Raw genomic sequence first — 57671 nt, forward strand, 5'->3', positions numbered from 1 at the left:
CCGGCATCGATATCGGGCTTGCGCGCGGCCAGCGCCTGGAAGACCCGGGCCAGCGCGTACATGCCGGTGCCGGCGATGAGCCAGGCGATGATCGCCCCGAACGGCCCCGTCGCCGACCCGAACCGCGCCGGAAGATTGAAGATCCCCGCCCCGATCATCGAACCCACCACCATCGAGGTGAGCGAAAACAGCGAGATCTTGTTATCCTGGCTCGGCATCTACGTCTCCCAAGAGTGGAATTTCGATGGGTCGCGGTTCATTCTTGAGTAACTTACGGAATAACTGTCACAAATCTGCGCGCAGCGTGATGGCGGGCAGGACTTTGAAAGCGGAGCGGTCCGCGCTGTCCAGATTGGAATCGACTTCCAGCCAGAGCACGCCGACACCCAGCGCGTGAAGCGGGTTGAAGCGGCCCGGCGGCGGGGCAAGCAGGTTCGCGATATCGATCCCGGCAAAGCCCTCGAACCGCCAGTCGCGCCGCTTGCCCGGCGCGGCGGAGCCGTTGTTCAGGTACCAGCGGCGATCGATGGACACTTCGCCGATCAGGCCGATGCCGTCGTTCATGACCGGATAGAACGCGTCGATGAATAGCTCGGCGGCGAGGTAATCGTCGGTATTGTGGTTGGAATTCACCCAGCGCGGGGCCAGTTCCACCCCGATGGACCCGGCGCCGACGTTCGCGCCATAGCGCAACCCGCCCGTGAGGGTCTGGTCGGTGGCGAGGCTGCTGCCGAAGAAACTGTCCATGTCGTGCGCGAGTTCGTAACGCGCGAAACCGGCGAAACCGGAGGAGCTTTGGTGCGTGCGCAGTTCGAGCGAGGCGGCGAGGGAGGATTCCGCGATGTCGCCATGTTCCAGAAGCATCGATGGCCCGGCGTCGAATTCGACTTCCAGCCGGTCCGACAGGGGCTGGGTGGTGATGAAGGTCAGCGATGTGCTGGTGGACGTGCTTGTGCGGGAGTTCGAACCGAGCGGATTGTGGGAGGCGATCTCGGGCGCGAATTCGAACTCGATTGCCGATGCGCCCACGCGCGTTCCGTCGTAGCCGGGGATGTGGAGCTGATCGACTTCCTGATCCGATCCGGATGCATCGGATTTGAGCGTTTCCGCCTCGCCATTCGGGGTGGCTGCTGGTTCTGCGTGGGCCGAAAGCGGTGCGATGGCCAGGAGGTAGCCGAGGAGACGGACCGAGGCAGATTTCACTTTGCCCTCCCGCGCGGTGTTCCCGCGTTCAAAAGTGATCTGAGGCCAGCATATCTTCAAAGCGAATAAGTGTGCAAAGACAAATTTTTAAATGGAGCGACGATTTCTGCTCGCCATACCCGTATTGTTGCAGTGCAACGCAAATGTGATCGCGCTCTTTCATAGAAGGCGGCTGTTGATTTCATGCGGAAAATTGAATTGGATCAGCGTTAATCCATTGTTTAGCAACGGGATCGACGTGCCAGAAAGAAGCACGAAAGCTGCAGTGCAGGCGGGCGGGTTCCCCCCCAACAGCATCAATTCGCGCTCTCGTCTGCCGTTTCGCAGGCTCACGGCAATAGGGTGTCGCTTCTAATGCGTTGCCGCGAGTGTTCTCGAAATGGACTCTAAATGAGTGGCGCTTCGCGAATTTTTGAATTTTGAGCGTGATAATTTTTTCTTTGTGCGCCAATATCGGTTCATCACCTAGCCGACTCGGCAAGTGCTTTTACTGCGGAACTTTTCGAAAGATGGACCGCATGCCCGAAACGGATCCTGAACCCACCCCAAGACAACCCCGCGAACCCTCTTATGTGGACGCGCTGTTACCGCTGGTGATCCTGGCAGTACTTGTCAGTAGTGCGGTCGTGTTGTTCGGCGTGGATGCGATGGCCGGGCCATTGCAGGTCGCGATGATGCTGGCCGGCATGGTGGCATCCCTGATTATCCTGAAGAATGGCCATCCTTGGGAAAGTGTTGCCGAAGCGGGGCGTCGCGGCGTTTCTTCGGTGGTCAGTGCGATTTTCATCCTGCTTACGGTGGGTGCGCTGATCGGTACATGGAACATGGCCGGTACCATTCCCACGCTGGTATACTACGGTCTTGGGATTATAAATCCCAATTGGTTCTATGTTACGGCGCTGATAGTCTGCGCAGTCACGTCGCTATGCATCGGCAGTTCTTGGACGACAGCGGGAACTATCGGAGTTGGATTGATCGGGTTAGCCACTCTGGCTGATCTATCCCCCTTCATTACTGCCGGTGCGGTCGTTTCCGGGGCCTATACCGGAGATAAACTGTCTCCCTTGTCCGAAACGACGATCCTGGCCGCCCAATTGACCGGCAACGATATTTACGAGCATCTTCGCCATCAGGCGTGGGTCAGCGGACCGGCCTTCGTCATCGCGGCGATCGGATTGATCTCGCTGGGATTTATCGGCCATCCGGCACTGGCCGGTTCGGAGGTCATACATTCCGAACTGATGGCGCTGGATCAGATCTTCAATATCTCGGCCATCAATCTGCTTCCGCTTCTGCTGCTGGTCGTCCTGTCGTTCCGCAAGGCTCCGGCGTCGCTGGCGATCATGACTTCGGCGCTGTTCGCGGGGGTGCTCGCCTGCTTCACCCAACCCCATGCGGTGCTTGCGATCATTCCCGACGGCGGGACCGGGCTGGAGGCCTATATCAAGGCGGTCTGGCATGTCATCGCCAGCGGCTATCACACCGATACCGGCATAGAGGCGGTGGACAGCCTGCTTTCGCGCGGCGGCATGGCGAGCATGTTGTTGACCGTCTGGCTTATCATCGTGGCGCTGGCTTTCGGATCGCTGCTCGATGAGTTCGGTCTGTTGTCCAAGCTGGTGACGCCGGTGCTCACGCGGGCGAAGCACACCGGCAGCCTGATCGCGACGTCGATCTGCACGGCGATCGGCCTGAACATCGTGACCGCTGATCAATACGTTGCGGTCGTGCTGCCGATCCGCCTGTTTCGGGTGGAATTCGAAAAGCGCAATCTGGCGAGCAAGAACCTCTCACGCGTGGTTTCGGACGGGGGCATCGTCACGGCGCCACTGGTCCCGTGGAATTCCTGCGGCGCCTATATGGCGGCGGTGCTGGGCGTGCCCACGCTGGCCTATGCGCCCTTCGCGATCTTCAACTATGCGAGCCCTCTGCTCGATATTCTCTACGGCGGGCTGGACATCAAGATAGCCCGTATCCGCGAGAACTGATCTCCCGCGCCGACGCGCCGGAGTTTCGCGCTGCGGCTTCGACTCTTCCTGTAATCGAGTCCGGCCGGCACGTTGGCGGGCGAGCTATCCTATAATGGCAAAGTCTATCAGTGTCCCGCAAAGAGGACTTACATGCGTTTTGCCATTCCTTCAGGGGTCGCCCTGATTGCAGTTCTGATTTCCCCCGCCGTCCATGCCCAGGAAGAAACCCCCGCCATCACCGTCTCGGGCGGCGTAACCCTCATCAGCGACTACCGGTTTCGCGGCATTTCGCTGACCGGCAAGGACCCTGCGATTCAGGGCACGATCAACCTTGCCCACAAGAGCGGTGTCTATGTCGGCACCTGGGGCTCTTCGCTCGGCTTGGGGGACCGTTATGGCCCCACCGAGGTCGATCTCTACGGCGGCTGGGCGGGTAACGTAGCCAAGCGCACCAGCCTTGACGTTGCCGTCGCCTATTACAGCTATCCCGGCGGCAAGGGCACGGGCAAGATCGAGTACTTCGAGACCACGGCCAAGCTGACCCACGATTTCGGCCCGCTGCGCGGAACGCTGGGCAGCGGCTATAGCTGGGATCAAGCCGCGCTCGGCGGCGATCATCTCTACCTCTTTGGGGAGGCTGCCGCGCCTATTCCCGGAACCCCGGTGACGCTTCGCGCGCACGGCGGCCGCAGCAAGGGCGCGCTCAGCCCGAAGCCGGGTGGCTATTACGACTGGTCGCTGGGCGCCGACGTCGCGGTGAGCAAGCTGACCTTCAACCTTTCCTACATCGATACCGACCTCAGCCACGGCCATCAGGCCGATGGCGCCGCGCTGTTTTCCGTCAGCGCCGGCTTCTGATCCTCCCGCTGGAGCGAGATAATGAAAGACCTGTTCAGTCGCATGCACATAGCGGGCAAGCTGATGACGGTCGCCGGCCTGGCGATCGCGCTGCTGCTCCTGCTCGGATTCTCGGGCGTCGTTTTTGAGACCGGCACGGCCGTGGCCAACCTGTCCGACGATGCCGCCGTCGCCCAGGCCAATGCCGAGGGCAATCAGGTGAAGGCCGATATCGCCACGTTCGAGGCGACCGCACGGGCCCTGGCCTCGTCGCTGGGCAAGATGCACGCGACCGGTGCGCGCGATCGCGGCACGGCGTTGACGGTGCTGAAGACCGATCTGCTCGAATCCAAGGCGGCGCTGGGCAGCTGGGTGATGATCAAGCCCAACCAGTGGGACGGCACCGATGCGGGCAAGGGCAATCAGCCGGGCTCCGCACCCAACGGCAATTTCACGCCATACTGGGTGAAGAGCAACGGCGTCCTGACGCAGCAGCCGAACAATGAGGCGGGTGCTTACGACAAGCCTTACTTCCGTCAGGCATTCGACAGCGGCAAGGGCGCGCTTGTCGATCCCTATGCCTACGATCTTGACGGCAAGCAGGTCCTGATGACCTCGATCACGCACCCCGTCCGTTCGGGCGACAAGGTGATCGGCGTGGTCGGCGTGGACATGGAACTGGGTACGATTTCCCAGCGTCTCGGCACGCTCAAGCCGTTCGGTGACGGCCGCGTGATGCTGCTGTCCTCCTCGGCGACATGGGTGGCCAATCCGGACGCCTCGGTGCTCGGCAAGACCTATGCCGACCCCGGTCTCGACGACGTGAAGGCCGCGCTGGCCAGCGGCGAGACCAAGGTGCTGCCGGGCCTCGACATCGGCGGCGTGCCCACCCGCCGCGTGATCCGTCCGATCGCGCTCGACAATCTCAATGCCACCTGGGCGCTTGTGCTCGACGTTCCCGAGGCGACCGTTTCGGCGCCGGCGCGTTCGATCGGCTGGCAGCTCGTGCTGGGCGGCCTGATCATTGTCGGCGCGGTGCTGGCGAGCCTGTTCTTCGCCGCGCGCGGCATCATCGGCCGCCCCATGGCGGCGCTGAGCGATGCGGTCGACCGCCTTGCCAAGGGTGAGGATTGCACGATCCCCGAAACCGAGCGTGAGGACGAGATCGGCACGATGGCCCGTGCGGCGGACGTGTTCCGTCAGGCGGCTGCCGACCGTGCCGAGGCCGACCAGCGCGCCGCCGAGGAACAGCGCGTGGTGACGAGCGCCGTGGGCGAGGGGCTAGACGCCCTGACGAGCGGCGATCTCACGGCCGAGATCGCAGTGCCGTTCCCGGCGGGCTATGCCGCGCTGAAGGACAACTTCAACGCAGCTCTGGGCGAACTGCGCCGCATGATCGGTGCGGTCGCGCTCAGCGCCGGGGGTATCCGTTCGGGCTCCATGGAAATCGCGCAGGCATCGGAAGACCTTGCCCGTCGCACCGAAGCCAATGCCGCCAGCCTGGAAGAGACGTCGGCCGCGCTGGTGCAGATCGACCAGCGGCTCAAGGCTTCGGCCACCGCCGCATCGCAGACGGTCCGCCGTGCCGACGAGGCGCTCACCACTGTCTCCAGCGGCCGCGCGGTTGCCGGTGAGGCCGTCGCGGCGATGGACCGCGTGAGCGACAGCGCCAAGGGCATCGACCAGGTGATTGAAGGCGTCGACAAGATCGCCTTCCAGACCCGCGTGCTTGCGATGAACGCGGCGGTCGAGGCAGGCCGTGCGGGTGATGCCGGTCGCGGGTTCGCGGTGGTGGCCGATCTCGTTTCGGCGCTTGCGATGCGGGCCGAGGAAGAGGCCAAGCGCGCGCGTGACCAGCTTACGGTGACGCAGACCGATATCGTCACCGCCGTGAACGCGGTGCAGCGCGTGGACGGTGCGTTCGAGAACATCTCGGGCGGCGTCGGCGAAGTGCACAAGCTGCTTGGCCAGATGGCGGAGGACAATCAGGCCCAGTCCACCGCGATCAGCCAGATCAGCGTGGCGGTTTCGACCATGGACCATTCGACCCAGCAGAACGCGGCCATGGTGGAGGAAACCTCCGCCGCCGCACGCAATCTGACGACAGAGGCGGTTTCGCTCAACGATCAGGCGGCGCGTTTCGATACCGGCGAGATGCGCGGTTCGGCGCGACTGGCTTCGGTGGCCTGACGGCTGCCGGTCTAGCCTTCGGGTAAAGCAAAGGCCCGCGGATCACGCCGATCCGCGGGCCTTTTCGAATAAGCCTCGCGGCGTTCCGCCTCTTTTCCTCAATCAATCTTCGTCGCCCCCGCGAAGGCGGGGGCCCCGCTTTTCTTTTTAAGCACGCGGAGACGCGGAGACGCAGAGGGGCGATTGCTGCACGGTCTCTCTGCGTCTCCACGTCTCCGCGTGAACTCAAGAAAAAGCGGGGCCCCCGCATTCGCGAGGGCGACGGAGTGTCTGGGTGTGAGGGGAGTGGACGGAACGGCCCTAACGGGTTGATTGGGCAGCGTGGGCCGAGCGGCGGAGCGGGCTTACTCTCCCGGTCGGTACGTACGGGTTATGTGCCCGGCCAGATCCTCGGGATAGAAATAGATCGGTCGTAGTGCACCATCGGCATAGCGCTGCGCCTGATCCTTGAAGTGGGCAGAGGCCGGATCGCCGCTCTGGCCGCCTGCGCTCACGGCCCAGGCCCGCACTTTCGGTCCGAACTCGACAACGGCGACGAAGCTGTTGCCGCTGGTGCCGTAATACTTCTTCGTGTTCGGATAAGGCTTCGCGCCGAACGAGGCGAGCGAGCCCCAGAGCGCCGAGGTGAAAGGCACCGGAATGCTGCCCTTGGCATCGTCGAAGTGCGGCGCGATCGCACCGTCCAGCCGCTGGAAGCGATTGACCTCGCCCCACGGCACCTGCCAGCCGCCGAAGTCGCGCGTCAGCCGGTCCGTAGCCTGCGAAAGCGCGGCCAGTCGCTGTGCAGGCGTGGTACGCTTGGCGATGAAGTCCGGCAGGTTCAGCCGCGCTTTCTTGGCATCGGCACCGAACTTGCCGCCCAGCGTATCGCCCCAGAACACCGCCAGCGTGGTCTCCTTCGAGCCGTAGCCCCAACGGCAATCCCAGCCCCTCAGCAGCGCCATCGGCGCGGCGAGCTTGGCTTTCAGCGGATCGGCGGCGGGCAGGGCGTCGTAGTCTGCGGCAAGCTGCGGCAGCAGCACCGCGAAAGCGGGCAGGTGGCTGTCGTAAGCCGCCGCGATCAAGCGTTCAGGCGTGAAGTCGTGCTTGCCGGTGAGCACTTCGTCGGCATGGACGCCGCGATAGTTGCCGCCCACCTGATCCATGTAGCGCGGGAAATCGGCGGCCTTGGGGCTGTCCGGCCCGGCGGCGTCCCACGGCCAGTCATTGGTGTTGTGGACCCAGCCGACTTTGGGATTGAGCACGTTGGGCAGCGTGTCGATCGCGTGCAGGCCCTTCCAGTCGGTGGCCGGATCGGCGCCGTCTACGGGATCGCGGTAATCGAAGCGATCGTCACGCACCGGCACGAATTGCGGGTGGAGATAGGCGATCTCACCCCGGGCATCGGCCAGGATCGTGTCGTTCGAGGAATTGGCCCGCGCGCCCGCGACCGTGATGAAGGAGGCAAGGTCGCTCGTCTTGGTGCGCAGCCAGCTCTGTTGGAGCGCGGGGATCGGCTTCCACATCAGCGCCTCGGCAATCCATTTGCCGCCGTCCTCGGCCACGATGGGGCCGTGGTGCGTGCGGTAGGTGGTGAACTGGCGCTCGCCCAAGGTGCCGTCGGGGCGGCGGAACGAGACGGTCACCTCGCGCGTCGTCAGCGGGCGCAGTCCGCTGCCGTAGTGATAGACGGGCTTGCCGCCGCGCGTGTCCACCGTCTCTGCGAACTGGTCGATATTGTCGACGGTGGAGGACGTGTGCATCCAGCCGATCTTCGGGTTGAAGCCCTGATAGATGAAGAACTGGCCCCAGGTCGATGCGCCATACGTGTTGAGCCCGGCGTCGCTGGTCATCTGCAATTCGGCGCGGAAGTAGAAGCTGGTGTGCGGGTTGATCAGCAGCAGGGCATGGCCGTTCGCGGTGTTGACGGGCGCGATGGCGATGCCGTTCGATCCGCTCGGTTCCTTCACCAGCGCGCCGGTTTCCAGCGCGGTGGGTGGGATGCGGCGGTGTTCGTAAAAGCTCTGGAGCCTGGTCAGCGAGATCTGCTCGATGTCGCCGCCGATCGAGCCTTCGGTGAAGGAGAGGGCCATCCACGGCTCGAACCGGGTGAGCACCTTGGGCTTCACGGCGGGATGCGTGGCGAGGTAGAAATTGAGCCCGTCCGCCCAGCTGTTCATCAGCGTGCGCAGCCATGGCGGGCTCTCGCGGTATTGCGCCTTCAGCTCCTCGGGATCGACGAAGAGGCGCTGGCGCAAGTCCTGCCAGATCGCGCTTTCGCCATCGGCCTCCGCCGTGCGGCCGAGCGCGGTGAGGTAATTGGCCTCTACCCTCGGGAAATCGTCTTCGGCCTGCGTATAGATCGCGCCGAACACGGCATCGGCATCGCTGCGGCCGTGGACGTGGGCAATGCCCCAGTCGTCGCGGGTGATCGTGACGCGGGCCGCCTCTGCCTTCCAGCGGGCCAGTTCGGCCGGCGTTGCCGCATGGGCGGCCGGCGGAGCGGCAAGCGCGGTAAGGAAAGTGCCGACGGCGAGAGCCTTGCGAACAGGAGATAAATTGCGCTGCATCGCCCTCAGCTATCGCCCGAGGGGCCGCCGGGCAAGGTCCATCGGACCGGCCCGGCGGTGCAAGGCAATCGGCCTATTCGGCGGCTTCGACTTCGCGGTCCCAGTCGTGCTGGACGGGGTAGGTGGAAATGCGCTCGTCGGGCAATTCGGGGCTGCGAATGCTGCCGAGGAAGCGTTCGACCTGGCTCTTGAGGATCGCCGCCTGAAGCTGAAGCTCGGTCGAGGACGAGAGTACTTGCGAGGCGGCGGCACCCGTCGCCAGCGAGGTTTCACGCACATCCTCCACGCGCCCGGTAACATCGTCGGTGCTGCGCGCGGCAAGGTCGATGCTGCGGGCAAGATCCTGCCCGGCGACCGACTGCTGGTCGACCGCAGCGGCAATCGATACCGAGGTGGCCTCAAGCTGGGCAACGTCCTCGGCAATGGCGCGCAGGGCTTCGACGCTGCCGGTGGTGGAGGCCTGGATCTCGCCGATCTGGGCGGCCACTTCGTCGGTAGCCTTGCTGGTCTGCGCGGCCAGTTCCTTGACCTCTGCGGCGACGACCGCGAAGCCGCGACCGGCCTCACCTCCGCGCGCCGCCTCGATCGAGGCATTGAGCGCCAGCAGGTTGGTGCGCTGGGCGATGGAGTGGATTAGCTTGACGATCTGGCCCACCTGTTCGGCCGAAACCGCCAGCTTGGCGATCGTGGCATCGGCATTGGCGGTGGTCTCGCTGGCCTGACGGGCCAGCTCTGCCGAAGTCGCGGCCTGACGGCTGATTTCGTGGATCGACATGGCGAATTCGTCGCTGGCAGCAGCGGCGGCAGTCACACCGGCAGACGCTTCGCCCATCGCGGTTGAGACTTCGCTGGTGCGGGTGGCGGCATGTTCGGCGGACTTGGCCATCGAGGTCGCGGTCGATTGAAGCTGGCTGGAGGCCGAGGCGACGCCGCTGACGATCTCGCCCACGCTCTGTTCGAACTTCTCGGCAAGATCGAGGACGATCTTCTTGCGCTGGTCCCGCATGGCGTCGCGGCCACGGCGGAGTTCTTCCTGACGCTCGATCTCGGCCTCGGCAGCGGCGGCGGCTTCCTGCCGCAGCTTGTCGAGCCGCAGATACCCGCGCCGGAAGGTTTCGAGCGAGCGGGCCATGTCGCCGATCTCGTTGACCTGATCGGTGCCGGGCACGACGATATCGCGGTCGCCCTCGGCCAGCTTGACCATGGCGTCGGCCATGTCGGCGAGCGGGCCGGTGATGCCGCGCCGAGTGACCAGAAGCGCGAAGATGCCATTGAGCGCGGCCAACAAGGCGAAGACCAGCATGGTGACTTCGGTCCAGCCGATGAAGCTGTCACGGCTCTGCTCGATGGATTCGGTGCGCTGGGTCAGCACGTCCTTGATCTGCGCGACTTGTCCCGAGATCTGAGTCATCGCCACGGAGGGATCGGTGCCGGTTGGGCCGGAGGAAAGCTGCGCGTCGAAGGCAGTGAGCGTCGGGGTCAGGCGTTCGAACAGCAGGTCCACGCCGGGATCGACATTGCCGAGCGCCACGCGCGCCTTGCCGAGCTTGTCGGTGGCCGAGGCGACGAGTGCCCGGGTGGCGTTGGCATGGGCGGCACCGAGGCCGTGCCCGCTCCCTGCGTCGCCTTCCGCGCGCGCCGCATCGAGCTGCTGCATGGCCTGCGCGATGTCGCTCCAGGCATCGGCGGCACCGAGCGCGGAGCTGTGGAGCTTGGCGGTCAGCGTGGCGTCGCCCTGAACCTTGCTCAGCGCGACGCAGGCAACGCCCGCGATCGTCACCGACATGACCAGGAAAATGCAGATGATAATGCGGATCTTGGTGACGATGGACCGGCGCCAGAACCAGTCGCGCTTCGATGCGGAAGCCATGTCGGTCATTGCACTCTTCCCCCCTGCAAACCTTGGCTGAACAACCTTGGCGAGCGATGATGCAGAGGCCTACGAAATTACGCTTAAATAAGGCTTAAACGGAGTAGCGGCGCTTCAGGCGATAGCGGCTGGCGCGACGGCGGCGCGGCGCGGTTTTGCGGGCTTTGCATGGCGGAAGAATCCGGGGGCGCCGCGTTCGGGGGAGAGCCGGTCGGTCAGGCCCAGAGTCGTCTCTCCGGCGCCGAGCATCAGCCAGCCGTCGGGCGCCAGTGCGGAGGCGACACGGGCAAAGGCGCGTTCCCGCGTGGCGGCATCGAAGTAGAGCAGGACATTACGGCACAGCACGATGTCGAACGTGGGCATCTGGCCGCCGGGCAGGGCGGGCAGCGGATCGAGCAGGTTGTGTTCCTCGAAGCGAATCATTCGGCGCAGGCGTTCGCGCACACGCCAGCCTTGCGGCGTCTCCTCGAACCAACGCATCATCTCGCCCATGGCGAGCCCGCGCTGGATCTGGAACGGCGTGTAGCAGCCCTTGCGCGCGATCTCGATGACCGAGCCCGAGACGTCGGTGCCGAGGATCGAGATGGTCCAGCCCGCCCAGCGCGCTTCCTGAGAGGCGAAGAGCATCGCCAAAGTCAGCGCCTCCTGCCCGGTCGAGCAGCCGACCGACCAGATCGTCAGAGTGCGGCTCTCCGCCCGCGTTTCGGCCAAAGTGGGCAGGACATGCCCGACGAGATGGTCGAACAGCGCGCGGTCGCGGAAGAAATAGGTTTCGTTGTTGAGCAGCGCCTCGACCATCTGGCGCGCTAGCACCGACTGCCGCGTGGGCGAAAACATGGCGACAAGCTGGTCGATGCTGTCGATGCCATATTCGCGGCAGAGGCCGGAAAGCGCCGTGCCGATCCGCCAGCGGCGATTGTCGGGCAGCTCCTGCCCGGTGCGTGCCCGCAGAAGTTCGGCCAGCAGGCGTTCGGAGGCGAGGCTCACTTGCACGGCGTGCCTCCAATTCCGGCGATCACGCGCTGGGCAAGTTGTTCGGGCGGCAGGACGGCGCTGGCAAGCCCGGCTTCGGCCACCGCGCGCGGCATGCCCCAGACGGCCGAGCTGGCCTCGTCCTGCGCAAGAATTGTGCCTCCGGCCGCGACGATGCGGGCTGCGCCAAGGGCTCCGTCGCGGCCCATGCCCGAGAGCACGACGCCCAGCGTGCGGTCGCCCATTTCCTCGGCGAGCGAGGCGAACATGGTGTCCAGCGAAGGCAGGCAGCCGCTGGGGGCAGGCGCGTGGTCGAGCCGGACGGTGAGCGTGTCGCCCCGGCGGCGGAAGGCCATGTGGGCATCGCCGGGCGCGATCAGCACGCGGTCGGGCAGGACCGGCATGTCCTCTTCGGCCAGCAGCGTCTCGCAGCCCGAGGCGGAGCGGATCTGGCGCGCGAAATAGGGAATGATCGCGGGCGGCAAGTGCTGGGTGATCACGACCGGCACGCCAAGCTGCCGGGGCAGGGCCGCAAACAGGCTGGCCAGCGCGTGAACGCCGCCGGTGGAGGCGCCGATGGCAAGGATTTCGGCGGGTTGCCGCGCGGGATTGCCCGTTGGCGGACGCAGGCGCGGGGACGGCGCGGGCTCCCGGCCGACCGCTTCGCGCGTGGGGACGGCAGCAAGCCCGAGTTCGCGGATCTTGCCGAGCAGGAGGTCGCGGTAGTCTCCGTGGAATCCGCGTGCGACGGGCTTGGGCAGGGTATCGGCAGCGCCCAGCGCCAGCGCCGCCAGTGTATGCTCGGCGCCGTCGATGGTGAGCGAGGAGACCACCAGAATACGCGCGCCGCGTGCCCGCTCGATGATGCGGGGTAGCGCTTCCAGTCCGCCCATGCCGGGCATGTCGAGATCGAGCAGGACCACGTCGACCCGACTGGTGCGCAAGGTTTCCAGTGCGGCTTCGGCATTGCTGGCAATACCGACGACCTCAAGCCCCTCGGCGCCTTCGACCATGCGCTTGAGCGCGGTGCGGGCCACCAGCGAATCGTCGATTATCATCAGCCGAACAGGCGGCAGCAGCGCCGCGCGGGCCCGATCGGAGCGCATGCCGCGTCGGCGCAGCGGGGATAGGGCCATCGAGGCAGCCTCGATGCGGCTCAGGCCACGCCGACGAGCTGAAGTTTCATGTGCAGGGTATCGTGGTCGAACGGCTTCATCACATATTCGTCGGCGCCCGCCTCGATGGCCGCCTGAATATGCGCGGCATCGCTTTCGGTGGTGCAGAACACCACCTTGGGCTGGTTGGCATGGCCGGTCTGGCGCAGCACGCGCAGGAATTCGATGCCGCTCATCACCGGCATGTTCCAGTCGAGCAGGATCACGTCGGGCATCGCGGCTTCGCAGCTCTGGATGGCTTGCTGCCCGTCGCAGGCCTCACTGACCATGAAGCCGAGGGCCTCCATCGACTGACGCGAGAACTTCCGGATCAACCGCGAGTCATCGACGATCAGGCAGGTTTTCATACGGTAGTTTCCTTATCCCAGAGCCCAACCCTAGTCGTTTTGCGTAACCATTTGCTTAAGCGGCCTCGACGGAGGGCGGCAAAGTGGCCTGCGGGCCTGCGATGAGGGCCCCGACATCGGCCACCAGCAGCGGCCCGAGCGCGGTTTCGACCAGCCCGTGCGACATCGCCGCCCAGTTGCCTTCCATCTGCGCGTTGATCGGTTGCGGCTCGTTCCACGCCTCCGTCACGTCCTCTATCTCGTCGAGCAGCAGGGCGTAGGCATGGCCTTCGTGCATGACCACGGCGGCGGGCGATCCGGCGCCGCCCGGCGCGCCGCGCGAACACTCGCCGAGATCGAGCGCGCGGCAGCCGTCGATGACGGTCAGCACGCGGCTGCGCAGGCCCGAGAGCCCGGCGACGTGGGGCGGAGCGCAAGGCACCGGCGTCATGACCTCAAGCGAGATGACCGACTGCACATCGCGCGAGCGCAGCGCGATCCGGCGACCGGCCAGCGTGACGACGACGAGCAGTTCTCGATTGGACAGTTCCGACATGGTCAGGCCCTCCCGGCGTGGCGGCGCAAGGCGCCCATCAGCGCGGCCTGATCGTAGCGATAGATGCTGGAATCGCCCGGCTCCGGGCTTCCCGGTTCGGTGCGCAGGCGGATCACCTCGCGCGCCGGGCCATGGGGCGGGGCAGCGGGCGCGCCGCCGCCGTCGTGTGGGAGGATAGCAAGATCGGCCTCGTCCGGGGTGTCGGTCTCGACCACGCGGTAGCCTGCCGCCTCGACCATCGGGCGCACGAAGTTCTGGATCCACGCATCGTCGGCGGGAAGGCGGCAGACCGGCCGGACGATGCGCGACGGTGTGCGCGAATGGCGCGCGAACAGGCGGTAGGGCGCGACCACTTGCGTGGCCAGACCGTCGACCAGGACCACCGCGTCCTCGTGCTCGGCGCCGCCTGCGGCAATGGCATCCGCATCGATCTCGCGGATTTCCAGCGCCTCGCGCACGGCATAGGCGATCTCGTTCTGCCCGTCGGCAAGGCGCAGCAGGCGCAGGACGCCATTGCCGTCCAGCGCCGCTTCGAGCGGCATGTCCTCAATCCCGGCGAGCGGCAGGATGCAATCGCGTATGACCACGAGGCGGCGGTCGCCCTCCATCGCGATCGCCTCGGGGCCGACTTCCTCCAGCCGGTCGAGCACGCCCATCGGCATGGCGCGGCGAATGCCGTCGAGCCCGGTGAAGAGCAGCACGCTGGTCGTGCGGCGTGGCTGGGCAGGGGCCTCTTCCAAGCGGTCGCGGCGTTCCAGCGCGTCGGTGCGCAGGCCCCCGGCACGCGCGATGCCGCTCACTTCCAGCAGCAGGATCGGATGGCCGTCGTCGGTCAGCGTGGTACCGGCATAGAGGCCGGTGGCGATGATCGCGGGGGCTGCGGGCTTGATGACGAGTTCCTCGTGCCCGAAAACCTGATCGACGATCAGCGCGAAATGGCCACCGCCCGCGTGCCGCAGCACGATCACCGGCCGCGCCGCATCGTCGGAGAGGGGCTCGTCAGCCGCAACATGCAGCACTTGCGCGGCCATGAGGCAGGGCACGCGGTGCTCGCGGATGCGGGCGAGCATGGCGCCGCCCACTTCGTCGATTTCCAGCGTGCCGTCGGCAAGGTGGATGATTTCCTCCACCGAACTGCGCGGGATCGCGAAGCGCTGGTTGCCGATGCCCACCGTCACCGCCGGAATGATGGTGAGCGTGAGTGGGACGCGCAGGGTCATGCGGGTGCCGAGGCCGGGCGTCGAATCGATCTCGATGGCGCCGCCGATCCGCTCGATATTGGCGCGCACCACGTCCATGCCGACGCCGCGTCCGGAAATCGCGGTGACCGTTTCGGCGGTGGACAGCCCCGGTTCGAAGATCAGCTCGAAGGCTTCGTTGCGGGACATGCGGGCGGCCTGCGCCTCGTCCACCAGGCCCGCAATCACGGCCTTTTCGAGCAGGCGCGTCTCGTCGATCCCGCGCCCGTCGTCGACGATGTCGATCAGGATCTTGTTGCCCGACTGGCGCGCCGAGACGGAGAGTCGCCCGATCTCTGCCTTGCCGGCGAGGCGCCGCAGCGGCGCGTGCTCGATGCCGTGGTCGATGGCGTTGCGGACGATGTGGGTGAGGGGATCGCGGATGATCTCGACCATCTCGCGGTCAAGCTCCACCTCGTTGCCGGCGATGTCCACATGGGCCTGCTTGCCGAGTTCGGCGGCAAGGTCGCGCACCATGCGGGGCAGGCCGGAAAACAGGCTTTCGATCCGCTGCATGCGGGTGCGGGTCATCGCCTCGCGCACTTCGGCGATAATCGCGGAAAGGCGCTCGAACGGTTCGTGGACTTGCGGTTCCACCGCGCCTTCGCGCAGGCGGCGGGCCAGTTCGTTGCGCGCCAGCACCATGTCGGAAACGCCGCTCATCACTTTGTCGAGCAGTTCGACCGGGATGCGGATCGATCGCTGCGGCTGGGCAGTACGGGGGCCTGATATTGGCGGAGGGGTAGCCGGAACCAGTGTGACGACCGGCGCGGCCGCCGGTTCGAGCGCGGCCTTCAGCGCCTCGTCGCCGCCTTCGGGGAAAGTCTCGCCCGCCTCGATGGCGTCGACCATGTCGCCGATCCGGTCCACCACCGCCAGCACCGCGCTGACCAGAGCGGCATCGGCGCTGCGGCGACCCGCGCGGACATCGGCCAGCGCATCCTCGGCGGCGTGGCTGAGCGCTTCGAGGCGCGGCAGGTCGACGAAGCCGCAATTGCCCTTCACGGTGTGGACGAAACGGAAAATCGAATCGAGCCGCGCGCGGTCGCCCGGATTTTCCTCCCAGGAAATCAGTTCGCCGCCCAGCGCCTCCAGCATTTCGCGGGTTTCGACGACGAAGTCTTCGAGCAGTTCGTCCATAAGGGCCCCCAATTCCCGGGGCTTATGCGGCCGAATAAATTAACCAAGAGTATAGGCCCGTCGATCTCGTGCCCCGCGGAAACCGGGATCGGCACCCTCACGCGGCCGGTCGTGCGCGGAAGATTGGTAAAATTTCCTTTTCAGCAAGGATTTCCCCCTAGCCTGTCGGCCAAGCGAGGGAGACCGTGCTTTGATCGAGATCGAAGTCCAGAACGAGACACGTCAGACGCAGGAGACCGTCCGGTTTGCCGCCGTGCCCCGCATCGGCGAGGGCGTGCGGCTTCAGGATCCCGACGGATTCTGGGTGTCCTACGACGTTGTCGACCTGTGGTACCAGAAGGCCGAATTCGGCGAGATCTGGATGCCCTATATCCATGTGCGGATGACGCCTTCGGAGATTTCCGCCGAATCGCTGCCCCGGCCTCAGCCGGTGGCGGAGGACAAGGAGGAAGTCATCGAGACCGCCAAGAAGGTCGCCCGGATCCTCCAGGCCAACGAGAACGCGTGAGCAAGGGAGTAAGTGTCATTCTTGAGGGTCTGATCAAGCGCACCCCGGCGCCCGCCCGCCGCGAGGACGAAACACCTGCCCCGCAGGCCGCCGCCGCTGCTGTGCCCGAGGCGCCGAGTGGTCGTCGCGGCCTGATCGTCGACGATTCGCGGGTGATCCGCAAGGTTTCGCGCCGAATCCTTGAGGCACTCGGCTACACCGTCACCGAGGCCGAGAACGGCGAGGAAGCGCTGAGCAAGTGCATGGCGGCGATGCCGGACCTGATCCTGCTCGACTGGAACATGCCGCTGATGGGCGGGCTGGAATTCGTCACCGCGCTGCGCGGCATGCAGGGCGCCCACCGGCCGAAGGTGGTGTTCTGCACCACGAACTCGGAAAACGGCGATATCCGCAAGGGGATCGAGGCGGGTGCCGACGAATACGTCATCAAGCCGTTCGATCACCATACGCTGCACATGAAGCTGCAAGGCATCGGCGCGGCCTGAAGATTTGGGTCTTGGCTGCCCGTCGACTGGGCAGCGCGCACGGCAGGCTTAACGGCAGACTTGTCGCCGAACTAACTGAGACCGCCACCCCAAATCCGTCACCGCGAAGGCGGGGATCCCGCTTGTTCTTTTTTCAGCACGCAGAGAACTCAAGAAAAGCGGGGCCCCCGCCTTCGCGGGGGCGACGAGGTGTTGTGGTGGACTCGTGGGGTTCAGTCAGCGTCCGCAGGTTAGCCCGTCGCTTGCAAGGCCGTGCCGGTTCGCACCGTCACCTCGTTGCCGTTCGGTGCGGTCGTCCTCGGCTGAGGCGCCGATGACGGAACCGACAAGCGATAGCCGTAACGCGAAAGATCATGCGCGGTCATGCGCTGAAGCTGGAGGTTGCTCTCCGCATAGCGGTCGCCGGTGACATCCTCGATCTGGCGCTTGAGGCGACGACGCAGGGGAGCATCGATCAGCCGCGTGGGCTCGAACAGCGGGCGCATCCGGCGATACCAGCGGTCGAACGGATTGAATGCGATCGGCGCATGCGGGGAGAGCTGGTTGCGGTAGATCAGCCCGTTGAGATGGCGCCGCAGCAGCTGCATCATCAGCGGCATGCTGGCATTGGCCATGTCGCCGAAGATGTCAGCCTCGATCCGGGCGGTCGACTGGCCGCAGAAGCGCGCGATCTCCACCGCGATGCGCCAGGATTCGCCGCGCAGCGCCTCGTAAGGGATGACGAGCACGTTCTCCGAACCGAACAGCGTCCGGTAATATTCGATCAGCGGGACATAAGCGAAGCTGCGCAAGTCGAATTCCGGCTTGCGGAACAGCTTGGGCTGGATCGGCCGCGTCAGCCGCCGGAACGACAGCGATCCGCCGTCGGTAATGTACTGAAGATAGTAGGAATAGAGCATCGAACGCTGTTCACGCACGAAGACCAGGATGCGGGCATCGGGCAGGCAGGTCTTGACGCGGTCCGCGATCATCCGCGCGTCGAACCCGCCCGATCCGGGATAGCCCGAAAGCCGCTCGTGTGAGAGCACCAGCGTGCGGCCGCGTGTGCGCGCTTCGTAGGCAAGGCGGTGATAGGCCTCGATCACCTTGGGCTCCATCTCGTCGAAGGCGCCGTAGCGGATGAAGTCGGCCTGAAGACGGACGCGGTCCCGGCCGGGGCGTTCGAAGCCGAGGTCTGAGCGGGCGAAAAGCGTGCGCTGGAGCAGCGTGGAGGCGGTCTTGTGAAAGCCGATATGAACAAGCGGTTGAATCGACTGTTGGGACAACGCGGGGATCTCCATGCCTCGGCGGGAACGGTTGCCTTTTGGGGGGATCTCTGTGCCCGACCGGCCCGGTTAGCTTCCTGAATGCAAGTCGAATGTTCGGTTTTTGCCCGATTCCGGTCAATTGCCATGAATCGCCCGCTGGCACCCCTTAAGTCTAGGCTGAGCCGCGACGCACGACCGTCGCGGCCCCGGTTGTTGGCGGGGTACGCCCAATGGGCCGGCGCTCCGACCCCAATGACACGTCCGGGATCGCCATAGGGGTGATTGCCCGGGGCGGGTTCCCCCAGCACCCTTCGTCACCCAGCACCCTTTGCGGAGGGCCTGCGCGCCGAACGGCGGAAGGGAGCCAGTCTGTGAACGAACATGAAAAGGTGCGAGGTGGCGGCCGCGATCCGGTGCTCGTGACCGGGGCCGCCGGCTTCATCGGCCATGCCACGGCGCATCGCCTGCTGGCCCGGGGCGAGCGGGTGATCGGGATCGACGTGGTCAACGCTTACTACGATCCCGCGCTGAAGGAAGCGCGCCTCGCGACGTTCGAGGGCCATCCCGATTTCACCTTCCACCGCATGGACATCGCCGATGCCGAGGGATTGGCAGCGCTGGTTCGGCACGAGGGCGTGCGCCGGGTCGTGCATCTCGCGGCGCAGGCGGGGGTGCGCTACAGCATCGAGCATCCTTTCGCCTATCAGCATTCCAATCTGGCCGGGCATCTCTCGGTGCTGGAGGCGTGCCGCCATGCGCCGGATTTCGAGCACCTGGTCTATGCCTCGTCCAGTTCGGTCTACGGCGACCGGCCACTGGCGGGCAGCGGGTTTACCGAGGACGATCCAACTGTAAGCCCGGTCTCGCTCTATGCCGCCACCAAGCGTTCGTGCGAGTTGATGAGCCATGCCTATGCCGGGCTCTATCACTTCGCGCAGACGGGGCTGCGGTTCTTCACGGTCTATGGGCCATGGGGACGGCCGGACATGGCCTATTTCAGCTTCACCGGGAAGATCCTCTCCGGTCAGCCGATCGAGGTCTATGGCGAGGGCCGGATGGCGCGCGATTTCACCTATATCGACGATATCGTCGATGGCGTGCTCGGTGCGCTCGACAACCCGCCGGGCGGGGGAATGTACGATCCGCTGCACCGCGTGCTCAACATCGGGGACAGTCGCCCGGTCGGCCTGATGGACATGATCGCCACGCTCGAAGCGGCGCTCGGGCGTGAGGCGGTGAAGGTCATGCGCCCGATGCAGCCGGGCGACGTGACCGCCACGTATGCCGACGTCAGCCGCCTGAATGCGCTTACCGGCTATCACCCGCGCGTCATGCTGGAAGAAGGGCTTCAGCGCTTCGCCGACTGGTACCGCGTGTTCTACGGGTGCGAGGCCGAGGCGGCATCCCAGGCGGCCGAGTGAGCCCGGCGGATCGCGCCGTGGCCCTGCGCGGCGAACTGGCCACGCTCGCACGGTTCGTGCTGGTGGGCGCGGCCAATACCGCGATCGGCTATGGCCTCATCCTGTGCTGGCTGTTCGCCGGGCTGGGGGATTACGGCGCCAATGTGCTGGGCTTCGCGATGGGCTTGCCGATTTCCTATCTTATGCACCGCAGCCTGACGTTCCGCGCTCGCCACCGTCCGAGCCGGGCGGAGATCGTGCGCTATGTGCTGGCGTTCCTGACGGCCTATGGCGCCAATCTTGGCGTGATCGCGCTGGGGAGGGCAGCGGGTCTGGGCGGCAGCGCGCTGCTTCAGGCGCTAGCCGTCTGCACTTATGCCGCGCTGCTCTTCGTGCTGACCCGCCTTATCGTGTTTCCCGCGCGACGAGCGTGACCACGTCGGGAAAGTTGAGCCGGGTCTCGACGATCGGGCTGGATGCGTTCTTGGCCTGAAGGAACAGGCGCCCGACATATTCGCCCAGGATCCCCATGAAGATCGAATTGATGGAGATCGACATCAGCAACAGGATCGTCGTCGTCGCGAAGCCGGCGGGCCAATGCTGTCCCAGCACGATCCGGCCGATCAGGTAGACGAACGTCAGCAGCAGCGACAGCACCCCGATCATGATCCCCGAGATCGAGGCGATCCGCAGCGGCAGCAGCGAGTGGTTGAGCACGCCGTCCACCGCCAGCGAGATCATCGATTTCAGCGGAAACTTGCTCTCGCCCGCCGTTCGGTCCGCGCGGTCGTATTCCAGCCCGATCTGCGAGAAACCCATCGCGCTGATAAGCCCGCGCAAATAGGGCGAGGCATCGTCCACCTTGTGCAGTTCGACCAGGATGCGCCGGTCGCAAAGGCGGAACTCGCCAGCGTTGACCGGCAGGTCGTCGTCGCTGATCCAGGTGATGAAGTGGTAGAACGCGCGCCGGGCCGTCGCCACCACGAAGCTGTCCTGCAGGCTGCGGCGGATGCCGTAGACCACCTGATGGCCCAGCCGCCAGTGCTGGAGCATGTCGGGGATCAGTTCGGGCGGGTCCTGAAGATCGCAATCGAGCTGGATCGAGCAAGCGCCGCTGGCCGCCTTGTAGGCGCAGAGCAGCGAGCGCTGGTAGCCATAGTTGCGTGAGAAGCGGATGACCTTGAGCGCCGGGTCCCTTCGGGCAAGCTCTTCCAGCAGTTCGAAAGTCCGGTCGGTCGAATGGTTGTCGGTGACGATGATCTCGTAGCTGTACTCTGGCAGCTTCTCGAAAACGCGCACCACTGCCTCGTAGCAGCGAACCACGGTCAGCTCTTCGTTGAAGGCCGGTATCAGGATCGAAACAAGGGTTTTGGGCTCTGCGTTCACTGCCGTCACCCCGCCATGCTGCGCATGAGTTGCTCGGCCGCGATGGTCTGGCGCAGCCCTTCCTCAAGCCCGATCCGCCGCTCCCATCCAAAGCGCACGCGTGCCCGTTCGGTGGTGCTGCGCATTTCGACCGGGCTATCGCCGGGAAGCGGGTCCAGCCTGGTGACGAGAGCGGGATCGCAGCCGGTCATGGCGACGATCCGGTCGGCCACTTCGCCCATGGTCGGTGCCTCGCCCGAGGCGACATTGACGAGCGTGCAATCGCCTGAGGCAAGCTCGGCAATCTGGAGCAGGGCGTCGACGACATCGGCAACGTGCAACAGGTCGCGCCGGTCGCCGGGGCGCCGGACAGTGATGGGGCGACCCGTAATCGCGGCGTCGATCAGCGCGGGGACAAGGAATTCGCGCGATTGGCCGGGCCCGTAGCACAGCGCCAGTCTGGCGGTGATAACCGGGAAGGGCACGGTGGGGGCCAGCATCGCAAGATACTGCGCGGTGGCCAGCATCCCGGCGCCATAGGGTGAGAGCGGGTGAGGGCGGCTGGCCTCGCCATAGGGTAGGTCAGCGTCGCCGTATTCGGCGATGGTCCCGGTGCGGACGACGACCGAAGGGGGCGCGGACAGGTCCGCCAGCGCTTCCACAAGGTTGAGCGTGGGTTCGATATAGAAGGCGATGGCCGCGCGCGCGCGCTCGAAGCTCGGTTCGGGGGGCAGGCGGGTTTCGGCGGCAAGGTGGAATACGCGCTCGGGCGCGATCGCCGCAATCTGCGCGCGCGTGGCCTCACGGTCGCGCAAGTCGGAGGTGTGGATCGTGAGGTTTCCGGCGATCGCGGACAGCCGCGCCAGCGACGTCGTCGGGCGGACGAGGACGTGGACTTCGTCCCCTTCCGCAAGAAGGCGCGCGGACAGGTGCGAGCCGATGAAGCCGGCTGCTCCTGTCACCAGCGAGACTGACTTGCGCACCACGATTCCTGTTCCCTTCGGCCCGGCCTTCCGGGCAGTCTGTGCTTTTCCGTCAGGCCGCTGTCCCCGGCAGCGGCATTTGGGGCGAATACTCAGGCATTGGCGGTCTCGAAGCGGGAGGACGTGGGCAGCGATGCCACGAAGGCCTCGAAACTTTCATGCATGTACTGGATGTGGGCGTCGGTCAGGCCGTGGTGGCAGGCGAGCAGGATGCCGCCCTTCATGACCGCATCGGCCACCGGATAGCCTTCGGGCGATACGCGCGCGGGCACGCCCCGCATGGCCGGCTGGCGCAGGATATTGCCGGTGAACACCGGGCGCGTCTGGATATCGCGCTGCTCCAGCCAGATCTGCATGTGCGTGCGGGTGAAAGGCGCATCCTCGCGAATGGTCAGCGGGAAGGCGAGCCAGCCGGTGCGCGAATCCGGCAATTGGCGGGGCAGTACGAACCACTCCTCGTAAGCCTTGAAGAACGCGTACTGGCGCTGGAAGTGACGCTCGCGCGCGGCGATGTTGCCTTGGAGCTTGGTAAGCTGGACCAACCCGAAGGCGGCACCCATCTCCGAAGGCTCGACGTTGAAACCCAGTTCGTCGAACAGGAACTTGGCGTCGTAGTCGATGCCGTCGAGCGCGACGTTGAAGCGCGTGTCGATGCTCTCGGAATCGACATGGAGCGAACTCGTCCGCCCCCACGAACGCAGCAGCAGCGCGCGCCGGGCAAGGTCCTCGTCCGAGACGCAGAGCATGCCGCCGTTGCCCGCCGCATTGATGACGTGTGACCCGTAGAAGCTGGTGGTGGAAATGTGCGAGCGCGTCCCCGTGCTGGTGCCGCGCAAAGTGGCGCCCAATGTATCGGCGCTGTCTTCCACGACCATCAGGCCATGCCGGTCGGCAATGTCGCGAATGCGGTCCCAGTCGGGCAGGTTGCCGATCAGCGAGGGGATCATCATCGCGCGGGTGTTCGGGCCGATCATCGCCTCGATCCTGTCGACGTCGATATTGTAAGTGCCGACGGCGGCATCGACGAACGCGGGGACGAGCCGTGCGCGGACGATGGGCGCCACCGTCGTCGCGAACGTGAGGGCGGGGGTAATGACCTCGCTGCCCTCGGGCAGGTTCAGCAGTTCGATCGCCAGATAGTTCGCGGAGGAGCCGGAATTGACCATGATCCCGTGGTCCTTGGCGAAGAGCGCGGAGACCTGCTCCTCCATGGCGCGCACTTTCGGGCCCATCTGCGTCGATGTTCGCAGGACTTCGAGGACGGCGGCGATCTCGTCCTCGCCGTGGACGGTCTGGCCGTAATTTACGCGCATGCTGCTGTTGCCCCCTCGAACGATTGGGTGTCTGCGGTGGCGTTGAAATAGTGGGCGATCTGCGCCTCGCTGAAGGCGCGCATCGCGGCATGGCCGCGCGTGGCGGTGCGGTACCACTCGGCGGTCAGGGCCACCGCGTCTTCGGTCGAAAGGCGGGGCCGCCAGCCGAGGCGGGCACGCGCCTTGCTGGAATCGAGCGTGAGCATCCCCGCCTCGTGCGGATCGTCCGGCCGCTTGCCGAAGGCGATCTGTGCGACACCGGGGCCCCAGGCGTGCTGGAACCGGCGGGCGAGTGTCTCGACATCAATGAAGCCATCCGCGCTCGGGCCGAAGTTGAACGCCTCGGCATAGTGCAGGGCATCGCTGCCCAGCAGCCTGGCGCCGAGCATGAGGTAGCCGGTCACGGGCTCCAGCACGTGCTGCCAGGGGCGTACGCTGGCCGGATTGCGGATCGTCACCGTCGTGCCCGCCATGGTTGCGCGCACCACGTCGGGCAGCAGCCGGTCGAGCGACATGTCGCCGCCGCCGATCACGTTGCCCGCCCGTGCGGTGGCGATCTGGCAGCCTGCGGGATCGGTGAAATAGGAATGCCGGAACGCGGCGGCGACCAGTTCGGTGCAGCCTTTGGAGGCGCTGTAGGGGTCGGCGCCGCCCAGCGCGTCGGTCTCGCGATAGGGCCATGCCCACTCGCGGTTGTCGTAGCACTTGTCGCTGGTGACGACGACCACGCCGCGCGCAGAGGGCATGCGCCGCACCGCGTCGAGCACTATCGCCGTGCCGGTCACATTGGTGGCGAACGTCTCCACCGGGTCGGCATAGGACGGCCGCACCAGCGCCTGCGCGGCAAGGTGGAACACCAGATCGGGCTCCAGCCCCTTGCAGGCCTCGCCATAGGCGCGTGCGTCGCGAATGTCGGCAATGCGGTGGTCGACCAGCTCCCCGAGGTCGACCGAATGGAAGAAGTCAGGGCCTTGCGGGGGGCGGTGCAAGGCGATCCCGGCAACCTCGGCACCCAGTTTCCTGAGCAAGAGGCAAAGCCAGCCACCCTTGAATCCGGTATGGCCAGTCACCAGGATCCGCTTGCCGCGGTAAACCGCTGCAAGCGCCTGATCCAGAGTGCCCTCGTCAGGCATGTTGCAGTTTGGTCGGACCGTCGGTGGAAAGCACCGGCTGCCCGTTCTCGAAATCCATCCACGGCGGCAGCGCCTGCGTGCCCAGCTTGTCCAGTGTGTCGCGGTCACGCACGGTGTCCATCGGGTGCCAGAAGCCCTTGTGCTTGAAAGCCATGAGCTGGCCATCGTGGGCCAGGCGGGTGAGCGGCGCCTGTTCGAGCGGCTCCTCGTCACCCGTGAGGTAGTCGAGCACGCCCGGCTCGAAGACGAAGAAGCCGCCGTTTATCCAGGTTTCGTACTTGATGACCTTCTCGGTGAATTCCACCACCTGGCCACCTTTTCCGGCGCATTCGCCCAGTTCCAGATTGCCGAAACGCGCCGGCGGCTGGACCGCGGTAACGGTGGCCAGCCTGCCATGCGAGCGGTGGTATTCCAGCAGCGCGGTAATATCGATGTTGCCCACCCCGTCCGAGTAGGTGACCATGAATGTCTCGTTATCCAGCCACGAGCGGAGCCGCCTGAGCCGCCCGCCGGTCATCGTCGCCAGGCCGGTGTCCACCACCGAAACGCGCCAGTCGATCTTGGTGGTGGGGCGCAGGGCCATCTCGCCATTGCCGATGCCCACCGTGAAGTCGTTCGACATCAGGTGGAGCGCCTGAAAGAAACTTTTGATCGCCAAGGACTTGTAGCCGCAAGCGACGATGAAGTCGTTGTGTCCCCAGTGGTCGTAGATATCCATGACATGGAGCATGATCGGCCGCCCGGCGACTTCCACCATCGGCTTGGGTATCCGAACGGTCTCTTCGGCCAGGCGTGAGCCCAGACCACCTGCGAGCAGAACGACTTTCATGACACGTTCTCCGGTCACGGAAATTTCTGGAGAAAATTCTCCGCTCGATGGCGCAAGGTTAAGGGCAGAGCGGGTTCCCGGCGAAGTGGGCATCGGGGGTAGGCAGCTATTGCCAGAAGGGGCCCAGCTTTAGCCAGCAGGGGCACCAAAGGGCTATTTATCCGCCATCATGGGAGGCCCGGGACGGCGGAAAAGCCGCAGCTGGCGGTGCTGTCCCTGCCCGGCGAACTCAATGTAGCCATGGGCGCGGGCATAGTCCGCGAAGGCCTGCTCAAGTGGCTCCTCGCCATCGACAAGGATCGCCGGTGGCGGGTCGGCATCGAGGAAGCCGGTGAGCTGCGTGGGCGAGGTGGTGGTGAAGTACGGGCGGTCAGCCGGGGGCAGCAGGTCCGCCACGCGGTAGACGAACTGACCGGCGGCGAATTCGCGGGGGACCGTGAATCCGCCCTCCAGCGCCATCCCCGGGGACAGTGTGGCGGCGCGCTCGCCGCCCGAGAAACCGGCGTCGCGCGCCAGCTTCCGGATGTCGCGGTGGAGCGAGACGGTCTCCCATTGCGCCGGGCGGCCAAGCGCCGCGAAGCCGGGCCCCAGCCGCGAGACCGCGCAGAGCAGCGCGACCAGCGCCAGTGCCGCCAGCACTGCGTCGGCGGCGGTGCGGTCGGCGGGCTGGGTGCGCGCGCGCAGCAGCAACAGCAGGAGCAGCAGGAACGGGATCGGTGGCACGAAATACTGCGGGAACGACGGCGTCGGCACAAAGGCGACGACGAAGCCCATCACCGCCAGCGATGCCGCGAGTACGACCGGCCAGGCGAAGGCCATCCGTACACCCTCGCGAAAGCCGCCGCGCGCCATGGGCAGGGCGATCAGGACCACGATGCCGGTTATCGTCAGCAGCGTGCCGTTGGCGGCCCAGATATCCTCGGCCAGCAGGACTTTCTGCGCGATCCCGATGACTTTGGGCTCTGACGAATGCGCCCAGTAGGCGGCCTGCGCCTGCGTGAAATAGCGCATGGTGTGGGCGAAGAAGGATTGCGGATCGGCGGCCATGACCAGCAGCACCGGAAGCCCGGCGACCAGTCCTCCCACCGCCAGCGGCAGCGTGCCCAGCATCAGCCGCCGCCCCAGCGTTCGCGAGGACGGTGCCAGCAGGGTCGCCAGTGCGAGGAACGGGGCCAGGAATACGTAATTGACCTTGAGCGCGATGGCGGCGGTCGTCAGGATCCCGGCAACAAGGCAGGAGAGCGCCGAGGGCCGCTCCGCATCGAGGCCGGAGATCAGGAAGCCGATCGACAGCAAGGCGAAGGGGATCGGCAGGAAATTGTTGGTCGCCAGCATGCCCGGCGATCCCAGCAGGAGCACATTGGTGATCAGCAGCACGGCGGGCGCGAAGAAGCCCCAGAATCCTGCCTTGGTCAGCCGCGCAAGAAACCACAGCGCGACCAGCGCGAGAACCCAGCCCGCCAGCACCAGTAGCCGTCCGGTCAGCAGGAAGCGCGCGGTGCCGAAAATCCAGTAGATGCTGCCCAGCACCCACGGCAGCAGGGGCAGGTGGTTGTAGCCAAGGTCGCGGTAGATATCGCCGGTTCCCGACAGGGCCGAGACGGTGATGAACAGGTTTTCGTCACGCCCCATCGGATAGGACATCATCCGTCCGGCCAGGCTCACCAGCAGCACGGCCAGCAGCGCCCAGCACATGACCGAAACGACCCCGCCCCGGGGCGCTGCGACTTGCGTTTCGTCCGACGTCATCGCGTCCCCCCGTCATCGTTCGATCCGTTGCAATTCTCGCCGATTGCCCGGCCATGCCGTGAGCGCGATTAGGGCGTAATCACTCTGGATGACGACAGGCTCCCATGCGCATCTGCGGCGCATGATCCCTTCGCCAATAAAGGGTTAGACCGCATGATCGGATCCCGGCGCCGCGGGGCTTGCGGTACTCTGGGCAGATCAGAAGAAAGTACGCAGGCTCTCCTTGGTGCAAAATCTCGAACCGTTGCACGTTGCGATACTGGCTTCCGGGCTGGGGGCCGGAGGCGCGGAACAGGTGATCGCTCAATTGGCGCGGCACTGGTGCGCGGCGGAGCATCGGGTTTCGGTAATCGCCTTCGATCGGCCGGGGGATGCCGTCTACCATGCGCTTCCCGCTGCGACGGGGCTGCACCGGCTAGGCGGGCGGGCCGGGACATGGGGTGTGCTTGGCCGGGTCTTTGCGCTGCGGCGCGTGCTGGCGGCGGAGCGGCCGGCGGTGCTGGTCTCCTTCCTGACCAAGAACAATCTGATCGCGGCGCTGGCAACGTTGGGCACGGGCACGCGGCTGGTCTGTGCCGAGCGCAACAATCCGGAACGGCAGGACGCGCATCCCTTGTGGAACCGCGCGCTGGACCTGCTCTACCGACGTGCTGACGCGATTGTCTGCCAGACCGACGCGGTACGCCGCTGCTTTCCCGCCGCCGTGCGTCGCAAGCTGGTGACTATTCCTAACCCGATCCCCACGCCGGATGTCTTTCCGACCGCCGATGACACGCGCCGTATCTGTGCGGTGGGGCGGCTCACGCATCAGAAGGGGTTCGATGTCCTGCTGGGTGCCTTCGCACTCATCGCACCGCGCTTTCCCGGCTGGAGCCTGACGATCCACGGAGAGGGACCCGACCGCGCCGCTCTGGAGGCGGCCGTGGCCGAACTCGGCCTTTCCGGTCGTGTCGAATTGCCCGGGCTGAGCCCGGTGCCGCGCGGCTGGATCGCGGAGTGCGACGTGTTCGTGTTGTCCTCGCGCTACGAAGGCTTCCCCAACGTGTTGGGCGAGGCAATGGCGGCCGGCTTGCCGGTGATCGCCGCCAATTGCGATTTCGGCCCCGCTGACATGGTCGAGACCGGCAAGACCGGCGTGCTCGTGGCGTCCGAGGATACCGAGGCACTGGCCGACGCGCTCGCCGAGATGATCGAGAACCGCGCCGCGCGTGAGCGGATGGGCCCTGCGGCGGCAGCCGCCATGGCGCGCTTCGCGCCGGAGCGGGTGCTGGCACGCTGGGACCAGTTGCTTGCCCGGGTCCTTGCAACCGGTCGCAGGCCCGCCTCCGCACCACCAGCCGTGCGCAGTCCAACACGCGAGGCGGGGGCACCGCGATGACACGGAGCACGGTGCGCATCCTGTTCACGTCGGCAGGGCGACGGGTCGAACTCACGCGCTGTTTTCGCCGTGCGGCCGAGGCTCTGGGGCTGCGGGCGGAGATCCACGCCTGCGACTTCTACCCCGACCTTAGCGCCGCGTGCCTTGATGCGGACCGTGCGTTTGCGGTGCCGCGCTGCACCGATCCCGCCTATGTCGAGCATCTGCTGGATCATTGCCGGCGCGAACGCATCGACCTGCTGGTGCCGACCATCGACACCGAACTGGAAGCGCTGGCCCTGACCCGCGATAGTTTCGCCGCAGCGGGGACGCGGGTCCACATCAGCGATCCCGAGACGGTGGCCATCGTGCGCGACAAGGCGCGGACCATCGCGGTGCTGGGCGAAGCGGGCGTGCCGGTGCCGCGCTCGGCCCCGGCGGAACACGTGCGCGTCGCGCCGGGCGAGTGGCGTTGGCCGGCTTTCGTCAAGCCCGTGGGCGGCAGTGCCAGTCGCGGTATCGGCGTGCTGGAAGGCCCGGAGGATATCGCGCTCGCCTATGCCGAACCGATGCTGGTGCAGGAACTGCTGCGCGGGCCCGAATATACCGTAAACATGTACATCGACGCGGCCGGGCGCATGCTCTCGGCGATCCCGCATCGGCGGCTCACAGTTCGCGCGGGCGAGGTCGAGAAAGGCCGCACCACCCGCGATCCGCGTTTCGTTGCGATCGCGGCCGGGATTGCGGCCGCGTTGCCCGGCGCGCGCGGCGTGCTATGCTTCCAGTTGATCGACGATCCCGATCGCGGCCCCTGTGTGTTCGAGATCAACGCGCGGTTCGGTGGCGGCTATCCGCTCGCCGACCATGCGGGCGGGCGCTATGCCGAAAGCTTGCTGGCCGGTTTTGCCGGGCTGCCCGAATGCGCCACCCAGGACTGGCGCGAGGACGTGACCATGCTGCGCTACGACGCGGCGGTATTCCATGGCTGAGGTCGTCCTGCGGGGAGGCTGGGTGGTCGTCCTCGATCTGGACGACACGCTCTATCTGGAGCGGGACTTCGCATTGAGCGGCTTCGGCGTGGTCGGGCGCAGGCTGGAGGCCATGCACGGGATCACCGGCTTTGCGGAGGAATGCGCGCGGCTGCTCGAAGCGGGCGTGCGCGGTTCGATTTTCGACCGGGCGCTGGCTGCACTGGGCGCGGCGGATGCGGGAATAGCGGTGGCGGGTCTGGTCGAGGTCTATCGCGGACATCGGCCCCGGATCACACTGGCGCCCGATGCGGCGCGCCTGCTCGATCGGATCGACGGTCCTGCCTCGGCGCTCATCACCGATGGCCCGGCGCGGATGCAGGCTGCCAAAGTGGGTGCGCTGGGGCTGGGCGGACGGCTGGGCAGGCTGGTGCTGACCGGAATGCTGCCGCCGGGTTGCAGCAAGCCGCATGCCATGCCCTATCAACTCGTCGAGCGATGGTCCGGCCAGTCGCCTTCCGAGCATGTCTATATTGCCGACAACAGCGCCAAGGATTTCATCGCGCCGCGCGCGCGGGGATGGCAGACCGTACAGATCCTGCGCGAAGGGCGGATCCACCATGGCGAGCCGCCGACTTCCGCCCATGCCGCCGATGTCGTGATCGATACGCTGGATGCGCTGATTTTCGAGCGTTCCGGCGTGCGCTCAGTCCGCGCCTGAGGCTAGCGCGACGGCAGGTTTCCGTCGCTCACCGCCCGCCATGACCCACAGCGTCAGCACAAGGATGCGCAAGTCCAGCAGCGGCGAGGCATTGTCCACGTACCACAAGTCCAGCGTGATCTTCTCGTCGAGCGAGAGCAGCGTATTGCCGTTGACTTGCGACCAGCCGGTCAGGCCGGGACGGACCCTGCCGCGTGCCTCTCCGCGCGGGCCGAGCCCGGCGATGGTCTCCGGCAGCAGCGGGCGTGGGCCGACGAAGGCCATGTCGCCCCGCGCCACGTTCCACAGGCCGGGCAGTTCGTCGAGCCGGCTGCGGCGCAGGAATCGCCCGAAGGCCGTCACGCGCACTTTGTCAGGCAGCGGGCGGCCGTCGGGGCCGTTCGCCTCGCGCATGGAGCGCAGCTTGAACATGGTGAAGGATTGCCCGCCCAGCCCGGCGCGCGCTTGCCGGAAAAGCACGGGCGAGCCCATCGAAAGGCGTACGCCCAGCGCCAGTCCGGCAATCAGCGGCAGGGCAGGGATCAGCAGCGCGGCGCCGAGCGCCCGGGTCATGAGACGTCGCATGGATCGTACTCTTCCCCGATGCGCTCAGACTTCGGACGGGCGCCAGGAATGGCCGCGGAAGAAGCGACGGATCCGAGCAGCCCAGGCCTCGCGGCCCGCGACTGACGAGGTGTAGTAGCTGGCCGAGTCCGCATAGAACTGCACGGAGTCGCCGTAGCGGCGGCGGGCATGTTCGGCGTAATCGACCTGATCGAAGATCACCCCGCCCACGCTGTCATCCAGCGATTCCAGCGCGGCGCGCATCTGGTCTCCGGTGGTGTGTCCCCAGCGGGCCACCATCACCGTCTGGTCCGCGAAGTTGCACATGGCGCGAGCATCGCGCACCGCCAGGGTTGCCGGGGCATTGATGATGACAAGGTCGAAACGCTCGCGAAGCTGGCCGAGCAGGATGCGCAGCCGGTTGGAGGACAGCAGCACGGCCGGTTCGGCCACGGGTTCCTTGGCGCTGAGCAGGACGATCTGCCGGGCGATCGCGTCGCTCGAAAGCGGCTCGTCCTGGTCATAGGGGTTGCCCTGATGCGGGATCGCCAGACTGTCCAGCTCGGCACGGCCGCAGACAATGTCGACAAGGTCGGGGGCGCTCGATTCGTTCTGGAGCTGTTGCAGCGCCCCGCGCTTGCGCAAGTCGAGGTCCAGCACCACGGTCCGCTCGCCCAGCGCAATACCGGCCGCCGCGAGAGTGAGCGAGACGGTGGACTTGCCGTCTCCGGGGAGCGGAGACGTGACCAGCACCACTTGCACGCCAGCCCGTCTCTGCAACCCGCGTACCTCGCTGTAGGTAGAGCGGGCGACTTCGGCGAAGAGCGACTGCGGCTCCTTGATGACCGGGCTGTCCTTCGGATCGAAGGAGGTGTCGCGGGTCAGCAGCGGCAGCATGCCCAGGGTCGGCAGGCCGAACTGGCGGCGGATCTGCGCCATGGTCCGCAGGCGATCGTCCAGGAAGTCACGCAAGTAGGCGATCATCAGGGCAAGGAGCGAGGAGCCGACGAAGGCGGTCAGCGCCAGCTTGAACGGCGTCGGTGCCACCGGGTTGTAGTCGGGCACTGCCGGCGAGACGACCGAGGAGGACACGCCTTCCATCTGCATCTGCGCGCGCACCTGTTCGATGCGGGCGGAGATCGACTTGTAGGCCTGATCGTCAAGATCGGCCTGACGCAGCAGCTTGTCGAGTTCGACGCGGTTTTCGGTGTTGTGATAGGCCATCGAGCTGAGCCCGGCGACAATACCCTCCAGACGCGAGGCTTGCGCGGCGTCACCATCGGCTTCGCTGCGCGCGATCTGCGCCATCTGGTCGCCCTTGGCAGCAACGTCGGCCTGCGCGGCAGCCTGCACGGCTGCGCGTTCGTCAGCTATGCTCTTGTCGACTGCGGCCAGTTCCGAATGCACGCGCTTCACGTCGGGGTGATTGGGGCCGAGGCTGGTGCTCAGCTTCGATGCCTCGCCGACCAGTTCGCCGCGATGGCGTTCAAGCTGGTCGAGCGCGGCCGATGTCACCATTGCCGTGCTCTGCATGGTGGAGGCGCGGGCGATACCGGCGCTGCGTGCGGCGGCGCCATCGCGGGCGGCGGTGGCGGCTGCGCTCTGCACGGCGATTCGGTTGATCTGGGCCAGATCCTCGTCCGTCCCGGCACCGGCAAGCATGTGGTTACGCTCGCGGAAGTCAGCGACGAGCTGCGCCGATGCCACGGCGGTACGGCCGCGTGCCTGCTGTTCCTGTTCGAGCGAGGCCAGCAGTTCGGAGCGGCGCTCATTGGTCATGGCCCCGCGCAGGGCGCGTACGGCCGGGGGTATTTCGTTGGCGATGTCTGCCGCCAGTTCGGGCGAGCGCGCGACGACGGAGATCTCGATGAGGTCGGAACCGGCCTCGGAATCGATCGTGATCATGGACAGCAGCTTGTTCACGGCGGCCTGAAGCAGCGGCTTGCCGGTCAGGGTAGGATTGCCCATTTCATTCAGGAAATCGGGATTGTGCAGCAGGTTCAGGTCCTTGATGACCTGCTCGGCCGCCGATCCTGACCGGTGCAGACGCACCGCGTTGGCAACGCGTTCGGCATTGCGCGAATTCACGTCGGCCTGGTTGGTGCCCACCTGATCGATCAGTTCCACCTGAACATTGGTGGTGGACTTGTAGAGCGTGGGCGAAAGCAATTGCTGGATCAGCACCGCCGTTGTGGTGATGCCCACGATTAGCAGAATCATCGTGCGATAGCGCATGAAGATGCGCATGAGATCGCGCAGAGAGACTTGCCCTTCCGCCGGGGGGGTATGGTCGTTCCTCGACCGTCCATATGGCAGGGGACGCCGGACAGGGGCGTTGCGTGGGACATCGGGAACGAGTGCGGAAGTCATCTTGGCCCTCCGAAAGGGAAACGCGCAGGGATCACCCTGTTCGCGGATTACGGCGATTATGGCCCCGGCCGGCGGTGAAGCAAAAAGCGCATCGGACGGGGAAGCGGGGCAATCAGGCTAATACCTTTGGTGCGCCAACGGCCCGATTCTGCGGCAGCAGCGCCGCGTAAAGGCTGAGATGGCGACTTGTGGCGGCCTCGATCGTGTAGTCGCGGCTGGTGGCCAGCGCCCCTTGCGAGAGGCGGTTATGGAGGCCCGGGGTCTCCAGCAGGCGCAGCAGCGCGGCGGCCAGTTGGTGGGGCCGTTCGGGCGCGAGAAGGCCGTTGCCATAGGGTTCAACAAGGTCGCGATTGCCCGCCACGTCCGTTGCGATCACCGGCATTGCCGAGGCAAAAGCCTCCAGAATCGCGACCGACATGCCTTCATATCGCGAGGTATTCAGGAAGACGTCGCTTTCCGTCATGAGCCGGGGCACGTCGTCCCGCTCGCCCAGAAAATCGATCATCGTGTCCAGCCCGAGGCTGCGCACGAGCGCGCGCATCTCTTCCAGCTCGCCGCCGCCCCCGGCGATGCGAAACCGGGGTGGCGGGGCGTCCGGCATGCGGCGGCGCAGCTGTTCGCGCAGGGTGCGCGCGGTCTCGACAAGAAGGGGGTAGTTCTTCTGGCCCGAAATAGCCCCCACGCTCAGCACGCGGAGCGGGCTTGCCATCTCCGCGCGCGGGGCGGCGGCCGCGAAAGTGGCGGCGGGGGCATTGGCGATCAGCGTGAACGGGCGCCGGGAATGGCGGCGGTAGATATCGGCAACTTCGTGGCTGATCGCGACGTAGTGCGAGACGATTCGGTCGAACAGGCGGAACATCTGCGGCGAAAAAGACAGGCGACTGTTGTGGTGGGTCAGGACCACCGGGCCGCCGAAACCGGCCAGCGCGATCATCGGCAGAGCCCTTGCGGTATGGGCGTGGATCACGTCGGGCCGCTGGGCGCGCAACAGTCGCCGCAGCGCGCGGGCGCCGGCAAACATGCCCCGGCGGTGATCCAGCCCGAGCGACACGAAACCGCCTCTTTCCGCGATCTCGCGGGCCAGCCGGGCCTCGGTCCGCGCCGAATTGCCCAGCGTCGGGGCGTGGCACAGGGCCACCACCGTCGATGAGGCGCCTTGCAGCGCAAAGTTGGCGTGCAGGTTCGACACCAGCATTTCGGCGCCGCCCGAAGTAAGGCTGTTCAGGATCGACCAGATTTTCACGCGGGGGGCAGAGTCCGGGATTACGCGGGCCATGGTTTCGTCCGGCAGGCGGGCCAGCGAGGTCATGTCCGTTCTTCCGTGGAGGCTTGTGCGGGGGCTTGTGCGGGGGCCTGCGCATGCGCGTCGCCATCGTCCGGCCTGGCCGTTTCGGCGGCCGCAGCGTCGCTCTTGCGATGACGGGAAAGCCCGCGCCACAGGCCGATATCGAGGAACAGCGCGGTCGAAAACCCGAAGGCCACATGGGCATAGTTGGCGGCGATGGCGCCCCAGCGCGGCATCAGCACCAGCGCGACCGTGAAGAACAGCACGGTAGAACCCACCGCCACCACCAGCACGTAAGTTGGCCGGTTCATCGCCAGCAGGCCGGACCGCGAGGGCGCGGCGTGGAGCGTCAGTGCCACTGCGAAAAGCTGGGTGAACAGCATCGGATAGACGTCGGTGAAATCGTCGCCGAAGAAGAGCAGCAGCGCCGGATGGCCGATCGCCATGCAGATCAGGATGAAGGCGATCGCGAAGACCAGCAATGCCGATTGCAGGATCCGGACCAGCCGTTCCAGCGCCTTGCGGTCCAGCTTCGCCCAGAGCCGCGCCAGATCGGGGTAGATCACGGTCTGGATCATGTCCCCGGCGGTCTGCGCGAATTTCGCGATCCGGCGGGAGAGGTAGTAGAGGCCCGCCGCCCCGGCTCCGGCGAAGTAGCCGACCATCAGCGTATCGACCTCATGCGTCAGTGTGCGCAGCGTGGAAGACACGTTGGTGGAGAGCGCGAAGCGCAGGAAACCGGGAAAATCATCGCTGAGGCCGCGCCAACTGACGCCGAGCGGGCTGGGGATCCCGGATTTGCGCAGCGCCTGGAAGCCCAGCGCATTGAACAGCAGCGAGTCGAGGATCTGCGCCGCCGTCCAGAGCGCGACGAAGGCCACAAGGCCCGCGTGGGCGTGGAGCAGAACGACCGAAAAACCGAGCCGGAACAGGCTTGAGGCCAGCTGGACATAGGCCAAAGTGCGGAATCGCCCGCCCAGCCGCAGCGCCGCGCTCGCCATGCCGCGCGGATTGCAGATGATCGCCAGCGCATAGATCGCCACCAGCCCGACGTGATCCTTGCCCAGCCCGAAGGCTTTTCCCGCCACTTGTGCCAGCCCGATGGCCAGCAGCCCGGCGATCAGCGCGCTCGCAAGATCGAGCTTGAGGCCATAGGCATAGAGCCGCGCCAGCCGGTCTACCGATCCGTTCGCCTCCTCGGCGGCGACGAAGCGGACGAGCGGTTGCCACGATTCGAACCGCACCAGCCGCTCGCAGACGCGGCCGATGGAGAGAACCACGACCATCACGCCGAAGTCGTTCTTGCCCAGCCCGTGGGTCGCCAGCGACAGCGCCGCGACCATCAACATGCCCGATCCGAAATTGCCGGAAAGCAAGTGAGCCATGCTGACGATGCGCGGCCGGATCAGCGTGGAGGCGCACCAGGATTGCCACAGCCGTCCCGCGATGGGCAGCTTCAGCGTGACCTCTCCCGCGTCGTTGCCACGGTCGGTCATGCTCGCGTCAGCGCCCCGTCGAAAAAGCGCTGCCGTTCAAGCCACTCCGAGCGATGCGCCAGCGCAAAGGCGAGGAATATCAGCATCGGTTCGAACCAGACGCGCGTGTACATGTGCGGCAGGGCCGTGGTGTAGATGAGCAGGATGCCGACCTGGGCCAGGGCAGCCCCCCCGTCCAGCGGGTCCTCCCGCAGTATCATGATCGCGGTCATCACCAGCGCCCCCAGCAGCAGCCAGAGGCCGAGCAGGGCGACGATGCCGCCTTCGTTGAGGACCAGCAGGTGCAACTGGTGCACCGGGGCGGCAAAAGCGCTCGCCTTGCGGTAGCGGTCGGTGCCGAGGCCGATAATCAGGTTGTCGTCGGCAAGGCCCCAAGCCTCCTTGATAAGCGCGGCGCGGCCGACGAAAGTGCCGGCCTTGTCCGCATCGCCGGTTTCCAGTGCCGTGCCCACGCGCTTCTCGAAGATCGCCGGAACCGGGCCGCCAAGGCTGGCATAGGCCGCGACGAGCAGGACGAGCGGCATTCCGAAGCGGATCAGGTTGGAAAGCCGCGAAAGCGCCAGGAAGCACATCAGGCCCAGCGCGGCGGCGGTAAAGGCGGTGAAGCTGGCGCTGGCCAGCAGCCCCCAACCGATCGGGCCCAGCATGAGCAGCGCCCAGCCCCAGTGCAGGCGCCGTGCGATGACGGCATGGACCATCATCACCAGCGCGAACGCGCATTGCGCGCCGTTGGGGTTGGGCTCGCCCGACATCGCGCCAAGGCGCCCGTTGCCGGTGACGTAGCCGTTGCCCATCACGGTATCGAGGCTGGTGCGGTCGTAATGGAACAGCGTGTAGAAGCCGACGATCTGAGAGATCGCCACGCCAATGATGAAGGCGATGATGCAGCGGTGCAGCACGCGGCTGTCGAAACTGGCGAAGGTCATCGGCACGATCACCAACGCAAAGATGTACTGGCTGCCCACGATCGGCCAGCGGACGAATTCGCCATGGTAGAGCGAGCTGAACAGCAGCGCGCCCAGCATGGTGGTCAATCCGAGCACCCACATCGATGTATAGGGCCCGAGCATCAGCACGCGCAGCCGTCCCTTGAGCACCAGCGCAACCGTGCAGGCGCCCAGCAGCACGTCCGAAAGCGTGATGTTGGCCACCGGCGGGCGCAGCACGCGCCAGGGCAGCACCAATGCGGACAGGATGATGCCCAGTGTCAGGATGTCGGGGATCCAGCGGCGCATGGCGAATCGCGAATGCGGTCGCGCGCCCGGCGGGGCCAGCGCCGCGCCGCCGGGCCGGGAGGGAAGCTGGTTCGGGACCGAGATAGCCATGCCGCGATGATGGTCGGCGGGCGCGGACGAGGCAAAGACAAGTATGGCCAGATGCCTGCGCAAAGTTGGTACCCCAACAGGACATCCGGCATGACCGGCAACCCGAATTGGTGACTTGCCGGTATATGTTACGAGAACTTAGTCTGCATCCCGGGCAGCGCGCGATGCGATGCGGAACACGGCCGGTGCGAGACGGGGCAATCGATCCCTGAAGCGTGCCACCGGACCGGATTGCCGCCGGACTTTGCCCCTGCGCCTTTCTACCCCTGATTTTTCGCAGTTTGAGTTCGCCCGCTGTTTGAACTTCGCCCTGTGTCGTCACTGTCGAGAGGCCGGCTTGTCAGAGCACCCGTCCGACCAGACCAAGCTAAGGGTCATCTACGTAGCCGGCTACGGGCGTAGCGGGTCGACTCTTCTCGACATCGCGCTGGGTATGCGCGCGGACGTGTTTGGGGCGGGCGAACTGACCGCGCTCGCTCGCCATGCCTGGAAGAACGGCGAATACTGCGCCTGTGGCGCCACCGTCCGCGACTGCCCGTTCTGGAGCCGCGTGATGGTGCGCGCGGACGGCGACGAGGGATCGGCTGGAGACGGAGAAGAGACGCGGGTAATGCTGGAGGAGCTCGCAAGGGTCCAGAAACGCATGGAATCGCTTGCCGCGCCGCGCCGGCTGCTGGCGCGGTTCATGCCGAAGTCCCGCAATCGCTATCACTCGGCCAACGCGGCGCTGTTCCGCGCGGTGGGCGAGCAGGTGGGCCACGAAGAGGAAAATGGCGAGGGCGCACGCGGCGAGGTCTATATTCTCGATTCGAGCAAGCTGCCCGGCCGGGCGCTCGCACTGGCGTCGATGCCGGGCATCGATCTTCACGTGATCCACCTCGTGCGGGATCCGCGCGCGGTGGCGTGGTCGATGTCGCGGCGGCATGCCAAGAGCATCGAGGCGGGTGTGCAGCGCGAACTGCGGCCCAAACCGGCGGCCTATGTGGCGCTGCGCTGGGTCATGGTGAACCTTGTGTGCGAATGGCTGTGCCGCAGGCTTGGCAAGGGGCGGACGATCCGGGTTCGCTATGAAGACTTCGTGGCCGATCCTGAGGCCGTGCTGGAGGCGATCCGCAGCCGCTGTGCGCCGCAACTGGCTTCTACCGTGCAGGATGGCACCGCGGAGGAAGAACGCGCCGGGTCCGAAACGCTCCATCCGGGGCATCAGGTGGCGGGCAGCCGGCACCGGATGCAGTCCGGGCTGGTGATCCGCGAGGATCACGTCTGGCAGCGCCAGATGCCGGACGCGACTCGCCGGATCGTCACGCGGCTCACCGGGCCGCTGCTGCGGCGATATGGATATGTCTCCGGTACCGGGGCGGGAGAGGAGGGCCGTTCGCCGTCCTCATCGCGCACGGGCCTCGTCGGCAACAAGGGCATGGGAGCAGGCGGATGACGGCAAAGCGCAGGAATGGTGCAGGCCGCAAGGTCTGGCCACTCGCGATCCTCGGCATGGTGCTGGTGGCGGCCTATGCGCTGATACCGACCGATGGCGCCCGGCTGGAGGCGGCCCAACCGCCCACCGTCTCGACGCCGGGCGGCACCAAGTCGTTTCCCGGTGCCATTGGCTGGGGCGCATCGAGCGCCGGCGGGCGGGGCGGCAAGATCATCTACGTGACCACGCTGGCCGATTCCGGTTCAGGATCGTTCCGCGCCTGCGTGATGGCATCGGGCCCGCGGGTCTGCGTGTTCCGCGTGGCGGGCGTGATCCGCTTCACCACCACGCCGCCAGTGATCAGCGAGCCCTATCTTACCATCGCCGGACAAACCGCGCCCGGCAGCGGCATCGTGCTGGCCCATGCCGGAGCCCCGGTGGGCCGCACGCCGCTGGTCATCAAGAACACCCACGACGTGGTGGTACGCAACATCCGCGTGCGCGCCGATCTTCCCGGAGGCAGCCGGGGGTCGGAGGACAGCATCACCATCGAGCATGCGACGAAGGTTCTGGTCGATCACGTCAGCGCTTCATGGGCGCGTGACGAGCTGATCAACGGCTATGCCGACAACGACTATATCACGGTCAGCAACTCGATCTTCGCGTGGGGTATCCCAACGCATGACAAGTGCGCGCTGCTCGCCAGCGACCCGACCGACGCGCAGCACTTCAGCTTCATCGGCAACCTCTGCGCCCACAACGGGGACCGCATGCCGGATGTGAACTTCCCGCACGGCTCGTGCCTCGAAGTGGTCGACAACATCTTCTACAACGCCCAGTCGCGCTTTGCCGAAGTGTGGGAACTGTTCGGCGGCACCCCGGTCTCCTTCGTGGGTAACAGCTTCATCGGCGGGCCGAACACCACCAACCTGACGGTCGGCATCGCCCGCGATACCAGCACCTCGATCGGCACGCCGGCGGTGATCTATGCATGGGACAACCGCTTTGTCGGCGCCTTTCAGGACATGAATGCGGAAGCCGAGCAGGCGCTGGTCAACCAGCCGCCGTGCCCGCTGACGATTAACCCGGCTTCGGCGGTGAACGCCTATACCTCTGTGCTGAAGAAGGCAGGCGCGTTCCCCCGCGATTCCATCGACGATCAGGCCGTCTACGACGTGGAGCACGGGTCCGGCCGGATCGGCCAACCGGCGCCGGTGATGCCCGCGCAAACGGCGGGCACGCCTTATCCCGATGCTGACAAGGACGGCATGGACGATAACTGGGAAGTGACGATCGGCGCCAATCCCCGGGTCCCCGATGCCTGGGGCGATGCAAACCACAACGGCGTCTCCAATTTCGATGAGTTCCTGGCCTACCGCGACAAGGTGCTGGGGCTGTGAAGGCAATCGATGCGGGCCAGACGCGGCAGGAAGATATCGCCCCCCTTGTTGCCGTGCGCCCGCATCGGCCGACCGTGTGCTATCCGCTAGCCGGGGATGCGCTGGGGGGGAGCCATGTTTCGCTGCGGGGGCTACTGGATGGGCTCGATCCCTCGCAAGTCGAAGTGCTGGTCGTGCCCGAAGTGCCTGACGGGCGGCTGGCGGCGTTCTTCTCCGGCATCGCCCAGTGCCCGGACCCGGCGCGTCCGACCAATCCTTTCATACCCGGCCGCAGCATCGGCATCGCCAAAGTGCTTGGCACCCTGACCGGATTGCCGAAGCGGGTGCGCTTCCTGAAGGAGCGCGGGGTCGATATCGTTCACACCAACGACGGACGCAGCCATGCCAGCTGGGCGCTGGCCGCGCGGATCGCGGGGGCCCGGCTGGTCTGGCACCATCGCGGCGATCCCGGCGCGCGCGGGTTGCGCTATGTCGCGCCGGTGCTGGCCGACCGGATCGTGGCGGTTTCAGCCTTCGCGCTGCCGCGCGGGCGGCGCGGCGCAGCGCGGACGGCGCGGGTGATCCACAGCCCGTTCGACGTTTCGATCACGGCGGATCGCGAGGCCATGCGCGCACGGATCCTGTCCGAAACCGGCAGTCCGGCGGATACGGTGATTTGCGGGTACTTTGGCAGCTTCGTCGATCGCAAACGTCCGCTGGGTTTTGTCGAGGCGGTCGAGGCGCTGGGGCGGATCGTCAACCGGCCGGTGCTCGGCGTGATGTTCGGAGAGCCGCGCGAAACGGAGCTGGACCGGCGGCTGGACGAGCGCATCGCCCGGGTCGAGGCGCCCGCGCGGGTGATGCGCATGGGCTATCGTTCGCCGGGGCACGCCTGGCTGGCGGGGTGCGATCAATTGCTGGTCCCGGCGGTGGACGAGCCGCTGGGGCGTACGCTGGTGGAAGCCATGCTGGTCGGCACTCTGGTTGTCGCGACCGATTCAGGCGGGAATCCCGAGGCTCTGCGCCATGGCTGCGGTGTGCTCTGCCCGCCCGACAGTCCGCGCGCCATGGCGCTGGCAGCGGCGGGGCTATTGGCCGATCCGGCATGGGCGGACACGATGCGAAGGGATGCCCGGACCGCCGCGCGGGGTCGTTTCTCGCAGGCCCGTCATGTCGATGCGATCCGCCAGATTTACGAAGAACTGATCTGATCCGAGTTGGGCCCGGCCGATAAAGCAAGCTCCCCAAAAAAACCGTCATCCCCGCGAAGGCGGGGATCCCGCTTCTCTTGCGACATGCGAGAGGTTGCAGAAGAAAGCGGGGCCCCCGCCTTCGCGAGGGCGACGAAGGGGTGAAACCGGCGGCTCGTCATCGATATTGGCGATCCGCTATCGGAATCGTCCGAATATCGGGCGTTCCCTCAGAACCGTACGCGCAGCGCCACGCCGCCCCGGAAGCGGTTGAATTCCAGCGTGGCACTGTCGCTGGTACGATTGCCGTAGCTCATCGAAGCCGCAACGGACACGTTGCGCATCACCAGATATTCCAGCTCGCCCGATCCGGTCAGGGTCTCCTCGCGGATGCCCGAGCCGGTATATTTGGTGTGCCGGTAACCGACAGCGACGTTGGCATAGAGATTGTGGCGGATTTCCTGGTTCACGGTAACTCTGGCGATCGTATCGGTACGCTGCGTGGCGCCGACGCGGAACGTGGCGACATCGCCGTTGAAGGCATCGAACAGCACGGCGGTACGGCGCGTGGGGTGGTAGGTCAGGTTGCCCGCCACCGACAGGCCGGTATGACCCGGAGTGTTCGGATCGTCCGGATTGTGGCGGAACACGCCGACCGAAAGCCCGCCCTCCAGCAGACCGCCGGGCTGGAAGTTGATGCCCAGACGGCCGCCGAAGGTGGTGGTGTCGCGCTCGGCGCCGCTGGGCGTGCGGTCGAGCCGGAAGTCCCGCCGGGTGGCGAAGAGCGTGGCGGTGGCGAAAGCCCGGCCGGTCACGCGCAGGCCGAACGTCGCCTGCCCGGCAAATGCCGTGAAATCGCGGTCGGCGTCGATTTGCGACACGGCATTGTACTTGGTGGTATCGAGCAGGACGTCCATCATCGTGCGCGTGGAGACGCGGTGATAGGACAGTTCGCCGCCCAGGCTGTCGATCAGGCGCGGGCCGGAATTGGGATTCAGGCGCGCCTCGGTGTCGCCGCGATCCTCGATCGCCCGGCGTGAAAAGACCGTGGCGTTCAGGTTGGATGTCGGGCCCGTCTGCCAGTGCAGCCCCGCATCGGCCAGCCAGCTTTCGGCGTTCTCGGTGGAATAGGTGGCATAGCGGCGGATCATGCCGCCTGCGTTCAGTTCGAAAGTGAGCGGGGCCGGGGCGGTGCGCACCCGCACTCTGGGCGAAATCTCGAAGCGGACATCGTCCTTGGCATTGTTTTCTGCCGCGTAGACGTTGCTGTCGTATTCGATCTTGGCCTCGGCGCCGGCGGTAACCTCAAGCGAGCCAATGTGATGCGGCAGCGCGCGATATTCCTTGTCGTTGGCGAACACGGCCGGCGCGGTGGAGCCGATCTGCCCCGTCTGCTGGGCCAGCGCATGCTGCGGTGACGCCAGCAGCAGCGGGACCGGGGCGGCGAGCGCGAGTCTCCGATGCTTCACGCGCCTAGAACCAGCGTTCGTAGACGCGGATCGTATCGCCCGGCAGAACCGGCGTGGTTTCGCCCGCTTTGGACGTCACTTCCTTGCCATCGACCATGCGGGTGATCGCCACGTTGTCCTTCTGCGCCCGGTAGGTATAGCCGCCGGCCGCCGACAGGGCGGAGAGCACGGTCAGGCCCTGGCGATAGGGGAACTGGCCGGGCTGGTTGACTTCCCCGGTGACGTAGAACGGCCGAAGCTCGACCGGCGCCACGTTGACCACCGGATCGCCGGTCATGATGCCCTGCTTCAACAGGGCGGCGGCGATGCCCTGTTCGATCTCGCGATAGGTCATGCCGGCCACGGCGACCTGCTTGACGTAGGGAAGCGAGATCAGGCCGGTGTCTTCCACCGTGTACTCGCCGTTCGCGGCGTCGAGATCCTGGACGACGACTTTGATCTTGTCGCCCGCACCCACCCGGTAGGGACCTGCCGGAGTGGATGCGAGCGTAGGCATCGACGATGTGGGCGACGAGCAGCCGCCGAGCATCGAGGCCGAAAGGAAACTGGCCAGCAAGGGAACCGCAAGGGCGGTCTTCCACGGGCGCGGACGATTGCGAAGTGCTGTCATGATATGCTCCCCGACAACCTCGGGCTGGCCCCGCGTACCCACGCACGCATGCCCAGTCCCGGAATCATCCCGTCCAGATTACGGGAGATACGGCGAATTTCCTTGGTTATTAAGGGCTATGTCAAAGCACAGTGGGGTGGCGGCAAGTTGTCCGTTGGAGCACGGATTTTATCGGTCTAGGAAACCGGGACATGCCTTGTGGGCGCCTTCCAGCGCGCAAGGTCCAGCCCGAACATGGCTTCCAGAGTCTCCACGTCGCGCGCGTAGAAATCGCGCAGTCGCTCGCGCAGGGCCGGGGTCAGCGGCGGATAGGCCACCTCGCGCGCGATCAGCGAGCGGACCCCCTCGAACACCGGATTGCCGCGCAGCGGGCGCATGCTGTCCTTCAGCGGGGCCAGCGCACGGCGCAGCGGCAGGGGCAGGATTGCCGTACGGCTGCTGTTGTCGTGCGTGGCGGCGTGTCCGGGCTCGAAGCAGGGCTTGGTGCCGATGTGGCGCGAGACGGCGGTGATGATCTGGCGCGGCTGCGCGACCACGTCCTCGTAAAGATAGGCCAGCATCTGCTCGCGCGGGAACAGGTCGAACCACCGCGCGAGGTGCCTGGCATAGAGACCGTCCTCCAGAAAGCGCGGGAACGGATTGTCGGGCGAGGACAGGTATTCCTCTGGCGGGCCTTTCACGGTGCCGCGCCGGTAGAACATCTTGTAGTCCGAATAGGCGCGATCGACCGGGTTGCGCAGCTGGAGCACCAGCTTCACGTCGGGCAGCCGGGAAGCGATGCGCCGGGCGGCGAGAGGGTGGGCAAGGTAATCGGCGGACTTCTCGCCGATCACATGCGCGGCGGCGGGGCGTTCCGCGAAGAAAGTGCGGTACCATTCTTCACCGCGCTCGAATTCGCTGCTGAAGTAGTGGGGTTCGGGAGCGGGCATGAAGATGGCCGGATTTTCCTGAAGCCGCGCCTGAATCCAGGTCGTCGCCGCCTTGACCGCGCCGATGACGAGGAACTGCGGACGCCAGGTGCGGTCGATCATGCCATGGGCTCCTGCATCGCCGTGCGCAGGCCCCCGGCCATACGCGCCATCCCCTCGTCGCCCAGTGTGTGGTCCACCGGGAACATCAGGGTGCGCTCTCCCAGCCGCACTGCTTGCTCCAGCGTGCCGTCACGCCGCACCGGTTGCCCGGCGAGCGCGGCCTCACGGCTCATGTCAGGGCAGGAGCCGGTGGCGGCGGGCAGGCCCAGTTCGAGCAGGCGCCGGAGCACGCGATTGCGCCGTGCTTCGGGTGCATCGCCGGAAAGCTGGACGTAGAACTTGTACCAAGCATGGCGGGCCTCGGAAGGCGGCTCGGGCAGGGTCACGCCGGGAAGGTCGGCCAGTGCCTCGCGCAGCAGCCGCGCGTTGCGGGCGCGGGCGGCGAGCCAGAGCGGCAGCTTGGCAAGCTGCCGCCGGCCCAGCGCGGCCTGCATCTCGGTCATGCGGTAATTCGATCCGAGGTGGTCGTGGACATGGCGGAACGCGCCGGGTGTCCCGCCCGCGTTTCCGCCCGTTACCTTGCGATAGTCCTTGCCGTGGTCCTTGATCGCCCAGCCGCGCAGCCATGCCTCATGGTCGCGAAACAGCAGCAACCCGCCTTCGCCGCCGGTCGACATGATCTTGTCGGTGCAGAACGAGAACGAGGCGGCATCGCCGAACGATCCGACGCGCGCGCCGCGCCACGCGGCTCCGTGGGCCTGCGCGCAGTCCTCGATCAGCCTGAGGTCGTGACGTGCGCAGATGGCGCCCAGCGCTTCCATGTCGCAGGGCCAGCCGGCGAGATGGACGCAGATCACGGCCCGCGTCGCCGTTCCGATCATGCGCTCCACCGAGTCCGGATCGATATTCTGGCTGACCGGATCGATATCGGCAAAGACCGGCAGCGCGCCGACCGACATGACGCAACTGGCGCTGGCGAAGAAGCTGCGGGCGGGGACGATAACCTCGTCGCCCGGCCCGATCCCCAGCGCGCGCAGCGCCACTTCCAGCGTCAGGGTGCCGTTGGCGATGCACAGGCCTTCCAGCGTCCGGTCCGTGCCTTCACCGATGTAGCCGGCGAATTCGGCCGCGAAAGCGCGGTTTTCCTCGCCATGGACCAGTGCGTTGACCTTGCCGGAGCGCAGCACGTCGGCAACCGCCTCGATCTCGTCCGGCTCGTGGCGCGGCCACTGGGAGCGGAGCGGGGCCCGTTCGCAAAGGCCGGGCTCCGCCGGTGCGACAGCGCTTGTCGATACCGGGGTCAAGGCAGGCCTCCCTTTCAGACTTTCACAGGCTCGCCGGAACCGCGCGGCCCGGTCAGGGCCTCGTTCTCGATCAGTCCGAAGCCGGCGCTGCCGCTGGGGACTTTGACCAGCGTGTGCGTGATCCGCCGCGCCTCGACATGGTCGCCAAGCTCGACCGCGCGGGCCAGCCGGTCGATCGAGCGCGAGATGAAGGGCAGGGGGATCGGTCTGGACTGCGCCTCGAAGATGCCCTTGATGCCCGAAGGGAGCTGCTCCTCGCAGATGTCGAAGAGTTCCTCGAACAGCTTCTCGCCGGGACGAAGGCCGACGAATTCGACCGGCACGTCGATCTCGGGCTGGAGGCCGTAGAGGCGGATCATCCGATAGGCGAGGTCGACGATCCGGACCGGCTTGCCCATGTCGAGCACGAAGATCGTGCCGCGCTGCGAATTCTGGCTGAGCGCGGCAGAACTGCTCTGGAGAATGAGCTGCACCGCCTCGCGCACGGTCATGAAGAAGCGCTCGATATCGGGATGGGTCACCGTGAGGGGGCGGCCCTCGCGAAGCTGGCGGTGGAACAGCGGGACGATCGAGCCGCTCGATCCCAGCACATTGCCGAAGCGCACGGTCATGAAGCGCGGCGCTTCGGTATCGTCGACGCCGCACATGTCGAGCGCCTGCGCATAGAGTTCGCCCACGCGCTTGGTCGCGCCCATCATGCCCACCGGGTTCACCGCCTTGTCGGTGGAGATCTGCACCATCGCCCGCGCCGAAAACTCGCAGACGGCGTCGGCGACGATGCGGGTGCCCAGGATATTGGTGTGCACGCCCGCGCAAGGGTTGGTCTCGACGATCGGCACATGCTTGAGCGCGGCGGCGTGGTAGACGATCGACGGCCGGTGCTTTTCGAATACCCGGCGCACGTCGTCCCGCTCGCGCACGTTGCAGAGTTCGGGCTGGATATCGAGGTCCGGGAACTGCTCGCGCAGTTTCATCTCGGCGGCGTAAAGGTGAAATTCACTATGTTCGAGCAGGACCAGACGCGACGGGCGGAAGCTTGCAAGCTGCCAGCACAGTTCGCCGCCGATAGTGCCGCCCGCGCCGGTCACCAGCACGCATTTTCCGGTGATCTGGCTCGTGATCTGCTCGCCCTCTAGCGTGAATTCGCTGCGGCCCAGCAGGTCCTTGACCGAAAGCTCGTCCGGCGCGGCGCCGTGGCCGCGCTGGAGAATATGGCTCCAGCCGTCGCGAATGCGCGAGAGTTCCAGTCCCAACTGGCGCGAGCGTGAGGTCAGCCGCGCCATTTCGCGGTTGGATAGGTCGGTGCCGTCATCGCAGGCGATCACCAGCGAGGGGCGGCGGCCCTGAAGTTCCAGTTCCTCCACCGCGAGTGAAAGATCCTCGTGCGTGCCCAGCACCGGCACTTTGGAGATCTGGAGCAGGGTGTCGTTCGATGCCGGCAGCAGGATGCCGACGACCGAGAGCGAGGGCGTGCTCTCGCGCTTCAGCATCTCGATGATCGACAGGGCCCAGTCGGACGATCCCACCAGCAGCGCCCGGCGCAAGTCGCGGCCTTGGGCGGCAAGGGGGAGGGCTCTGCCGGTCTGTGAAAGCTTCTCGCGCAGGGCGCGCCGCGAACCACGCACGGCGAAGAGCACGGTAATTGCAAAGAGCCACTGCGCCAGCGCGATCTGCGCAAGCTGGGGGCGTTCGGCGTGGACGCCGGGAACCAACAGGATCGCCGCCCAGCCGAGCCCGAAAGCCGGCAGCGTCAGCAGCGCAAGCTGCATCGCGTGCGAAAAGCTGAAATAGCGCCAGCTGCGCCGATAGATCCCGGCCGTATAGAAGCAGCCGATGGCCAGCGCGGCGAAGACGAGGATCGCGGCCAGGTGCCCGTCCGAGCGGGGAAAGCCGGTGCGGCCGATAAACAGGAAGGCCAGTCCCAGCGTCGTTGCCAGCACCAGGAAGTCGACCAGCATGAGCACGGTGTTGCGGAATGTGCGGCGAAGGCTGAACTGCGCGATCGAGGAGCGGGAGCGCGGTGCCCTCGGCCCCAGTTTTCGCACGCGCAGGAACGTATTGGCCGAGCCTCCGGCCATGTTCGAGGCAGTGGATCCTGCGACGGTTTGGTTCATTGCGTCAGCCTTCGCGGGTTGCTTGTGGCGAAGTGGTTTTCTTCTGCGAAGGCTGTGTTGACCCGCTCGCAGCAACTAACTGTCTACCGGTGAACGTCGGGTCACGCATGTATTCATGAAGTCATCAGCCGGAATTGCCGCCCTCTTCGGTAATAGGGGGAGGTATACACTTGCTGGGTCAGGGCCGGTCTCAAATGGTTCGAATGGGCCACAGGATTGTGATCCCTAAATCGCCCGACCTTATCTCTAAGGGCTATCAGCCGATTAGGAACTTGCGGTCGGCGCGGCCGGGCTCATCATCAGGGACACCGCTGGGATGTATGGGGCTCCCGAAAATGGCCGATGTGATGATCTTGAATTTCTTGCCGATCATTCACCCCGGGGGGGCTTGAGCAAGCCATGAAAGTTCTCGTTCTCTCCAGCCTTGCCTACTCGCTCACCAATTTCCGGGGGGCGCTGCTGCGCGAGCTGAAAGCCAATGGACACCACGTCGTGGCCGTCGCGCCGGACGGCAATGCGGCGGTCGAGGCGGAGCTTGCGAACTGGGGCGTGGGCTTCCGGATCGTGCCGATGGACCGTACCGGCACCAGCCTGATCGGCGATGCCGCGCTACTGGCGGCTTACACGCGGCTAATGGTGGCCGAGAAGCCGGACCTCGTGCTGGCCTATACCCAGAAACCGATCATCTACGGCGGCATCGCCGCGCGCCTGATGTGCGTGCCGCGCTTCTACGCGATGATGTCGGGGCTGGGGTACGTGTTCAGCGAGGCCGCCGCCCATCGCCGGCTGCTGCGCCGCGCGGTCGCCCGTCTTTACCGCGAGGCGGTGCGCCGGGCGCGCGGGGTCTTCGTGTTCAACGCCGATGACCGGCAGGACATGATCGACCTTGGCATCGTGCACGAGCATCAGAACGTGGTGCGCGTGCCGGGCTCGGGCGTGGATCTTGAGCGGTTCGCTCTGGCGCCGCTGCCGCGCGGCCGGATGCGGTTCCTGCTGGTGGGACGGCTGATGCGCGACAAGGGCGTGCAGGAATTCCTGGAAGCGGCGGCCCTGATCCGGCGGGACCACGCGGATGTCGAATTCTGTATCCTGGGCCACTACGAAACCGCCAATCCTACCGGGATCGACGAAGTGGAATGTGCGCGTCTCTCGCGCCAGTTTCCGGTCCAATTCATTCCCGGCACGTCCGACGTGCGGCCCTACCTGGCCAGTTGCTCGGTCTTCGTGCTGCCCTCCTACTACCGCGAGGGTCTGCCGCGCACGATCCTTGAGGCGATGGCGACCGGCCGCCCGGTCATCACCACCGACATGCCCGGCTGCCGCGATCCGATCATCGAGGGCGAGAACGGCTTTCTGATATCTCCGCGCGACACGGCGGCGCTGCGCCGGGCGATGCAGCGTTTCATCGACGATCCCGAGCTGGTGGCGCGCATGGGTGCCCGGTCCCGCTCTCTTGCCGAGAAGGTCTACGACGTGCGCAAGGTGAACCACCAGCTGCTGGATGAGATGGACCTGCTGCGGGAGCCGTGGAATGTGCCGGATGCAGTCTCCGCCGCGCGCGGGGTGGATGCCGATGCACCACTTGTCGGCACGCCGATGGCCAAGGCACCCCGCGAGGGCGGCACCGGCCCCTCGCAAGTCGCGGCGGGCTGACGGGCCATGGAAACGCAGGCGATGCGGGCGGTCGTTGTCGGAGCGGTCGGCAGCACGGCGGTACTGGTGGAGGAACTGGCGGCGGCGGCCGGATGGGTGCTTCCGCTGGTGGTGACCTTGCCGCCGGAACTGCACAAGCGGCATTCCGACCTTGTGGACCTCTCACCCCTTGCCGCGCATGCGGGCGCCCTGTTGGCGACGGCGGCGCGGACCAACGATCCCGAAACGCTCCTGCTCGTGCGCGCGGCCAAGCCCGACTACGTGTTCGTGGTCGGCTGGTCGCAGCTTTGCAGTTCCGATTTCCTCGGGATCGCCGCGAAGGGATCGATCGGCTATCACCCGGCACCGCTGCCGCGCCTGCGCGGGCGGGCGGCGATCCCGTGGACGATCCTGCTGGACGAGCCGATTTCGGCATCCAGCCTGTTCTGGATCGGCGCGGGTACCGATGACGGCGATATCCTTGCCCAGCAGTACTTCCACGTCGCGCGCGATGAAACCGCGCAGGGCCTCTATGACAAGCACATGGACGCGCTGCGCACGATGCTGCGCGGGCTGTTGCCCCGGCTCGCGGCGGGCGAGCAGCCGCGCACGGCGCAGGACGAGCGCTACGCCACCTGGGCGACCAGGCGCACGGCGGCGGATGGCGCGATAGACTGGCGCCAGTCGGCGGTCGCGATCGATCGGCTGGTGCGCGCGGTGGGGCGGCCCTATCCCGGCGCCTTCACGCGGCTGGGAGACCGCCGGATCACGGTGTGGTCCTCACGGCTGGCGGCCGGGAGCGAGCGCCACCACGCGCTTCCGGGCCAGATCGTCTCCCGGCAAGGCATGGTGCTCACCGTCCAGACGGGGGAGGGGCTGCTGGACCTTGTGGAGTGGGAGATCGAGGGCAGGCTGCCCCCGCTTCACGCGATCCTGGAGGGATAGACCTTGGTCGGCCTTCCGGGCACGGGCTTGCACCATTACGGCAAAGTGCTGGTCATCGCGCCGCATCCGGATGACGAAGTGCTCGGCTGCGGCGGCACGATGGCGCGCATGGCCGAGGAGGGGCTCGATGTGCAGGTGGCCGTCGTCACGACGGGCCGCCCGCCGGCATTCAGCGAGGAATCCGTCGCTCAGGTGCAGGCCGAGATGCGCCGGGCCCATGCCCATCTGGGCGTGAGTCAGGCGCACATGCTGGGCCTGCCCGCTGCGGCGCTCGATACGTTGCCGGCGGCCGAGATCAATGCCGCCATCGGCCAACTCGTGCGCGAAGTGCGGCCCGATACGCTGTTCCTGCCCTTTCTGGGGGACATCCATCAGGATCACCAGCTTACCTTTCTGGGCGCCATGGTGGCTGCTCGCCCGCGTGACCGCCGGGTTCCGTCGCGCGTGCTGTGCTACGAGACGCTTTCCGAAACGAACTGGTACGCGGCGCCGATGACGCCTGCGTTCGTTCCCAACGTCCATATCGACATCGCATCGACGCTGACGCGCAAACTGGAAGCCTTCGCTATGTTCGAAAGTCAGGTGAAGGCGTTCCCCGATGAGCGCTCCCTCACCACGATAGAGTCTCTGGCCCGGCTGCGCGGTTCCAGCGTGTTTGCCGAGGCTGCCGAGGCCTTCATGCTGGTGCGCGCGATCGAGCGCTGACCCTGTTGTTTGGGGTGCCTGCCAGCGCCACGGCGGTTCATCGCGTGGTCAGAAGAAATCACTTTTACTTTTATGGTGACTTTAAATGACCGGATAATACTTGCTTAGTGCCCACTTGTGCACACTAAGCGGACGTACGCTGTCCTCTTTTTGAAGCTTGCCGTCCGGCCCTCGCGACTTGGTGAAGAATGATCGAATGGCGGCACTGATTCGGGTTGGTTAGCTGACATGGCGGAGCAACCACCGCGTCCCGAATGATCTGAACCGCCGCATACGTCCCATCATTTGGGCTTCGCGATGCGCTCCATCGGATGGAGTGGGCGCGTCCTTTGGGGCAATTCGGGCCTCTACAACGGACGAACGGGGTTCCCGTAGCCCGGCGCAACCCACCAAGTTTCAAGCGAATTTTCGAGAAAACCGGCCACGCCATGGCCCTTCCGAACGATCAGGCGAAGGTTTTGGGCGCCGAGTCGATGGCGGATTTTCCCCACTTCTCAGGGAAAGGGGCCGCGCACAGGCGGTTGAAAGTGCGAAACTGACAGGATTTAACGACCGCCGGACTGTGTGCACAAGGATTCAGTTCTCGCTAAATCAATGATTAAAAACGATATTTTTAATCATCTACCTATTTCGAGGTAGTGCGCCCGGGAAACGAGCAGGTTTCGGGGGTGTCGGCCAATGAAAATGTTGAAACCCTTAAGCAAACTCCTGCGGGAACGCGGATTTTCTGACTTGTCCCAATCTGGACTACCCATTTTCTCATACTTTACGCCCTCTCGACTTGAACTGCCGGATATGTTTTAAGGAGATGCACCTATGTTGTGGGGTTTGAAGGGGCATTGGAGGGGGAGCACCAGTCCATCTGGTCAACCACCAATTGTCATACGTGTATTCTCCCGACCAAAACGGGCGAATTCGCCTATCCTTGATCATCCTCCGGCATGATGTCGACGGAGCAATCCGTCTCAAACAACAAGCATACATTGGGTCGTCCGTATTTCCGGGTTTCAGGAGAGAAAGACGATGGCGAATTTTGAAGAAGTATGTGTCTCCATTGTGGGATTCAATTCACTCGTTCGCGAGGGGATCTGCAAGATCCTCGACAAATGCGAGTTCCGTTGCGGCCGCTTTTACCGTGACTGCGACGACCTTATGGCTGAGGACGCAGGCGCGAACCTGGGGCTGACCATTTTCGATATGGGGCATTGCGACGATCTGCTTGGCTGTCTGGCCACGCTGAAGGAACGCCACCCTTACATGCGGGCCGTTTTGCTCGCCGATGAGTTCGAGTTCGGCCAGATGGTCGATGCCTTCCAGTTGGGCGCTCATGCCTATCTGCTGAAGGAGATCGGCGCGGAGCCACTGATAGAATCCCTGCGGCTGGTCAATCAGGGCGAGAAAGTCCTGCCTAGCGCGCTGCTTCAGCATCTTCCGCAGAAGCAGGCCATTGCCGAAGGACAGGCAGATGTGCAGGTCCAGCTCAGCGAACTGCTCTCAGACCGTGAGATCGACACGCTGCGCTGCCTGGTGATGGGTTATCCCAACAAGGTGATCGCCTATCGCCTCGACATCAGCGAGGCGACGGTGAAGGTCCACGTCAAGGCGATCCTGCGCAAGTTGATGGTGCAGAACCGCACGCAAGCGGCGATCTGGGCCGTCAATCAGGGCCTCGTCACGCAGGCGGGGGATTTTCAGGCTGCGGAGTACGTGCCCGCTGCCGAAGAAGTGGTTCGTCCGGCAACGCTTGCCTACGCTCGCTAGGCAAGCCGGACATGACCCCGGATGCGTTCATCAGAACGTCCATCGGCGCGACAGGTGCGGCCTGCCGCGTCGATGCGTCGCCGGGGAAGGGTATATGATGTGGGGGTGGCGCAAGCGGTCAGCCGCGAGCGCGCACCACGCAGCGGAAACCGATATGGCTGGTGGCCGTATCGATCATTTCGGGATGGCGCGCTGCCGGCCGATAACGTTGGCAGTAATTTTCGGCGCAGAGGTGTGAGCCGCCTTTCAGCACCTTGCGCCCGATGCGGACATGCGGCTGCGCGGGATCGAAGCTCTCCTTGAGCTTGCCGCCGCCCGGGTTTCGAGGCGGATTGCTGACCGCGCAGCACGAACCGCCGGATTTCTTCACGCCGGGTTTCTCGGACCACCAGTCCCGGGTCCATTCCCAGGTATTGCCGATCATGTCGTAGAGGCCGTAGCCGTTCGCGGGGAAGGTGCGAACGGGCGACGTGCGCTCCCAGCCGTCCAGACACTGGTTGGCGAAGGGGAACAGGCCCTGCCAGTAATTGGCCAGCATCCGTCCCTCGGGCGCGAGCTGGTCGCCCCAGGCATAGTCCGCATCTGCGAGACCGCCGCGCGCGGCAAATTCCCATTCGGCTTCGGTCGGCAAGTCCTTGCCCGCCCACTTCGCATAAGCTTCCGCATCGGCATGGCAGACCTGCACGACCGGATGATCCCAGAGGTCCAGCGCGTCGATATCGCTTTCGGGGCCGTAGGGGTGGCGCCAGCAGGCGCCGAATTCGTAACGCCACCAGTTGCCCGGGTTCGAGGTGTCGACAGGCGTTGCCGTCTTGCGGAATACCACCGCGCCGGGCTGCGCCATTTCCGGCAGCATGCCCGGATAGTCCTTCGGATCGGGCGCGATTTCGGCGACGGTGACATAGCCGGTCGCCGCGACGAAGCGGGCGAACTCGCGGTTGGTGACCGTCGTCTCGTCTATCCAGAAGGCGTCGACCGCGACCTGCCGGAGCGGCGCCTCTTCCGGATAGAAACGCTCCGACCCCATGGCGCCCGGGACATGGATCATGCCGAGCAGAGCTTCGCTGCCTTGGGTGAGGGTTTCGGTCATCGCAGTCCTCTCAACGGATATTGCATCCGGTTTAGGGCTGCGCCGAAGCTACGCCAAACGCGTATTTTCTTTGCAGCCCTAAACGAAGAACTGAAGGGGCCTTAGCCGAGCGCCACTTCCTTCTCGGCGTAGAGGCGTTCCAGTTCGGCGCGGCTCTTCTTTTCGGCGGCGGTCTTGAGCTGGCCGCAGGCCGCATCGATGTCACGCCCGCGCGGGGTGCGCACCGGGGCCGAGATGCCGCCCTTGAACACGATATCGGAGAACGACTTGATCCGCTCCGGCGTCGAGCATTCGTACTGCGCGCCCGGCCAGGGGTTGAACGGGATCAGGTTCACCTTCGCGGGCAGGTTGAACTGCTTGAGCAGACGCACCAACTCGCGCGCATCCTCGTCGCTGTCGTTCTTGTCCTTCAGCATCACGTATTCGAACGTGATGCGGCGCGCGTTCGAGGCGCCGGGATAGTCGGCACAGGCCTGGAGCAGGTCCTCGATGCCGTACTTCTTGTTGATCGGCACGATCTCGTCACGCACGTCCTTGGTCACCGCGTGGAGCGAGACGGCAAGGTTCACGCCGATTTCCTCGCCGCAGCGGGCCATCTGCGGGATCACGCCCGAGGTAGAGAGGGTGATGCGGCGCTTCGACAGGGCCAGGCCGTCGCCGTCCATGACCAGCTTCAGCGCATCGCGCACATTGTCGAAATTGTAGAGCGGCTCGCCCATGCCCATCATCACGATGTTGGTGAGCAGGCGGCCGTCCGACGAGTAACCGCCTTCGTCCTCGTCGGTCTCGGCGCCATCAACGCCGTCACCGAAGGCAAAGTCCATGCGGCCCTTGGGCCATTCGCCCAGTGCGTCGCGCGCCAGCATGACCTGACCGACGATCTCGCCCACCGTCAGATTGCGGACGAGGCGCATGGTGCCGGTGTGGCAGAAGCGACAGTTGAGCGTGCAGCCGACCTGAGAGGACACGCAGAGCGTGCCGCGATCGGCATCGGGGATGAACACCATTTCGAAATCGTGCGCGTCCGCCGTGCGCAGCAGCCACTTGCGGGTGCCGTCGCTGGAGTGCTGCGCCTCGACGATTTCCGGGCGGCCGATCACGAAGCGTTCGGTCAGCCAGGGGCGCATGGTCTTGGCGATGTCGGTCATCGCTTCGAACTCGGTCACGCCGCGGTGGTAGATCCAGTGATAGACCTGCTTGGCGCGCAGCTTCGCGGCCTTCAGGTCCAGCCCGGCGGTTTCGAACAAGTCGGCAATGCGCTTCTTGGGCAGGCCCATCAGGTCCACGCGGCCGTCCTCGCGCGGGGTCACGCCCTCGACAAGGCCAGGGCGGGGCACCGGAACGGGGTCGATATGCCCCGGGATCGGCATCGGGCCGGCACCGGAGGCACCGGAAAGGATCGGGTTCGCGTCTGTCATGATTGGCCGGCCATATAGTGCATTCGGGCGCAAAACGGAAGATGCCGCTAAGCATTCGGGCGTTCGTGCCCGCGCCGCAGGCCTGCGCGAACCGTTGTCACGCCTGTCCGGTTCCCGCTTCCGGACGTGCCGGGGGCTCGCTCCATCGATTGAGTGTGACCTGAAAACATCAATGATTTCGTTGTGTTAGGTTCATGAAACTCCCTTTGTGTGACGGGCATTTGACCAGTCCGGACGGGCCGGTCGCCATCCATAAGAGCCCGTCGGAGAACACAAGGAATGGAGCATCCCATGAAGAAGATCCTTCTCGGCCTCGCCGCCGGCACCGCCATCGCCTCGGTTCCCGCCATGGCGCAGGACGCAGGCGCGAGGCAGCCGTTCGACGGTTTCCATGTCGATGCGTTGGCGGGTTACGACGTGACCAAGGCCGGCAGCAGTGTCGATGACGACGTCAATGTCGATAACGATCAGTCGATCGACGGCTTCGCCTTCGGTGTCGGCACCGGGTACGATGTGCGCATGAATAACTTCGTCATCGGTCCGGAGGCGGAAGTGACGTGGTCGACCGCCAAGACCAAGTTCAACGACGGCGATTTCGAAGGCTTCGGCATCGGCAATGTGAAGAGCAACCGCGACCTCTATCTGGGCGCGCGGGTGGGCTACGTGGTGGCGCCCAGTACGATGGTCTACCTCAAGGGCGGCTATACCAATGCCAAGTTCGACGTGCGCAACGCGGTCGGCACTGTCGATACCAAGCGCGACATCGATGCGGACGGCTGGCGGATCGGCGCGGGCGTCGAGCAGGCGCTCAGCAGCAATGCCTTCGTGAAGCTGGAATATCGCTACTCGAACTACGGCAAGGGCGAACTGGACTACACCGGCGACATCCCGGACGGGCAGCGCTTCAATCTCGATCTCGACCGGCATCAGGTGATGGCGGGCGTGGGCGTGCGCTTCTGATCTCTGCTTGAGGCGGGGGAGGGGCGGGGGTTTCGGCTCCCGCCCTTTTCTTGTTCATCGGGTACCGGGGGAGGGCGGACTCTCCGCTCATCCTGAGCCTGTCGAAGGATGGGAACCTCGCGCCATGCCGCCGGGGGCTTCGACAGGCTCAGCCTGAGCGGATTGCGCGGATGGTTGGGAGTGAGTGGCGGCGATTAATCCCTCCAGCGTACTGCCATCGATTACCGCCTCTGCCACTCCGCTCATCCTGAGCTTGTCGAAGGATGGAGGGTGGCCGCCAATCCCCTCCGTCAGCGCTTCGCGCTGCCACCTCCCCGAACCGGGGAGGACATCTCGATCACTGGCCTTTCGCGCAGCCGATCAGCGCGGCATCCATGGCCGAGGCGGCGCCTGCCAGCGGCCATGCATTGACGAAGCGATTGCCCTTGAGGTCGGTGGCGGTCACGGTCATCCGCGGGGCAGAGCGCATGGCGGCAACGATGGCGGCATTGTCTCCCTCGCCGCGCGGCCATGCATCGCCGCCGCCGCCGGTAAGCTGCCAGCGCTGTCCGCCGACATTGAGCGTGATGGTGGAGGGTTGCATGATCCGGCGCGACAGCCGGAAATGGAGCTGCCCGCGCGCACCCCGGCGCGGCCAGGTCCCGACAGCCACGAAGGGCTGGTATTCGCGGGCGGACTGGTTCGGCTCGGCCATGGCGATGGCGTAGCAACGGGGCACCACCGGATCGCGGAACGCGCCCCAGGTGCTGTAGAGCCCCAGACTCTCACGCGCGAGCGCGGGCAAGGCACCGGCAGCGCCCCCGACAATGCAGGCGGCGAGCAGGGCGACGATACGGAGCGAGCGACCGGACATGCGTTTCATCGAGGCGCGCTCATGGCACGATTTCGGGCGGATGCGAAGCCGTCAGTGAAGATGTGGCGTGATGGCAGCCACGCCTTTCTCGACGCCAGCGTCGATATCGGCGGCTCGGAAACCGGGCAGGATATCGTGCTCGATGATTTTCTTGCACAGCGCGTCCGGCAGCGCGACTGTCAGTCCCTTGCCCACTTCGATGCGTACCTTGTGTTCGTTCGGGGCGACAAGGAGGATCACGCCATCATTCACGCCCTTGCGGCCAATTCCCCAGCGATTGCCAAGCGCGCGGGTATAGGCCGAGATATCCTCGCCCCCCAGCGACGGGGTGGTGACCACGACCAGCTGATGGCCGGTCTGTTTTTCCAGCATTTGAAGACGGCTTGAAAGCCGCGCCTCTACGGCGTTCGAGAGCGTTCCGGCGGCATCGTTGACATAGCCCTGGAGGCGTAGCGGCTCGCCCGCCGGCTGGATGGACGATTCTGCAAATGCGGTCGCTTCGGCCAGAGGCGTTGCCGCCGACGGCTGATGGCATCCGGCGAGCACGAGCGAAGCGCCGCACAGCGCGATAAGAATCAGACGAGCCCCCATGCCGTGATTCTGGCCGCGCACTCTCCAACGCGTCAAGCGGCTCAGGCGATTTCGCGCAAGACTTCGCCGACTTTCTTGCCGTCCTCGAAATAACCGAGGCCGTAGTCGCCCTTGATCGTGGTGCGCAGAGTGCGGCGTTCGTAGTGCGCGTCGCAGCCCTCC

General features: G+C 65.8%; 49 protein-coding genes (1 of these 49 running past the window's edge). 18 read left to right on the forward strand and 31 right to left on the reverse strand.

Annotation, left to right across the window (positions count from 1 at the left end):
- Positions 1-218 (reverse strand): amino acid permease (locus tag EDF56_RS00005; protein WP_132384709.1); only part of this gene is annotated, 218 nt, incomplete at its 3' end.
- Positions 219-285: 67 nt separating this feature from the next.
- On the reverse strand, positions 286-1203 hold the full coding sequence (locus EDF56_RS00010; protein ID WP_132384710.1) for a hypothetical protein: 918 nt from the start codon (positions 1201-1203) through the stop codon (positions 286-288).
- 425 nt (positions 1204-1628) lie between these two features.
- Between EDF56_RS00010 and nhaC the strand changes: the two genes are divergently transcribed.
- The 3 genes from nhaC (at position 1629) to EDF56_RS00025 (ending at position 6200) form a co-directional block, all read left to right on the forward strand.
- Positions 1629-3191, forward strand: coding sequence for a Na+/H+ antiporter NhaC (gene nhaC, locus EDF56_RS00015; protein WP_243652401.1), 1563 nt, complete (start codon positions 1629-1631; stop codon positions 3189-3191).
- Positions 3192-3323: 132 nt separating this feature from the next.
- The gene (locus EDF56_RS00020) at positions 3324-4031 is read left to right on the forward strand and encodes a TorF family putative porin (RefSeq protein WP_132384711.1); all 708 of its coding nucleotides are present in this window, start codon (positions 3324-3326) and stop codon (positions 4029-4031) included.
- A gap of 21 nt (positions 4032-4052) precedes the next feature.
- A complete protein-coding gene (locus EDF56_RS00025) occupies positions 4053-6200 on the forward strand; it encodes a methyl-accepting chemotaxis protein (protein ID WP_132384712.1) in 2148 nt (715 codons plus the stop codon).
- A gap of 344 nt (positions 6201-6544) precedes the next feature.
- On the opposite strand, the gene EDF56_RS00030 is transcribed toward EDF56_RS00025, so the two are convergent.
- The 7 genes from EDF56_RS00030 to EDF56_RS00060 form a co-directional block, all read right to left on the reverse strand.
- The gene (locus EDF56_RS00030; protein ID WP_132384713.1) at positions 6545-8749 is read right to left on the reverse strand and encodes a penicillin acylase family protein; all 2205 of its coding nucleotides are present in this window, start codon (positions 8747-8749) and stop codon (positions 6545-6547) included.
- Between the two features lie 73 nt (positions 8750-8822).
- Positions 8823-10628: a HAMP domain-containing methyl-accepting chemotaxis protein gene (locus tag EDF56_RS00035; RefSeq protein WP_243652300.1), complete on the reverse strand. Its 1806-nt coding sequence runs from the start codon at positions 10626-10628 to the stop codon at positions 8823-8825.
- Between the two features lie 105 nt (positions 10629-10733).
- A complete protein-coding gene (locus EDF56_RS00040) occupies positions 10734-11612 on the reverse strand; it encodes a CheR family methyltransferase (RefSeq protein ID WP_132384714.1) in 879 nt (292 codons plus the stop codon).
- Positions 11603-12697, reverse strand: a complete 1095-nt coding sequence (cheB, locus tag EDF56_RS00045; RefSeq protein WP_243652301.1) for a chemotaxis-specific protein-glutamate methyltransferase CheB — start codon at positions 12695-12697, stop codon at positions 11603-11605. Before cheB ends, EDF56_RS00040 begins: the two co-directional genes overlap by 10 nt.
- A gap of 50 nt (positions 12698-12747) precedes the next feature.
- The gene (locus tag EDF56_RS00050; protein WP_132384715.1) at positions 12748-13113 is read right to left on the reverse strand and encodes a response regulator; all 366 of its coding nucleotides are present in this window, start codon (positions 13111-13113) and stop codon (positions 12748-12750) included.
- Between the two features lie 55 nt (positions 13114-13168).
- A complete protein-coding gene (locus EDF56_RS00055; protein ID WP_132384716.1) occupies positions 13169-13648 on the reverse strand; it encodes a chemotaxis protein CheW in 480 nt (159 codons plus the stop codon).
- 2 nt (positions 13649-13650) lie between these two features.
- A complete protein-coding gene (locus tag EDF56_RS00060; protein WP_132384717.1) occupies positions 13651-16026 on the reverse strand; it encodes a chemotaxis protein CheA in 2376 nt (791 codons plus the stop codon).
- Positions 16027-16216: 190 nt separating this feature from the next.
- Between EDF56_RS00060 and EDF56_RS26195 the strand changes: the two genes are divergently transcribed.
- Both EDF56_RS26195 and EDF56_RS00070 read left to right on the forward strand, forming a co-directional pair.
- The gene (locus EDF56_RS26195) at positions 16217-16534 is read left to right on the forward strand and encodes a hypothetical protein (RefSeq protein ID WP_207904590.1); all 318 of its coding nucleotides are present in this window, start codon (positions 16217-16219) and stop codon (positions 16532-16534) included.
- A 131-nt stretch (positions 16535-16665) separates the two neighbouring features.
- Entirely contained in the window at positions 16666-17019 is a 354-nt protein-coding gene (locus EDF56_RS00070) for a response regulator (RefSeq protein ID WP_132385702.1), read from the forward strand.
- A 230-nt stretch (positions 17020-17249) separates the two neighbouring features.
- Here the strand turns inward: EDF56_RS00070 and EDF56_RS00075 are convergent, their stop codons facing one another.
- Complete coding sequence (locus EDF56_RS00075) at positions 17250-18284, reverse strand: hypothetical protein (protein WP_132384718.1); 1035 nt, start codon at positions 18282-18284, stop codon at positions 17250-17252.
- 353 nt (positions 18285-18637) lie between these two features.
- Between EDF56_RS00075 and EDF56_RS00080 the strand changes: the two genes are divergently transcribed.
- A complete protein-coding gene (locus EDF56_RS00080; protein WP_243652302.1) occupies positions 18638-19687 on the forward strand; it encodes an SDR family NAD(P)-dependent oxidoreductase in 1050 nt (349 codons plus the stop codon).
- Complete coding sequence (locus tag EDF56_RS00085; protein WP_165912027.1) at positions 19684-20100, forward strand: GtrA family protein; 417 nt, start codon at positions 19684-19686, stop codon at positions 20098-20100. Before EDF56_RS00080 ends, EDF56_RS00085 begins: the two co-directional genes overlap by 4 nt.
- On the opposite strand, the gene EDF56_RS00090 is transcribed toward EDF56_RS00085, so the two are convergent.
- The 6 genes from EDF56_RS00090 to EDF56_RS00115 form a co-directional block, all read right to left on the reverse strand.
- On the reverse strand, positions 20072-21052 hold the full coding sequence (locus EDF56_RS00090; protein WP_132384721.1) for a glycosyltransferase family 2 protein: 981 nt from the start codon (positions 21050-21052) through the stop codon (positions 20072-20074). The genes EDF56_RS00085 and EDF56_RS00090 overlap by 29 nt on opposite strands.
- Positions 21053-21057: 5 nt before the next feature.
- Entirely contained in the window at positions 21058-22017 is a 960-nt protein-coding gene (locus EDF56_RS00095; RefSeq protein ID WP_165912028.1) for an NAD(P)-dependent oxidoreductase, read from the reverse strand.
- 89 nt (positions 22018-22106) lie between these two features.
- Complete coding sequence (locus EDF56_RS00100; RefSeq protein WP_132384723.1) at positions 22107-23327, reverse strand: DegT/DnrJ/EryC1/StrS family aminotransferase; 1221 nt, start codon at positions 23325-23327, stop codon at positions 22107-22109.
- Positions 23318-24460: a CDP-glucose 4,6-dehydratase gene (gene rfbG / locus EDF56_RS00105; protein ID WP_132384724.1), complete on the reverse strand. Its 1143-nt coding sequence runs from the start codon at positions 24458-24460 to the stop codon at positions 23318-23320. Before rfbG ends, EDF56_RS00100 begins: the two co-directional genes overlap by 10 nt.
- The gene (rfbF, locus tag EDF56_RS00110; protein WP_132384725.1) at positions 24453-25289 is read right to left on the reverse strand and encodes a glucose-1-phosphate cytidylyltransferase; all 837 of its coding nucleotides are present in this window, start codon (positions 25287-25289) and stop codon (positions 24453-24455) included. Before rfbF ends, rfbG begins: the two co-directional genes overlap by 8 nt.
- 153 nt (positions 25290-25442) lie before the next feature.
- Positions 25443-27038, reverse strand: coding sequence for a hypothetical protein (locus EDF56_RS00115; protein WP_132384726.1), 1596 nt, complete (start codon positions 27036-27038; stop codon positions 25443-25445).
- 226 nt (positions 27039-27264) lie between these two features.
- Here EDF56_RS00115 and EDF56_RS00120 point away from each other — a divergent pair, with 226 nt between their 5' ends.
- The 3 genes from EDF56_RS00120 to EDF56_RS00130 are packed head-to-tail and all read left to right on the forward strand — an operon-like array spanning position 27265 to position 30084.
- On the forward strand, positions 27265-28416 hold the full coding sequence (locus EDF56_RS00120; protein WP_279389691.1) for a glycosyltransferase family 4 protein: 1152 nt from the start codon (positions 27265-27267) through the stop codon (positions 28414-28416).
- A complete protein-coding gene (locus tag EDF56_RS00125) occupies positions 28413-29384 on the forward strand; it encodes an ATP-grasp domain-containing protein (protein ID WP_132384728.1) in 972 nt (323 codons plus the stop codon). The genes EDF56_RS00120 and EDF56_RS00125 overlap by 4 nt, the downstream gene beginning before the upstream one ends.
- The gene (locus tag EDF56_RS00130) at positions 29377-30084 is read left to right on the forward strand and encodes an HAD hydrolase-like protein (protein ID WP_132384729.1); all 708 of its coding nucleotides are present in this window, start codon (positions 29377-29379) and stop codon (positions 30082-30084) included. The genes EDF56_RS00125 and EDF56_RS00130 overlap by 8 nt, the downstream gene beginning before the upstream one ends.
- Here the strand turns inward: EDF56_RS00130 and EDF56_RS00135 are convergent.
- The 5 genes from EDF56_RS00135 to EDF56_RS00155 all read right to left on the reverse strand — a co-directional run bounded on the left by EDF56_RS00135 (position 30070) and on the right by EDF56_RS00155 (position 37103).
- Positions 30070-30636 carry a sugar transferase gene (locus tag EDF56_RS00135; protein ID WP_243652303.1) on the reverse strand — a complete coding sequence of 189 codons (567 nt, stop codon included), beginning with the start codon at positions 30634-30636 and terminating at the stop codon, positions 30070-30072. The genes EDF56_RS00130 and EDF56_RS00135 overlap by 15 nt on opposite strands.
- Positions 30637-30672: 36 nt before the next feature.
- Positions 30673-32847 (reverse strand): polysaccharide biosynthesis tyrosine autokinase, encoded by a 2175-nt coding sequence (locus EDF56_RS00140; RefSeq protein WP_165912030.1) that lies wholly within the window; start codon positions 32845-32847, stop codon positions 30673-30675.
- Positions 32848-33109: 262 nt separating this feature from the next.
- Positions 33110-34306, reverse strand: coding sequence for a glycosyltransferase family 4 protein (locus EDF56_RS00145; RefSeq protein ID WP_132384732.1), 1197 nt, complete (start codon positions 34304-34306; stop codon positions 33110-33112).
- Positions 34303-35778 (reverse strand): lipopolysaccharide biosynthesis protein, encoded by a 1476-nt coding sequence (locus EDF56_RS00150; RefSeq protein ID WP_132384733.1) that lies wholly within the window; start codon positions 35776-35778, stop codon positions 34303-34305. Before EDF56_RS00150 ends, EDF56_RS00145 begins: the two co-directional genes overlap by 4 nt.
- A complete protein-coding gene (locus tag EDF56_RS00155; protein ID WP_132384734.1) occupies positions 35775-37103 on the reverse strand; it encodes a hypothetical protein in 1329 nt (442 codons plus the stop codon). Before EDF56_RS00155 ends, EDF56_RS00150 begins: the two co-directional genes overlap by 4 nt.
- A 337-nt stretch (positions 37104-37440) precedes the next feature.
- Here EDF56_RS00155 and EDF56_RS00160 point away from each other — a divergent pair, with 337 nt between their 5' ends.
- From EDF56_RS00160 to EDF56_RS00170, 3 genes are read left to right on the forward strand one after another with little or no spacing between them, the layout of a single operon-like run.
- On the forward strand, positions 37441-38538 hold the full coding sequence (locus EDF56_RS00160) for a sulfotransferase (RefSeq protein ID WP_165912031.1): 1098 nt from the start codon (positions 37441-37443) through the stop codon (positions 38536-38538).
- A complete protein-coding gene (locus tag EDF56_RS00165; RefSeq protein WP_243652304.1) occupies positions 38535-39917 on the forward strand; it encodes a pectate lyase in 1383 nt (460 codons plus the stop codon). Before EDF56_RS00160 ends, EDF56_RS00165 begins: the two co-directional genes overlap by 4 nt.
- The gene (locus EDF56_RS00170; RefSeq protein ID WP_243652305.1) at positions 39914-41107 is read left to right on the forward strand and encodes a glycosyltransferase family 4 protein; all 1194 of its coding nucleotides are present in this window, start codon (positions 39914-39916) and stop codon (positions 41105-41107) included. Before EDF56_RS00165 ends, EDF56_RS00170 begins: the two co-directional genes overlap by 4 nt.
- A 209-nt stretch (positions 41108-41316) precedes the next feature.
- Here the strand turns inward: EDF56_RS00170 and EDF56_RS00175 are convergent, their stop codons facing one another.
- From EDF56_RS00175 to EDF56_RS00195, 5 genes are all read right to left on the reverse strand, one after another.
- Positions 41317-42555, reverse strand: a complete 1239-nt coding sequence (locus EDF56_RS00175) for an outer membrane beta-barrel protein (protein ID WP_165912032.1) — start codon at positions 42553-42555, stop codon at positions 41317-41319.
- A 4-nt stretch (positions 42556-42559) separates the two neighbouring features.
- Positions 42560-43165 carry a polysaccharide biosynthesis/export family protein gene (locus EDF56_RS00180; protein ID WP_132384737.1) on the reverse strand — a complete coding sequence of 202 codons (606 nt, stop codon included), beginning with the start codon at positions 43163-43165 and terminating at the stop codon, positions 42560-42562.
- Between the two features lie 176 nt (positions 43166-43341).
- A complete protein-coding gene (locus tag EDF56_RS00185) occupies positions 43342-44196 on the reverse strand; it encodes a sulfotransferase domain-containing protein (protein WP_132384738.1) in 855 nt (284 codons plus the stop codon).
- Positions 44193-45440, reverse strand: coding sequence for a DegT/DnrJ/EryC1/StrS family aminotransferase (locus EDF56_RS00190; protein WP_132384739.1), 1248 nt, complete (start codon positions 45438-45440; stop codon positions 44193-44195). The genes EDF56_RS00185 and EDF56_RS00190 overlap by 4 nt, the downstream gene beginning before the upstream one ends.
- Before the next feature lie 14 nt (positions 45441-45454).
- Positions 45455-47554: a nucleoside-diphosphate sugar epimerase/dehydratase gene (locus EDF56_RS00195; RefSeq protein WP_132384740.1), complete on the reverse strand. Its 2100-nt coding sequence runs from the start codon at positions 47552-47554 to the stop codon at positions 45455-45457.
- A 399-nt stretch (positions 47555-47953) separates the two neighbouring features.
- Between EDF56_RS00195 and EDF56_RS00200 the strand changes: the two genes are divergently transcribed.
- The 4 genes from EDF56_RS00200 (at position 47954) to EDF56_RS00215 (ending at position 52597) form a co-directional block, all read left to right on the forward strand.
- Positions 47954-49207, forward strand: coding sequence for a glycosyltransferase family 4 protein (locus tag EDF56_RS00200; RefSeq protein ID WP_132384741.1), 1254 nt, complete (start codon positions 47954-47956; stop codon positions 49205-49207).
- A gap of 6 nt (positions 49208-49213) precedes the next feature.
- Entirely contained in the window at positions 49214-50131 is a 918-nt protein-coding gene (locus EDF56_RS00205; protein WP_243652306.1) for a formyltransferase family protein, read from the forward strand.
- A gap of 3 nt (positions 50132-50134) precedes the next feature.
- Entirely contained in the window at positions 50135-50836 is a 702-nt protein-coding gene (locus tag EDF56_RS00210) for a PIG-L deacetylase family protein (RefSeq protein WP_132384743.1), read from the forward strand.
- Between the two features lie 1152 nt (positions 50837-51988).
- On the forward strand, positions 51989-52597 hold the full coding sequence (locus EDF56_RS00215; protein ID WP_165912033.1) for a response regulator transcription factor: 609 nt from the start codon (positions 51989-51991) through the stop codon (positions 52595-52597).
- A 118-nt stretch (positions 52598-52715) separates the two neighbouring features.
- Here EDF56_RS00215 and EDF56_RS00220 read toward each other — a convergent pair whose 3' ends face one another.
- Together EDF56_RS00220 and rlmN are read right to left on the reverse strand one after the other, a co-directional pair.
- Positions 52716-53645, reverse strand: coding sequence for a formylglycine-generating enzyme family protein (locus EDF56_RS00220; RefSeq protein ID WP_132385705.1), 930 nt, complete (start codon positions 53643-53645; stop codon positions 52716-52718).
- Positions 53646-53788: 143 nt separating this feature from the next.
- Positions 53789-55105: a 23S rRNA (adenine(2503)-C(2))-methyltransferase RlmN gene (gene rlmN / locus EDF56_RS00225; protein WP_207904591.1), complete on the reverse strand. Its 1317-nt coding sequence runs from the start codon at positions 55103-55105 to the stop codon at positions 53789-53791.
- Between the two features lie 291 nt (positions 55106-55396).
- Between rlmN and EDF56_RS00230 the strand changes: the two genes are divergently transcribed.
- Positions 55397-56065: an outer membrane protein gene (locus EDF56_RS00230; protein WP_132384745.1), complete on the forward strand. Its 669-nt coding sequence runs from the start codon at positions 55397-55399 to the stop codon at positions 56063-56065.
- A 337-nt stretch (positions 56066-56402) separates the two neighbouring features.
- On the opposite strand, the gene EDF56_RS00235 is transcribed toward EDF56_RS00230, so the two are convergent.
- The 3 genes in view from EDF56_RS00235 to EDF56_RS00245 are tightly spaced (at most 42 nt apart) and all read right to left on the reverse strand, a layout consistent with a single transcriptional unit that may run on beyond the window.
- Positions 56403-56927: a hypothetical protein gene (locus tag EDF56_RS00235; RefSeq protein ID WP_132384746.1), complete on the reverse strand. Its 525-nt coding sequence runs from the start codon at positions 56925-56927 to the stop codon at positions 56403-56405.
- Between the two features lie 42 nt (positions 56928-56969).
- The gene (locus EDF56_RS00240; RefSeq protein ID WP_132385707.1) at positions 56970-57509 is read right to left on the reverse strand and encodes a TPM domain-containing protein; all 540 of its coding nucleotides are present in this window, start codon (positions 57507-57509) and stop codon (positions 56970-56972) included.
- Between the two features lie 41 nt (positions 57510-57550).
- Positions 57551-57671: the final stretch of a TauD/TfdA family dioxygenase gene (locus EDF56_RS00245; protein WP_132384747.1), read on the reverse strand. The gene runs 860 nt beyond the window's last position; only the last 121 of its 981 coding nucleotides appear in the window; its start codon lies off the right edge, out of view; its stop codon occupies positions 57551-57553.

The organism is Novosphingobium sp. PhB165 (genome assembly GCF_004341845.1).
In the GTDB taxonomy this organism is placed as follows: Bacteria; Pseudomonadota; Alphaproteobacteria; order Sphingomonadales; family Sphingomonadaceae; genus Novosphingobium.

Coding starts and splice junctions, on each gene's coding strand:
- EDF56_RS00235 (WP_132384746.1), bottom strand. CDS start 56,927: ATGAAACGCATGTCCGGTCGCTCGCTCCGTATCGTCGCCCTGCTCGCC.
- EDF56_RS00055 (WP_132384716.1), bottom strand. CDS start 13,648: ATGTCGGAACTGTCCAATCGAGAACTGCTCGTCGTCGTCACGCTGGCC.
- EDF56_RS00050 (WP_132384715.1), bottom strand. CDS start 13,113: ATGAAAACCTGCCTGATCGTCGATGACTCGCGGTTGATCCGGAAGTTC.
- EDF56_RS00215 (WP_165912033.1), top strand. CDS start 51,989: ATGGCTGAGGACGCAGGCGCGAACCTGGGGCTGACCATTTTCGATATG.
- EDF56_RS00195 (WP_132384740.1), bottom strand. CDS start 47,554: ATGAACCAAACCGTCGCAGGATCCACTGCCTCGAACATGGCCGGAGGC.
- EDF56_RS00180 (WP_132384737.1), bottom strand. CDS start 43,165: ATGACAGCACTTCGCAATCGTCCGCGCCCGTGGAAGACCGCCCTTGCG.
- EDF56_RS00140 (WP_165912030.1), bottom strand. CDS start 32,847: ATGATTCTGCTAATCGTGGGCATCACCACAACGGCGGTGCTGATCCAG.
- EDF56_RS00185 (WP_132384738.1), bottom strand. CDS start 44,196: ATGATCGACCGCACCTGGCGTCCGCAGTTCCTCGTCATCGGCGCGGTC.
- cheB (WP_243652301.1), bottom strand. CDS start 12,697: ATGCGCTCCGATCGGGCCCGCGCGGCGCTGCTGCCGCCTGTTCGGCTG.
- EDF56_RS00125 (WP_132384728.1), top strand. CDS start 28,413: ATGACACGGAGCACGGTGCGCATCCTGTTCACGTCGGCAGGGCGACGG.
- EDF56_RS00035 (WP_243652300.1), bottom strand. CDS start 10,628: ATGACCGACATGGCTTCCGCATCGAAGCGCGACTGGTTCTGGCGCCGG.
- EDF56_RS00130 (WP_132384729.1), top strand. CDS start 29,377: ATGGCTGAGGTCGTCCTGCGGGGAGGCTGGGTGGTCGTCCTCGATCTG.
- EDF56_RS00100 (WP_132384723.1), bottom strand. CDS start 23,327: ATGCGCGTAAATTACGGCCAGACCGTCCACGGCGAGGACGAGATCGCC.
- EDF56_RS00030 (WP_132384713.1), bottom strand. CDS start 8,749: ATGCAGCGCAATTTATCTCCTGTTCGCAAGGCTCTCGCCGTCGGCACT.
- EDF56_RS00155 (WP_132384734.1), bottom strand. CDS start 37,103: ATGGCTATCTCGGTCCCGAACCAGCTTCCCTCCCGGCCCGGCGGCGCG.
- rlmN (WP_207904591.1), bottom strand. CDS start 55,105: ATGACAGACGCGAACCCGATCCTTTCCGGTGCCTCCGGTGCCGGCCCG.
- EDF56_RS00025 (WP_132384712.1), top strand. CDS start 4,053: ATGAAAGACCTGTTCAGTCGCATGCACATAGCGGGCAAGCTGATGACG.
- EDF56_RS00220 (WP_132385705.1), bottom strand. CDS start 53,645: ATGATCCATGTCCCGGGCGCCATGGGGTCGGAGCGTTTCTATCCGGAA.
- EDF56_RS00150 (WP_132384733.1), bottom strand. CDS start 35,778: ATGACCGACCGTGGCAACGACGCGGGAGAGGTCACGCTGAAGCTGCCC.
- EDF56_RS00060 (WP_132384717.1), bottom strand. CDS start 16,026: ATGGACGAACTGCTCGAAGACTTCGTCGTCGAAACCCGCGAAATGCTG.
- EDF56_RS00135 (WP_243652303.1), bottom strand. CDS start 30,636: ATGACCCGGGCGCTCGGCGCCGCGCTGCTGATCCCTGCCCTGCCGCTG.
- rfbF (WP_132384725.1), bottom strand. CDS start 25,289: ATGAAAGTCGTTCTGCTCGCAGGTGGTCTGGGCTCACGCCTGGCCGAA.
- EDF56_RS00115 (WP_132384726.1), bottom strand. CDS start 27,038: ATGACGTCGGACGAAACGCAAGTCGCAGCGCCCCGGGGCGGGGTCGTT.
- EDF56_RS00020 (WP_132384711.1), top strand. CDS start 3,324: ATGCGTTTTGCCATTCCTTCAGGGGTCGCCCTGATTGCAGTTCTGATT.
- EDF56_RS00240 (WP_132385707.1), bottom strand. CDS start 57,509: ATGGGGGCTCGTCTGATTCTTATCGCGCTGTGCGGCGCTTCGCTCGTG.
- EDF56_RS00145 (WP_132384732.1), bottom strand. CDS start 34,306: ATGACCTCGCTGGCCCGCCTGCCGGACGAAACCATGGCCCGCGTAATC.
- EDF56_RS00165 (WP_243652304.1), top strand. CDS start 38,535: ATGACGGCAAAGCGCAGGAATGGTGCAGGCCGCAAGGTCTGGCCACTC.
- rfbG (WP_132384724.1), bottom strand. CDS start 24,460: ATGCCTGACGAGGGCACTCTGGATCAGGCGCTTGCAGCGGTTTACCGC.
- EDF56_RS00200 (WP_132384741.1), top strand. CDS start 47,954: ATGAAAGTTCTCGTTCTCTCCAGCCTTGCCTACTCGCTCACCAATTTC.
- EDF56_RS00205 (WP_243652306.1), top strand. CDS start 49,214: ATGGAAACGCAGGCGATGCGGGCGGTCGTTGTCGGAGCGGTCGGCAGC.
- EDF56_RS00230 (WP_132384745.1), top strand. CDS start 55,397: ATGAAGAAGATCCTTCTCGGCCTCGCCGCCGGCACCGCCATCGCCTCG.